Source organism: Bacillus sp. HMA207 (assembly GCF_003402455.1).
Lineage (GTDB): Bacteria > Bacillota > Bacilli > Bacillales > Bacillaceae_G > Bacillus_A > Bacillus_A cereus.
Genome location: NZ_BEZT01000001.1, coordinates 171586 through 229256 on the forward strand (window position 1 = coordinate 171586; position 57671 = coordinate 229256).

Consider the following 57671-nt stretch of genomic DNA (forward strand, 5'->3'; position numbering starts at 1 on the left):
CGTGAAATGGCATTATTCAACGCACGCTCATTAGGTTATGAATTTAAACAAGACACAGTAGCGGGTAATACATTCTACTTTTTAAACACAAATGATGGGTATGACGCGACTCGTATTTTAAACGAATCGTTACTACAATCGATGCGTGAAAAGATTTCTGGTGACATGGTTGTTGCTGTTCCTCACCAAGATGTATTAATTATTGCTGATATCGTCAACGAAATCGGTTATGATATTATTGCACAAATGACAATGAAATTTTTTGCCGAAGGGCATGTTCCGATTACATCACTTTCATTCGTATATGAAGATGGAGAATTTGAACCAATCTTTATTTTAGCGAAAAATCGGAAGAAGACAGATGGAAAAGAGAAAGGATGAACGAAGTGAACGTTTTTTACAACCTTGAAGGAATTGGTGACACTTTAATTGTTGCCTTACAAGATATTACTTTAGAGAACCGTACTTTTGATCGCAAAGGAGATGTTGCACGCGTATACGATCGTGAAAGCAACGAGACAGCAGGATTCAACATCTTTAATGCATCTTCTTACTTAGAAGTAAAAGAAACAGGCAACCTTACATTAACGAAAGAGCTTGTAGAGAAAATCAACGAAATTTTAGCGAAGAACGGCTTTGAAGAAACAGTAGAAGCAGATCTTTCTCCGAAATTTGTTGTAGGCTATGTAGCTGAAAAAGAAAAACATCCAAATGCTGATAAGCTAAACATTTGTAAAGTAGAAATCGGTACAGAAACATTACAAATCGTATGTGGTGCACCAAACGTTGATGCAGGACAAAAAGTTGTCGTTGCAAAAATCGGCGCTGTAATGCCAAGTGGTATGTTAATTAAACCAGCAGAGCTTCGCGGTGTTCCTTCTTCTGGAATGATCTGCTCTGCACGTGAATTAGAGCTTCCAGATGCTCCACAAGAAAAAGGTATTCTTGTATTAGAAGATAGCTTTGAAGTTGGACAAGAGTTTAAATTTTAATTGATATAAGAAAAGAGAGGTTGTCCTTTTGGACAGCCTCTCTTTTTTTTGCATTCATTGTTGGTAATTCGATATTCCGTGTCGAATCGTTGATATATGTAGAGTTACGATAGATATATTTGAAAAATCGTTGATATATGTAGAGTTACGATAGATATATTTGAAAAATCGTTGATATATGTAGAGTTAAGATAGATATATTTGAAAAATCGTTGATATATGTAGAGTTACGATAGATATATTTGAAAAATCGTTGATATATGTAGAGTTACGATAGATATATTTGAAAAATCGTTGATATATTGAGAGTTGTGATAGATATATTTAAAAAATCGTTGATATATGTAGAGTTACGATAGATATATTTGAAAAATCGTTGATATATGTAGAGTTACGATAGATATATTTGAAAAATTGTTGATATATTGAGAGTTTTGACAGATATATTCAAAAAATCATTCATATTATAAGGATGTCACCTTTTTTCTTAAAATCTATATTGTATTTTATAAACAAACTAGTTAAAATTTAGAAAAATAGAAGGGGATAGACGTATGAAACAACAAATAAAAATCGCAGAACTTCTAAAACGAATTGAAACTTCAAAACAGCAAGATATTGAGCTAGGTACTTATGAAATATATGTGTTTAGTGAAAGTGAATTAGAAAAAGGACAAATCGGTTACCGATACGATAAACATAAAAATTCATTAATAAGTGAAGAAAACGGAAAGTGGCAAGAAGGATGGATTACAATTGGATATGAAACGGATATGGGCGATCCAGTTTTCGTAAATATAGATGATGACGCTTATCCGGTTTATACTGCAGAACGTGGTACAGAAAAATGGCAGCCAGTTTATATTGGAAATATGGATGAGATTATAGGGCAATTATAAGAAAAACTTTGAATCTGGTGCAAAGTGATGGGAGAGAAGTATGAAGTATATAAAAATAATGAGCATGATTGCATTCATTGGAATATATATGGCCGGTTGTTCACAAGAGCAGCCGAAAAAAGAAACTACATCTTCTATACAAGAGAAAAACAAAGATACCAAAGAAGACGCACCGGTAGAAAAACAGCAAGAACAAGAAAAAAACGAAGAATTGCAAGCAATTCAAACGAATGAGCAAGTAGAACATAAGCAAGAGGAAGTATCATCTGAGGAAAAGAAAGAAGAAACTACGCCAGTGCAGCCAATTGAGCAACCAGTGCAAAATAATGAACAAAAAGTAGAGAGTAATGAAAAACAAGAGAAGTTTCTCGTCGTTATTGATCCAGGGCATCAACAAAAAGCGAATTTAAATTTAGAGCCAATTGGACCAGGGGCAACAACGCAAAAATATAAAGTGACAGACGGTACAACAGGTGTTGTGACGAAAAAGAGAGAGGCTGTACTTGTATTAGAAATGGCTTTTTTATTAAAAGAAAAGCTTGAAGCAAAAGGGATACAAGTATTAATGACGAGAACATCACAAGACGTTGATATAAGTAATAAAGAACGGGCGACATTCGCAAATAATCATAAGGCGAATTTATTTTTACGTCTTCATGCAGATGGTTCTGAAAATCCAAACGAAAGTGGATTTGCTGTATTGACGCCGGCAGAAGGAAGTCCGTATACGAAAGAGATTTATGCGGAAAGTCTTCAAATCTCTCAAATGATTGTAAATAAAATGAGGGAGAATCAACAAGTAAAAGTAAATGGAATTAAATTTCGGGATGATCTTTCTGGATTTAATTGGGCAAAGGTTCCTGGTGTGTTATTAGAACTTGGGTTTATGTCAAACCATGAAGAAGATAAAAAATTATCTGACCCGCAATATGTAAATTCTTTATTGCAAAGTGTAACGGATAGCATAGATGCATATCAGAAGAGTAAAGCTTAAGCGCAGTCTTATATGAAAGGCTGCGTTTTTTCATATGAAACACTCGTAAATTAGAATATTGTGGATAAATATGACATGCTTAATTTTACCTGCACTTTTTGCCGAATGCTGATACAATAAAGGATGTTACTATTTAGTAGAAAGAGTGGTAAGCATGTTAGATTGGATGAAAAAGCTGTTTAACAAAGAGGAAGAACAAACAGCGATGAATAAAGAAGTACCAAAGCAAATTGAAAGTCAGCCGAAAATTCCTCGTGTAAACCACTACACTGAAGCAAGAGAAGCACAAATGGCAAGTAGGAATGCAGGTAAATGCCGTTTTCCTTTAGTACCGGATAATGGGTTCGATGAAGAGGATGAAAGCGAAGTAAATCGCTTCGAAGAACAACCTGTTCAAGGAGTAACATATGAAGAACCTACTGCCCAAAGAGGAATAAAGGTGGAAAGAAGCAGACGATCGTATGTGGAAAAGGTAGTTTCTACATATGAAGAGCCGGAAGTGCAATATGAACCGGTGCGGGAGTCTGTCGTTAAAAAGGCATCTGCACCTTCGCAAGAGAGTAACCGTAGACCATTTCGTCCAACAGAAATGATTTCGCCAATTTATGGATATAATCGTCCTTCAGTAGAGAAAAAGGAAGAAAAGCAGGAGGAAGTAAAGGAAAGAGAAGACCTTGAAATATCTGTAGAGGGTAAATCAGTCGTTGATGCATGGTTAGAGAAAAAAGGATATAAATTATCTGATTTCTCAGAAGGACAAGCACCAACTTCTTCTAGTCATAGAGCTGCTAACCAGCAAGGAGAGCAACAATATGAAGAGAATAAAAAGGAAGAAAAGTCAGTAGTTGATCAATGGCTAGAGAAAAACGGTTATGAAATCGAACGCCAAGTGCCTTTAGTAGAAGAAAAAGAAGTGATTCAAGAAATGAGTACACCGCAGGAAGTTTCAGCGGATGAATTACTTCATAAAACAGTAGCTGAGCAGATGGAAAGTGCTAAGCTAGAAAAAGATGTAGTGGTGTTAAACGAAAACAATCTACAAGAAGAATTAGTAGCTTCTAAAGTAGAGCACGAGGATACAATATTATCAGAAGAAATTAAACGTAACACAGAAATAAAACAACCTACTATTGAAGTAGAAAAGCAAGCTCCAGAAGAATCAGTGATTGTCAAAGCAGAAGAAAAACTTGAAGAAACAATCATTGTGGAAATACCAGAAGAAGTGTCAAAAGTAGAAGTAATTGCAGAAACGGAAGAGTCAGAAGAAGTGGAAGTAATTGCGGAAGCAGAAGAGTTAGAAGAAGTGGAAGTAATTGCGGAAGCAGAAGAGTTAGAAGAAGTGGAAGTAATTGCGGAAGCAAAAGAGCTAGAAGAAGTGGAAGTAATTGCAGAAACGGAAGAGTCAGAAGAAGTGGAAGTAATTGCGGAAGCAGAAGAAGTAGAAGTGATTGTAGAAACAGAAGAGTCAGAAGAAGTGGAAGTAATTGCGGAAGCGAAAGAGTCAGAAGAAGTGGAAGTAATTGCGGAAGCGAAAGAGTCAGAAGAGGTGGAAGTAATTGCGGAAGCGAAAGAGCTAGAAGAAGTGGAAGTAATTGCGGAAGCAGAAGAAACAGAAGTGATTGCAGAAACAAAAGCGCCTGTAGTAGAGACATTTGTAGCACTTGAGGAAATTCAGCAAGAAGATGAAGCAATTGAACAAAAGAGTGAATTCATACATGTTGCTGAGGCTGATGAACAAACGAAGAAAGATGTTCAAAGCTTTGCGAATGTTTTAATTGCAGAAACAGAGGAAAATAGACGAGTTGTAGAAGAAGCACAGGTCGCAGAAGAGCAACGAGTTGTAGAAGAAGCGCCAGTCGTAGAAGAGCAACGAGTTGTAGAAGAAACACCAATCGCAGAAGAGCAACCAGTTGTACAAAAAGAAGAACCAAAACGTGAGAAAAAGCGCCATGTACCATTTAATGTTGTTATGTTGAAACAAGATAGAACACGATTAATGGAAAGACATGCAGCTAGAGCAAATGCAATGCAGCCTTCTGCTAATGTACGAGTAGAGAATAAGCCAGTACAACAAGAGGTAGCAGAACCACAAGTGGAAGAACGCCCAGTGCAGCAAGTAGTAGCAGAACCACAAGTGGAAGAACGCCCAGTGCAGCAAGTAGTAGCAGAACCACAAGTGGAAGAAAACCCAATGCAGCAGGTGGTAGTAGAACCACAAGTGGAAGAGCGCCCAGTGCAGCAGGTGGTAGTAGAACCACAAGTGGAAGAGCGCCCAGTGCAGCAAGTAGCAGAACCACAAGTGGAAGAACGCCCAGTGCAGCAAGTAGTAGCAGAACCACAAGTGGAAGAGCAACCAATGCAGCAAGTAGTGGTAGAGCAAGTACAAAAGCCAATTTCAAGTACGGAAGTACAAGAGAAAGCATATGTTGTAAATCAAAGAGAGAACGATATGCGAAATGTATTGCATACACCACCGACATATACTGTTCCACCATTAGCGCTGTTGTCGATTCCACAGCAATCAGCGTTAGATAATACAGAATGGTTAGAGGAGCAGAAAGAATTATTAGATACAACGTTTAATAATTTTCACGTTGGCGCACATGTTATTAATGTATCACAAGGTCCAGCAGTAACTCGTTTTGAAGTACAGCCAGACCCAGGTGTGAAAGTAAATAAAATTACAAATTTAAGTGATGATATTAAGTTAAGTTTAGCTGCGAAAGATATTCGTATTGAAGCACCGATTCCAGGGAAGAGTGCAATTGGAATTGAAGTTCCAAATAAAGAAAGTAAGCCAGTATTTCTTCGCGAAATTTTAAGAAGTCCTGTATTCACAAAGAGTGAATCACCGCTTACTGTTGCTCTTGGACTTGATATTTCAGGGGATCCAATTGTAACGGATATTCGAAAAATGCCGCACGGACTTATTGCGGGTGCAACGGGTTCAGGTAAAAGTGTGTGTATTAACGCGATTTTAACGAGTATTTTATATAAAGCGAAACCACATGAAGTGAAGTTAATGTTAATTGATCCGAAGATGGTTGAGCTTGCACCATACAATTCTGTTCCGCATCTTGTAGCACCTGTTATTACGGATGTAAAAGCAGCGACAGCTGCATTAAAATGGGCAGTTGAGGAAATGGAACGCCGTTATGAATTGTTTGCGCATGCTGGTGCTCGTGATTTAACTCGCTACAATACGATTGTAAGTGAGCGAGAAATTCCAGGAGAGACATTACCTTATATCGTTATTGTCATTGACGAGTTAGCCGATTTAATGATGGTAGCACCTGGTGATGTTGAGGAAGCGATTTGTCGTATTGCGCAAAAAGCACGTGCTTGTGGTATTCATTTATTAGTAGCGACGCAGCGTCCATCTGTAGATGTTATTACAGGTTTAATTAAGTCAAACATTCCAACGCGTATTGCGTTTACTGTATCATCTCAAGTTGATTCGCGTACGATTATTGATATTGGGGGCGCGGAGAAATTACTTGGCCGTGGTGATATGTTATTCTTAGGGAACGGTACATCTAAACCAGTTCGTGTACAAGGTGTATATGTATCGGATGATGAGATTGAAAAAACAGTTGATCATGTGAAAAAGCAAATGAAGCCGAATTACTTATTTAAGCAAGAGGATTTATTAGCGAAAACAGAACAAGCTGAGTCGGAAGACGAATTGTTCCTTGATGCATGTCAATTTGTTGTAGAACAAGGGGGAGCGTCCACATCTTCTGTACAGCGAAAATTCCGCATCGGTTATAATCGCGCGGCACGTCTCATTGAAGAGATGGAATCGCAAGGAATTATTTCTGAAGGTAGAGGAACGAAACCGAGAGATGTCCTTATTTCTGAGGATGAATTTGCCGCTATGCAGGAAACAAATGTATAGTAAACGGTTTTGCTGTATACTAAGAGAAAATGTTGGATAGTAAAGTAGGGAGTAAAGCGACATGAAAGAAATTGAATTAAAATTAAAAGGTGAAATAAATAGACTAACAAATAAAACATTTAAATTTGACGAACGTGTTGGAGAAGGTTGGTTCTCTGCCGTTTACTTTTTAAAGACTAGAGAAATCATCGAAGAATTTCGCCCGAAAAGTGTTGTAACGATGCAATTTTTCCAAAAGGAAAATGCAGTTCTTTGCGGAACGGATGAAGTAATTGCATTGCTACAAACATTCGCTAAAAATCCTGAGGAACTTGAGATTAACTCTTTAAAAGATGGCGATAAAATTAGTCCATTTGAAACAGTGTTAACAATTCATGGTCCTTATGAAAATTTCGGATTTTTAGAAGGTGTCATTGATGGGATTTTAGCTCGTCGTACATCGGTTGCGACAAACGTATATAACGTTGTCCAAGCTGCGCGTAGCGTAGATAAAGAAAAACCAGTTATTTTCATGGGAGACCGTGATGATCATTATACACAACAAGCTGGTGACGGTTATGCAGCATACATCGGAGGTATGAGCGCACAAGCGACGCATGCGATGAATGAATGGTGGGGCAAAAGTGGTATGGGGACGATGCCTCACGCATTAATTCAAATGTTTAATGGTGATGTTGTGGAAGCGGCAAAAGCATATCATAAGAAATTCCCAGAAGATGAATTAGTTGTATTAATTGATTACAACAATGATGTCATTACAGATGCACTTCGCGTAGCGCGTGAATTTGGATCAACATTAAAGGGTGTACGTGTAGATACGTCCCGCACGATGATTGATCAATACTTTATTCGCCACCCAGAAGTACTTGGAACATTCGATCCACGTGGTGTAAACCCATCGCTTGTATTCGCACTTCGTAAAGCACTTGATGAAGAAGGATTCCAGCATGTAGACATCGTTGTAACTGGTGGATTTGATGAGAAGCGTATTCGTGAATTTGAAGCTCAAAACGTACCTGTTGACATATACGGGGTAGGAAGTAGCTTATTAAAAATGAATATTGGCTTTACTGGTGATAATGTAGAACTAAATGGGAAACCAGAAGCAAAAGCTGGTCGTAAATATCGTCCAAACCCACGTTTAGAGCGTGTTCAATTAGAAAAAAGAGAAGAGATGTAAAAGAGAGAAAAACTGATAGGTGATTGACCCTATCAGTTTTTCTGTTATCATAGTATAGCGGCTTCTTTTTTGCTATAATGGACTTATTATGGACATATAAAGAAGTACGTACGAGTTTATCCTGATAAGTGAAGGGAAAGAATAACTTCACTACATCAAAAATGTATGATGATTACCAAAATAAGAAAAGATTCATATACTGTCTTATAGATAGGCCGTTGTATTAGTTCGAAATGTTGGAGGTTCTTTAAGATGACAGTTTACCATTTTGTAGGAATTAAAGGAACAGGAATGAGTTCATTAGCGCAAATTCTTCATGATATGAAGCATACTGTTCAAGGGTCTGATTATGAAAAGCGTTTCTTTACACAAACAGCGTTGGAAAAGCGTAGTATCTCGATCCTTCCTTTTGATAAGAATAATGTAGAAGAAGGACAAGTGATTATTGCAGGAAATGCATTTCCTGATACGCATGAAGAAATCGTAGCAGCAAAAGAATTAAACATCCCAGTCCATCGTTACCATCATTTCTTAGGTGACCTGATGAGCCAATACACAAGTGTTGCTGTAACTGGTGCACACGGAAAAACATCAACAACAGGTTTGTTAGCCCATGTAATGCAAGGTGCACACCCAACATCTTACCTTATTGGAGATGGAACAGGGCATGGGGTAGAAAATAGTAAGTATTTTGTATTTGAAGCTTGTGAGTATCGTCGTCATTTCTTGTCTTATAATCCAGACTATGCAATTATGACGAATATTGATTTTGATCATCCAGATTATTTTGCAGACATCAATGATGTATTCAGTGCATTCCAAGAGATGGCATTGCAAGTGAAAAAAGGCATTATTGCATGTGGAGATGATGAAGAACTTCAAAAAATTCAAGCGAAAGTACCTGTTATTTTCTATGGATTTGGAGAAGATAATGATTTCCAAGCACGCAACATTCAAAAGAGAACAGATGGTACAATATTTGATGTATTCGTTCGTAACACGTACTATGATACGTTCAAAATTACAGGATACGGCAATCACAGCGTATTAAATGCGTTAGCAGTAATCGCGCTTTGCCATTATGAAAATGTTGATGTAGAAGCAGTAAAACATCAATTAACAACTTTTGAAGGCGTAAAACGTCGCTTTAATGAAAAGCCGATGGGAGAGCAAGTAATCATCGATGACTACGCACACCATCCGACAGAGATTAATGCAACGATTGAAGCTGCTCGTCAAAAACATCCAGAGCGTGAAATTGTCGCTGTATTCCAGCCACATACATTCTCACGTACAGAAAAGTTCTTAGATGAGTTCGCAGAAAGCCTAAGCAAGGCTGACCAAGTATACTTATGTGATATTTTCGGATCAGCACGTGAAAACAAAGGTGAATTAACAATCGAAGATCTGCAAAAGCGTATTGACGGTGCAGAATTAATTACAGATACAACAACGGATGTATTAAAGAAACATAAAAACGGCGTTCTAATTTTCATGGGCGCAGGTGACATCCAAAAATTCGAAGCGGCTTACGTAAAAGAAGTTCAAGTTGCAGAGAAATAATAGAAAAGACGCATAGCTTGGCTGTGCGTCTTTTCTATGTTGTCGTGGTTGTGCATTAATGTTGAAACGTCGATATATATGGAGTTGTGTTCGATATATTTCAAAAATCGTTGATATATTGGTACGCGTTTTGAAATATAAATGTTAGAATAATAAGAAAACTAAAAAGGGGACTAAAAAACATGTTCACACTCCGAGTAGATGACGAAATCGAACTACAATTACTAGAAAAACATCATAAAGAGGAATTATATCAATTATTAGATCAAAACCGTAATCATTTACGAAAATGGCTCCCTTGGGTAGATGGGACAAAATCTGCTGATGCTTATGATGAAATTTTTCCGATGTGGTTAAAGAAGTTTGCAGAGGGAGACGGTTTTGAAAGTGGTATACGTTACAAAGGAAAGCTCGTTGGGATGGTAGGCATTCATCCAGTGAGTTGGGGGAAGAAAGCGACGAGTCTTGGGTATTATCTTGCAGAAGATGCTGGCGGGAAAGGTATTATGACGCGTAGCGTAAAGGCTGTACTTCACTATGCATTTGAAAACTTAAAGCTGAATAAAATTGAAATTCGGTGCGGTGTTGGAAATGCGAAAAGCCGAGCAATTCCAGAACGTTTAGGATTTAAGTTAGATGGTATTTTACGAGATGAAGAATGGCTATATGATCATTTTCATGATATCGCTGTATATAGTTTACTAGCTTCAGAATGGAAAGAGATTCGATGAACGAGAAGATTCGTATTGTTCCATATGAAGGTACGTTTCAAGAGGAAGTAGTAGATCTTATCGTTCATATTCAGCAAAAAGAGTATAATGTTTCAATTACGAAAGAAGAGCAACCTGATTTACTTGAAATAGAAACATTCTATCAAAAGGGTCACGGAAACTTTTGGGTAGCAATTTATGATGGTAAAGTAGTTGGAACAGTAGCTTTATTAGATATTGAGAATCATCAAGTAGCGCTAAGAAAAATGTTCGTACAAAAAGAGTTTCGCGGAAAAGAATGGGGCGCATCACATATGTTGCTTCAAACAGCAATTTCATGGGCTGAGGATAAAAAATTGAAAGATATTTACTTAGGAACAACAGTAAAATTTTTAGCGGCACATCGTTTTTATGAAAAGAATGGTTTTCAAAGTGTGAGTATAGACGAGTTGCCGAAAAACTTTCCGGTGCTACAGGTAGATAAAAAATTTTATAGGTACATTGTGTAAAAGGTCATTTAGAAATGGCCTTTTTCTATGAACCAAAATAGAAATAGTGGTATAATTTGGATTAGGGGTGTAGGTATGAACTTTCCAATTCAAAGAAGTAAGTCAGTAGTCATTTTCGTTTGCCTTACGTTAGTTTTTATGTTTATATATCCAATTGTCATGCTTTTCACTAATAAAGCGCATTGGATGTCAGCGTTGATTGGGATGGGTTTATGCTTCATTGTAAATGTACCAATCGTTTGGGAAGTATTTATTAAAAAACATAAAGTAGAAAATGGCGTATTAAAGTACGGTATTTTAAATGATGATATTGTATTAAAAGATGTGAGAATTATACGTCAGGTCGGAAAGTCTCTTGAAATTACGACGAATGCATATAAAGTACATATGGTTGCGATGCCGCAAAATATGGATGAATTCTTGGCGCTTATAGAGAAAGAAAATCCACATGCGAAAATAGAAATGGCAGGTAAGAAATGAAATATATAAAACCTTTTTTGCTTGGAAATTATGCTGGTGTTTGCTATCTGCACTAGGGTAAATATGAAATGGAACCTGCCTTTATATGTACCCATATTAATAGGTACTATCGCAGTGGCACTTTTATATTATTTTCATTTTCAGCAAACAAAAAGTAAGAACAGTAGCTCGATATAGAGTGAGGATAATAAAAAAACGCTCGGCGAAAATTCCGAGCGTTTTTCATTATTTTAAGTTCTCTGGGTTTAAAGCTTCTAATTCAGGTACAACGAAGCGCCCGTCTTTACGGATTAGTACGTCGTCAAAGTAAATTTCGCCGCCGCCGTATTCAGGGCGTTGGATACATACTAAATCCCAGTGGATGTTCGAGTTGTTACCGTTCCATGCATCGTCGTAAGCTTGTCCAGGAGTGAAGTGGAAGCTGCCATCGATTTTTTCATCGAATAGGATGTCTCCCATTGGATGTAAGATGTATGGGTTTACGCCGATTGCGAACTCACCAACGTAGCGTGCGCCTTCGTCTGTATCGAAGATTTTGTTAATGCGTTCTGAATCGTTTGCAGTTGCTTCAACGATTTGGCCGTTCTCGAACTTAAGTTGTACATTTTCAAATGTATAACCGTTGTAAGGAGATGGTGTGTTGTAAGAAACTGTACCGTTAACAGAATCACGAACTGGTGCAGAGTATACTTCACCGTCTGGAATGTTTAAATGACCTGAGCATTTAATTGCTGGAATGTCTTTAATAGAGAATGTTAAGTCAGTTCCAGGACCAGTTAAACGAACTTTATCTGTTTTATTCATTAATGTAACAAGGCTGTCCATCGCCTTATCCATTTTACCGTAGTCTAAGTTACATACTTCAAAGTAGAAGTCTTCGAAAGCTTCTGTACTCATTTTAGCAAGCTGTGCCATAGAAGCATTTGGGTAGCGAAGAACAACCCAGCGTGTTTTTGGAACGCGAATGTCTCTATGAACTTTTTTACCAACTGTTTGGCCATGAACTTTCATACGCTCACTTGGAACGTCAGCTTGTTCATTAATATTATCGCCAGAGCGAAGGCCGATATAAGCGTCCATGTCTTTCATTACGCTTGCTTCATATGCAGCGATTTGTTCGAAATGTTCTTCAGTAGCACCCATTAATAAAGAGCGATCTACTTGATGATCTTTTAAAGAGACGAATGGGAAACCACCAGCTGCATATGCTTCTTTTACAAGTGCAGTTACAAGTTCTTTTTGTAAGCCAAAGTTTTCAATTAATACTTTTTCACCTTTTTGTAAGCGGATAGAGTAGTTAATTAAATTGTATGCTAACTTTTCAATACGTGGATCTTTCATATGTAAAGCCTCCCTACTAATTATGTATCCTCTCCTATTGTAACCTACTTAGTGGAATTTGTTGAATGATTTATGTTACAGTTAACGAATAAGTATGAAAATTCTAATGATGAGATAGGGATTAGAATGAAACGGAAAATGATTGTATAATAGGGGAAAGTATGAAAAAGATAAAGGAAGTGATGAAATGCAAGTTCTTTTATATGTAAGTGCGGCTATTATCGCGGTTGCTTTCGCAGTATTAGTAGTGTATGTATGCAGAACGTTGTTATCGGTTCAGAAGACGTTAGAAAACGTTGCAAGCACGTTAGAAGGTTTAGAAAAACAAATGCAAGGAATTAGCGTAGAGACAGAGCAATTATTACATAAAACGAATGCGTTAGCTGATGATATTCAACAGAAGTCACAGTCATTAAATAAAGTGGTAGCGGGTGTAGATGGGATTGGAACGACAATCCAATCTTTAAATACGAAGCTTCGTAATGTATCAGACTCTGTAACGGACGAAATTGAAAATAACGCTGATAAAGTAGCGCAAGTTGTACAGTGGAGCAGTGCGGCGATTGAAGTATACAATCATTACCGTGCGTCGAGACAAGAGAAGAAGGTTGAAAAAGAAGAGCGTAAATTAGAAAGAATTGAGAAAAAAGCTGAAAAGAAAGAGAAACGCTCTAGATTTCGTATGAGAGGTGAATCGTGATGAATATGACAAAACTTGAAACAATTGAAGAGCTTGAAGTCTTAGTAGAAAAGAACGAGCCGTATGTTCTTTTTAAACACAGTACGATATGCCCAATTAGTCACGGTGCATACACAGAATTTCAAGCGTATTGCAGCGAAGAAAGAGAAGTACCAGCGTATTACTTATACGTACAAGATGCGAGAGATGTGTCAAATCGTGTTGCAGAACAATACAGTATTAGACATGAATCACCGCAAGTGTTATACATAAAAGATGGGATGGTAGTATGGAATACATCTCATTGGAATATTAAAAAAGATGCTTTAGAAGAGAATATAAAGTAAAAAGAAGCAAGCTAAAGGTGCTTGCTTCTTTTTTTTTGTTTTTGTTGAAATATATTTAGTGGTACACTATTAATAGTTCAAACTAAATAACTAGATTGTTGAAAGTAGGTTTTAAGTAATGAAGAAAATGGCATTATCCTTCGCAGTCGTAAGTTTATTACTGGGAGCTTGTAGTAACAATAGTAATACGATTAGTAAGAAGGATGAAGTTATACAAAAAGATACAAAAGAAAAAAGTATGATTCCGAGAACTGCTGTTTCTAAAGATTATTATAGAACTGTTATTCCTTTAAAAGAACAAAAGGTTATTAATACAGCTAATATAAAAACAAATTCTAAATTAGATTTAGCAGAGTATGAAAATGGTTTAATAAATATTGCAACGCAGCAATTTGATACAGAGAGTCACGTACTGCAATTAAACCAGTATATTCCAGAGAAACTAATTGATGAACTAGTTGCGAAAGTAGAAGCGCCAGTTTTGACGAATATTATAGAACAAGACTATTTCGGAAAACAGAATTCAAATGAATTAAGTTTATCTGGTGTTATGATTGGCTTAGCTATGTCTTCAAGTGTATCGAATGAAGAGGCTATGTCTAAAGGGACTGAAGTTGCTAAACAACTTATTGAAGCTATTAACAAAAATGATAAATATAACAAATCTCCAATTACGTTTGCTATCTTTAAGCAAGAAAGTACAAGTTCTTTAAAAAATGGTACGTATATTGCTAGTGCTACTGTTCAAAAGAATGATACGAACCTTGGAAATTGGAGTACGATCGATGAAAAGTCGTATTCATATCCTTCTGATGAATTTACACAAGCACATGGAGAAGATAATACAAAAATAAATAACTTTGCTAAGGAAATAAAAGGTTTTTCTAATGGGGATTTTATTCCAGTCAACGCTAAAGTTTCTTATAAGAAAGATCAAATGGATACATTAAATATGAATATTGTTATTAAATATAACGGTAAAACAGAATTAATGGCTCTTACCCAATTGGCTGCTCAAGGCATGTTAGACAAATTGCCTAAAGATGCGAAAGTACAATTACAGATCAAGTCCGAGAGTAAAATTGAGGCCGTTATTATAAAAGAGAAAAACAGTGATAAACCGTTTGTTTCCTTCTTGTAAAAAAAGACAGTATATAAACTGTCTTTTTTTTATTTTAAATGAAAATATATAATGTTTTTTGATAGTAATTCCTTGCTGTATATCGTGTGACAATCGTATATGTATCAGCTATAATAAATTATCTTAAAAAAGTAACATATAGGAATTTGAAAGAGGTGGCTTTCTTATGGCATCACAACAATTAGGTCGTTTACGTTCTGAAATTGATCAACTTAATTTACAAATATTAGAGTTACTAAACAAAAGAGGTCGTCTCGTACAAGAAGTTGGTAATTTAAAAGAAGTACAAGGTGTGAAACGTTTTGATCCTGTACGTGAAAGAAATATGCTGGATTTAATTGCAGAGAATAATAATGGTCCATTTGAAACTTCGACTTTACAACATATTTTCAAACAAATTTTTCAAGCTGGTTTAGAATTACAAGAAGACGATCATCGTAAAGCATTACTTGTTTCTCGTAAGAAAAAAACAGAAGATACGATTGTTGAAATTAATGGTGAAAAAATTGGTGACGGAAATCAGCATTTTATTATGGGACCGTGTGCAGTGGAAAGTTATGAACAAGTACGTCAAGTTGCTGAAGCAATGAAAGGGCAAGGTCTGAAATTAATGCGTGGTGGTGCGTTCAAACCACGTACTTCACCGTATGATTTTCAAGGTCTTGGATTAGAGGGATTACAAATTTTGCGCCAGGTAGCAGATGAATATGATTTGGCTGTTATTAGTGAAATTTTAAATCCGAATGATATTGAGATGTCATTAGATTACGTTGATGTTATTCAAATTGGCGCTCGCAATATGCAAAACTTTGATTTGCTAAGGGCAGCTGGTGCTGTAAATAAACCAGTATTATTAAAACGTGGTCTATCAGCAACGATTGAAGAATTCATTAATGCGGCAGAATATATTATGGCAAAGGGAAATGGGAACATTATTTTATGTGAACGAGGTATTCGCACGTATGAAAGAGCGACGCGTAATACGCTTGATATTTCCGCTGTGCCGATTTTAAAGAAAGAAACACATTTACCTGTCGTTGTCGATGTAACGCATTCTACAGGGCGACGTGACCTTCTCTTACCAACTGCAAAAGCAGCGATGGCAATTGGTGCAGACGCAATTATGGCTGAAGTACATCCAGATCCAGCTGTAGCTTTATCTGATGCAGCGCAACAAATGAATATACCGCAGTTCAATGATTTTATGAATGAATTAAAATCATTTGGAAGTAAATTATAAAAACTTTTAATGAGCTGTTCCAAAAAGGCATTTTGGAACAGCTTTCTCCTATTGTATAGCGACTGTCATTGTCGATTTTTGTTGGTAAGTTGATATATTTAAAAAATCGCTGATATAATTAGAGTTGCGGTCGATATATTTGGAAAATCGCTGATATATTTCGAGTTACAGTCGATATATTCGAAAAATCGCCGATATAAATTTCATTTACTATCGTACTGCTTAAAATAAGATTTCTACTAAGGAAACATCTATTTTTTTACAAAAAATGCCCTTTTTTCATAAAAAATACGAAAATACGAGAAAAGAAGCGAATTTTTTCGAAACTTTTGCGGGAAAATATTGTATGAGCCTGCGTTTTTATCGTATCATTAGTAAAAGGAAGAACTCGGGACGATTGGTGGCATCTGCAAATAGAGTTGATGTCTTTTTTTCATTCAAGTAACCGATACATAAAAATAGATAACAAAAATAGAAGGAGTGTGCGATGAGATGAACGTAACAATATATGATGTAGCGCGTGAAGCGAACGTTTCAATGGCTACCGTATCACGCGTTGTGAACGGTAACCCAAATGTAAAGCCTACAACAAGAAAGAAAGTATTAGAAGCAATTGATCGTTTAGGATACCGCCCAAATGCGGTAGCACGTGGACTAGCAAGTAAGAAGACAACTACAGTAGGTGTTATTATTCCTGATATCTCAAATACGTTTTATGCAGAACTAGCTCGTGGAATTGAAGATATCGCAACAATGTACAAATATAACATCATTTTAAGTAACTCTGACCAAAATAAAGAGAAAGAGTTCCATTTATTAAATACGATGCTTGGAAAACAAGTGGACGGAATTGTTTTCATGGGTGAAGATATTACAGACATTCACATTGAAGAATTTAAAAAATCTCCAGTACCAATTGTATTAGCAGCATCATTTGATGAGCAAAATGAAACGCCATCAGTAAATATTGATTATACACAAGCAGCTTATGATGCAATGAAGCACTTTATCGAGCAAGGACATAAACGTATCGGTTTCGTCTCTGGTCCTTTCATTGATAAAGCGGGAAGCGCGAAGAAGTTACAAGGTTACAAAAAAGCTTTAGAAGAAGCAGGTATTTCATATGATGAAAATCTTGTAATCGATGGAGATTACACATATGACTCAGGTATCGAAGCATTCGAAAAGCTTTGGAGCAATGATGAAAAGCCAACAGCAATCTTCGTATCTTCTGATGAAATGGCACTAGGTGTAATCCATGCAGCACAAGACGCTGGATTAAACGTACCAACTGACGTAGAAGTACTTGGTTTCGATAATACACGCCTTGCATTAATGGTTCGTCCGCAGCTTTCAACAGTTGTTCAACCGATGTATGATATCGGTGCAGTAGCAATGCGTCTATTAACAAAGTATATGAACAAAGAAAAAGTGGAAGATCACACTGTTATCTTACCTCACCGTATCCAATTTAGAGATTCAACGAAGTAAGTATAAAAAAGCTCACAGCGATTGCTGTGAGCTTTTATTCGTATTCAGGATAGTATTTTTGTACGACTGCATTTACCATTTCGTCTTTCTTAACGTGTAAAAATCTTGCATACAATTCTTTTCCGGTTTCAAATGGGGTATCGTCTAATTCAAACACATGCAATAGTTTTCGAAACGTCCATGTTATTTGCTGGCCGTACATATTATCGTACGTATGCTCAGACTGTATAGCGATTTGTTCACCTAGTGCATGAGCTTCTTCCAAACTGTTTGCTTTAACAAGAATAATACTTTCTTCAAAAAGTGTATCGTGATTCTCTTCATAATGCTCATCAATTTTCGTAGAATCAGGCTCATCAGAATGAACGGACTCAAATAATAATTTTACAGCGTACATATTATGCAGCATGTTTCACTTTATAAATAATACTTGCGACAAGCGAAGCAGGTATTGTAAATACGTTACTTTGATAATGGTAATGTACTTGGGATTCTTCATAAGACATGTTGTCATATAGTTCGTTTTGTGAGACACTCATTTTTTTCTGTTTTTCTTTGAGCATTTTAATGTAGTTGTACTGTATTGGGACGAGAATGATGAAATAAGCTAATACAATTAGTGAAATCCAAATCATTATGAACACTCCCTTACAAAGAATATTTCTATATAGAAATTATATCAATAAAAAGAAAAAATAACCATTTTTTTTATTGGAGCTAATTTTCTTCTAGAAATGCGAACAGTTCCTTTTGGTTTTTTAAATTATGATCAATACATGTTCGAGCAACATATTTCAATCCTTGTAATAATGCATCTACGTGAAAAGTATCATAATGAATTGTATTTCCCTCTACCATCGTTTCGTCTTTTTGCAAGTTAATTGATATTTTTAATACAGTTATATTACTTTGTAAATTTACAACTTCGATGTAAAAAAAACAGTTTGTCTAAGTCAATCGTAACATAATCGAATCGTTCGGATAGCTCTAATTTACATGTAGTAGTATATTCCAAATGAAAGCCTCCTTATTGTATAAGTGTATGTTATAATGCCTTCGCTATAGATGGGACTATTCCTTGTTATATGTCACATAAGTGCAAATTTAACTATTATAGGGCAATGTCATGTATAATAGAAAGAAAAGGCTTGTGAGGGGGGAAAAGAGATGATCGTTCTTTGGATAATTACGCTTTGTATGACTGCTATTTTTGCATATATGACGTTAAAACAAAATGGTTTAAAGCGATTTGTTCCAGGAAGTATTCTTGCAGGAATTGCCCTTATCACGTATGTAATTTCTATTTTTATTGAAAGTGTATCAGTAGATATGAGCACAAGTTTAATGTTTATTGGTATTACACTATTTGCAGGTAGCATTATGGTACTTATGGTTGCTGGTATTATTTTATTTATTCATATGAATTCGGAAACGTTATAGCATATAGAAAAGGCATGTCCCAAGGGGACATGCCTTTTTATCCGTTCAATTATGCTCTATCTTTAGAAGAGTTTTGCTGTTTTAGTAAATCACGAATTTCGCCAAGAAGTTCTTCTTCTTTTGTTGGCTCTGGAATTTCTTCCTCTTTTTCTTCTTCTTTTTTAGATGTTAGTTTGTTGAAAACTTTAACAAACATAAAGATAGAAGCTGCGATAATTAAGAAGTCAAAAATTGTTTGGATGAAGTTACCATACATAACAGCAGATTTACCGTATCCAAAGTGTAAACTTGTAAAGTCAACGCCACCTAATACCATACCAAGTAATGGTGTGATGATATCTTTTACTAAAGAACTAACGATTTTACCGAATGCAGCACCGATTACAACCCCGACAGCTAAATCAACGACATTCCCTTTGAAAGCGAATTTTTTAAACTCGTTCCACATGTGTTAATCCCATCCTTTCCACGATTCATTATGAAATTTATAATTCCTATCAACATATTCTATAGAAATTTACGAGAGAAATAAAGAGGGAATGGGAATGAAAGTAAATTCTGAAAAATGTATCCGTTTTAATTTTTGTTTACATTATCTAGTAAAGATTGTAGCATTTGCTGCGTTTTTAATCCTTCTAATCCATCTACAACAGGCTTTGTATCGCCTTGTACACACTCAATAAAATGATGAACAGCATCTTCAAAACCACGCTGTTTTAACGTCGTATCCCATGATGGGGAACCACTTTGTGAAACTGAGTTTTCCTGTTCAATTTCAAATGTATTCATATTTCTTACGCGAATGATTTTCCCTGGCGTTACAAGTTCAATTTGTTCTAAATTTGTACCGGCATGGCGATGCATTGCAGTAGAAAGTAACAGTCCACTTGGAGTTGTATATGTATGATGTCCGTAAAGAAGTTCATTCTTTTCATTGATTTGCATCATATTGTGAACGACGTTAAGGTCATCATTAGCTAACCAGCGAGCAGTATCTACAATGTGTAAATAATCATCTAACATAGTAAAGTCGTACGTATATGGCCCGACTTTATTTGTGCGATGCTTTTCAATTCGAATCCATGAAATATCATTAGCCTGTTCTTTGGCAGCAACATACATAGGAACGAATCTGCGATTAAATCCGACCATTAATTTTCGGTTATACTTCTCGCTTAACTCGACTAGTTGCTCAGCTTGTTCCACTGTAGCTGCTAGCGGTTTATCAACATAAACGTCGATCCCTTTTTTTAGAAGTTCAGAAACGATTTCATAATGCGATGCAGTTGAACTATGAACGAAGATTGCATCGCATTCCGAAGCTAACATTTCAATAGAATGAAAGTCTTGAATTCGGTATTGCTGGCAAACTTGTTTTCTTTTCTCTGCGTTAGGTGTAAACGCCCCTACAAAATTCCAATCAGTTTCTTTTGTAAGTGTTGGAAGATAGGCCTTTTGCGCAATACTTCCAAGTCCAATCATCCCAATTTTAGGTTTGTTCATTTTATTCCCACCCTATTAATATTAATGTAACGGCTTAAATGTAGCATAGGGTGGGGGAGGAAGGCAAAAATTAGCTTTTTACTTACGGCCTTCTAACAAAATCTTCTCTATCTCTTCAAAGTGATGAGCGCGAGCATGCTCTAACGGGGTAACACCATCATTGTCTGGAATATTTACATCTGCACCGTGCTCAATAAGAAGGCGAATGACTTGTTGCTGTGTTTCGTTTCCGTTACTTAGTACGATGGCTTCCATTAAAGCTGTCCATCCCAGGTTATTTACATGATTTACATCAATATTTGTTCGAGTGAGGAGTTCTTTTATAACGTCAATATAGCCATGTTCTGAGGCTGGGATAAGAGCTGTTCCGCCGTAACGATTTGTAATCGTAGGATCTGCACCAGCATCAATTGTTAGCTTTAAAATGTCTAAGTAACCTTCCGCACCGGCGTATAGAAAGGGATTGTTTTTCATGTCATCTTGGATATTTACGTCAGCACCAGCTTCGATAAGCGCTTTTGCGGTTTTTACATCATTTTTGTATGTAGCAATCATAAGCGGAGTGCGTCCTTGACTATCCGTCGCATTTATATTTGCGCCTTTTTTTAGTAAAGATATAACAGTATTCGTTTCATTTTTTTCAGTAGCTGCTAGTAGTGCAGTCTCCATGTTTGTCATCTCCTTTTTTACTTCTTGTTCTTGCGAGCATCCTTGTAAAAAAATTACGCAACATATCATACTGAATGTTTTTTTGAACATGGAATTTCAACCTCCTAATTTCAACTGTAAAATAGGAACATTAAATTTTTATAAACTGGCGCTAAAATTACTATAAAATCGCTTGAGTAATTGAACATATATTTTTATGCTTATAAATAATAAGGTTTGATAAAGTGAGGATTTAAGATATGTCTATTAAAACAAGGTTTTTATTTTCTTATATTGCTGTTATCCTCGTTTCTATTACGCTTATATTAGTCGCGGGATTTTTAATCGTTTTTTCGATAACAGGTGACTTGGAAGCAGTGAAAAATTTCTATAAAAGTTCTTACATTCAAAAGCCGCTTACACCAGAAGAAGAGAATGCCTATCTTGAGTTGAAGTCAGCAGCTAAACAGCATCAATCTCAATTGTTAGATGAGTCGTTTGTCTCAGCAATAGAAAAAGAGGGTGTGAAAATAGTAGTAAGAAAAGGAGAAACACTTTCATATGCTTCAAACGTATTTGAAAGTGTATCTTTAAAAGAAGCCCTTCCGAAATTTGAATCAGCAAATATTAATAGTCGTGGTACAACGGAACTAGGCGATACATTTTATCGATATGTAAAGTTTGATTTTTATTTTCCTCAGGAAGAAGAGGGAAGTATATTTGTATTAAAAAAGCAAAGTTCATTTGTAGATCTTACACAAAAATTATTTCCAATCTTATTTGTATCTCTCTTACTACTAGCCATTTTACTCATTGGATTATTAAGTTACCTCGTTTCAAGAAGTGTAATAAAACCAATTTTTGTATTGAAAGGCGCAACGGAGAAAATTAAAGAAGGAAATTTAGATTTTCAAATACCAGTTACATCACACGATGAAATAGGGCAATTAAATCAAGGATTTGAGGAAATGAGGAAGAGATTAAAAGAATCGATAGAGATGCAAACACAGTATGAAGAAAATAGAAAAGAGCTTATTTCAAACATCTCTCATGACTTAAAAACACCGATTACATCAATTATCGGATATGTAGAAGGAATAAAGGACGGGGTAGCAAATACGCCAGAAAAAATGGATAAGTATTTAACAACTATCCATACGAAAGCAAGACATATGGATACACTTATTGATGAATTATTTTTATTCTCAAAGCTCGATTTGAATCGAGTTCCCTTTCAGTTTGAAACGGTTGAATTGAATACGTTTATGCAAGAGTTAATCGAAGAGATGCAAATGGATTTAAGTAAAGAAGGTATAGAAGTTAACTTACAATTACATGCATCACCATTATATGTAACGGCTGATTGCGAAAAGATCAATAGAGTTATATCAAATTTAATTCATAATAGTGTGAAATACATGGATAAAGAAGAGAAGAAAATTACTGTAACAGTATCGAGTGATAATAATAAAGTTATTGTGAAAGTGATGGACAATGGATCAGGTATAGAATCTGATACGCTACCTTATATCTTTGAACGTTTTTATCGTGCAGAACAATCGCGGAATTCTAGCACAGGTGGAAGTGGACTTGGTTTAGCAATAGCGAAGCAAATTGTTGAAGAACATGGCGGGAAAATTTGGGCGGAAAGCGAGCTTGGTAAAGGCACAAGCATTTTCTTCTCATTGGAAAAAGTAGAGGAATGTGGTGAGTAAATTGAAAAGAATTTTATTAATAGAAGATGAAGTAAGTATTGCAGAATTACAGCGAGATTATTTAGAAATTAATGATTTCCAAGTTGATGTAGAGCATTCAGGAGAAATAGGTTTACAAACAGCCTTGCAAGAAGACTATGATTTAATTATTTTAGATATTATGCTTCCGAAAATGAACGGATTCGAAATTTGTAAACAAATACGTGCTGTAAAAGATATTCCGATTCTACTTGTTTCAGCAAAAAAAGAAGATATAGATAAAATTCGCGGACTCGGATTAGGAGCGGATGATTATATAACGAAACCGTTTAGCCCGAGTGAATTAGTCGCAAGAGTAAAAGCGCATATTGCCCGTTATGAAAGATTATTAGGAAATGTAAGTAAGCAACGTGATACGTTATATATTCACGGAATTTCTATCGATCAACGAGCGAGAAAAGTTTTTATAAACAATGAAGAAGTGGCATTTACAACGAAGGAATTTGATTTATTAACATTCTTTGTAACACATCCAAACCAAGTATTAAATAAAGAACAGTTATTTGAACGCATTTGGGGATTAGATTCCGCTGGTGATTTAGCCACTGTTGTCGTCCACATTAGAAAGCTACGTGAAAAAATTGAAAGAGATCCTGCTCATCCGCAATATATTGAAACAGTATGGGGAGCTGGCTATCGTTTTAATGTGTAGGGAACCTGCCGAGTAATTGGCAGGTTTTTTGTATGTTATTCGAACGAAAAGGAAGAAATAGGTAATTTGTGTTAAAATGTAAAGAGAAACAAAAAAGAGGAGAGCATAGGGAGCGAGCTATATGTTGGGGGATATATTAAAAGATAATAAATCAAATAAGAATTTAAAGATTGGAACTAATATCGTACTTATCTTATTGATTATTGGTGCAATACAAATGTTTTATGATGAAGATTCTACGAATGATCATTTCGGTTGGTTCTTTTTTGCGATCTTTTGGGTAATTAAAAGCATTTCTAGCTCTAAGGTAAGTTTAAAAGATAGAGATAAAAAGTCGGTATTACTTGATGTGGGTTTAGTGGTTATTTCTTTTGTTTTTTTAGTTGTTTTTAGTGTGAAATATTTCTTTTGAAAAAAGCTCATAGTCGTATAGAGGCTATGAGCTTTTTGTCAGTGTTTAGGTTTTCTTAATAATAATGGTACTAACGATTTATAAAATGTTTGAGTAGTAGAAGTAAACTGAGCAGCTTCTTCTAAAAAAGGATAATGGTTGCTATTTTCGAATGGAATGAAGATAGAATTACGTATTCCATCATGTATCTCGATAGAATACTGAATTGGGCACTGTACATCATGTCTTCCACATGTAATGAGGATCTTTGTTTGGATGGAAGGTAAATTCTCTTTTAAATCAAATGAAGGATATTCATTGGCGAAAGCATTCATCCGGCTAACGGACATTGTTTTATTGATTGGTTTACAAAAATAAGAGTTGTAGTTTTCTGGTTTATACAATGATAATTTTGTTCTCTTAGTAGATAGTTCTTTCCGTTCTTCATCTGTAAGGTGAGGGTTTTTTAAGTTTTCGATGAGTTTTTGCATATAATGAAACTGTGGATGTGCTGGGTGATAAATGCAAAAGGGTGTTTCGGTGTAGTTACTTGCTGCAGCTCCTGCTACGACTAATGATTGTAAGGAATGTGGATATGTAATTGCATATAAAAGTCCAAGCATACCACCTGTTGAATGGCCAGCGAAATGCCATGTTGGAAGTTGTAAAGCTTCTCGTATAGCTTCTAAATCGTGAATCGTTTCAATCATACTTAATTCTTTGTCTGAATTGGCTTTTACCGAGTTACCAGCGTCTCGTAAATTAATGAGCAATACACGATGCGTAGCAGTAAAAACATCCGCAAAGTAATCACCAGTTTCATTAAATTGTGAATAGTGATGTGTAATACAAAGAGATTCGCTACTGCCTTTAGTAAAAAGCTCAAATGTGCCACGTTTCGTGTGGATCATTTGTTGTATCCACATAATATCACGACCTTTCCTCATAAAATCTATTAGTACATAAAAATATATCAGCGATTATTAGAATATATCGGCACATCTCGAAATATATCAGCGATTTTCCAAATATATCGGCGCAACTTGAAATATATCAGCGATTATTAAAATATATCGACTTGCCGACAGGAATCGACAATAATAGCGAGCTTTAAATAAAAGGAGGCTATTCAAAAACGAGCCTCCTTTTCGTTTAGTACAAAGATTTTGTCATATTATTCCGAATAATTTCAAGGGATTTCGCTACAGTTAATGCGTTTTTTTCTTCAATTTCTGGTTTACGGGGGATAGGTTTATACATGTTGTCTGGATCTTCCCATGTGAGGGGAAGTTCTGTTTCTGCTTGTCCTTTCCAAGCTTCAATCCATTCTGGAGGGAGATAACCTGAGATGTTTTGGATGTTGTTCATTTCGAGCCAAATGAGTGCCCAAGCTCTTGGAACGACGCGCCAGTGATCATAGCCACCGCCACCGACAGCGATCCAGCGACCGTCGCAATATTCATTAGCAATTTCACGAGCGAGCTTCGGTATTTCGTGGTAAATATTCATTGTCGCACAAAGATGTGTAAGTGGGTCATAATAATGTGCGTCAGCACCATTTTGCGTTAAAATAATATCCGGTTTAAAGTACGCTGCAACTTCTTTTACAACAGTTCGATATGATTCTAAGAACGATTCATCTTCTGTAAAAGCATCGAGTGGAACGTTAAAAGAATAACTATAGCCATTCCCTTGTCCGCGTTCATTTACAGCGCCAGTTCCAGGAAATAAATAGCGACCAGTTTCATGTAATGAAATTGTGCATACGTTAGGGTCATCATAAAACGACCATTGTACGCCATCACCGTGATGAGCATCTGTATCAATATATAAGACGCGTAAACCGTATTTCTTTTGAATATATTTCATTGCGATAGAACTGTCGTTATAAATACAAAAGCCAGATGCTTTGCCGCGAAAGCCGTGATGTAAGCCGCCGCCCAAATTAAGTGCGTGTTTTACTTTTCCGGAAAGAACAGCATCGACAGCTGTTAACGTACCACCAACGAGCAATGCGCTTGCTTCGTGCATATTTGGGAACATCGGTGTATCTTCTGTTCCGAGTCCATATGTCATCGCAATTGATTTTTCTAACTTTCCTTCTCCAGCACGTTTTACCGCATTTATATACTCCTCTGTATGAATGTAGGCAATCTCTTCATCTGTAGCCATCCGTGGTGAGATGATTTGAGAGGGAGAGATGAAACCGCCCTTTTGTAATAAATCATACGTAAGTGTGACGCGCAGTTGGTTAAAAGGATGATCAGGGCTAAATGAATAGCCCCGAAAGTCATCCGAATAAATAAACGCGCTACTCATGCTTGCATCCCCATGATGTTTGGCCATAATACGCGGTAGCCTTCTGCTTCAAGTGCATCAATCACTTTTAGAGGATTCATCGTTTGAATGCGGAAAACGAGTACTTTATCATTCTCGTCTTTTGCTGGGTAGACGAGAACGCTCACGATATTTATTTGTAAATCACTAAAAATAGCAACGACTTTTCCAAGAATACCAGGTTCGTTTTTTACTTGAATTTCAATTTGCGAACTTGGTTGATGTGCTCCTGTTAATTTTACTAACGTGTGCAGTACTGTAGATTCAGAAATGATTCCAACTAACTTTCCGGCCTTTGTAACAGGAAGACAGCCAATTTTATTTTCAAAAAATAAAGTAGCAATTTCCTCAACGAAATCGAGAGGATGGCAAGTCATAACAGGATGTTTCATAATAAGTTCGAGCGGTTGCTGTAGCATATCGAGTGAAACTTGTTCATCTAGAATAGACGGACTTGCATCTCTTACATCCCGATCAGAAATAATGCCTACGACGTGATTATTTTGATCGACAATTGGAATGTGCCGAATGCCTTTCGTGCGTATCGTTCGGATTGCTGTTTCGATTGTATCGTTTGGATGTAATGTAACTACATTTTGATTCATAATTTCTTCTACAATCATTCCAGTTGCCCCCTTTATTAATACATAAAACGATTGTGAAAACGTAGACGATCAAAAGCTTGAATAGAATCCGTATCAACGCGTTTACCGATGCGGACCATTAAACAGTTGGCAGGATGTGAACAAATTTCAGGATCGTCTGTAGCCATCCATTGTAACCCGCCAGCATTCATCATCTTCTCCATTACTTTTCGGTATTCCCACACATTCAATCCTGTTTGTTTCAAATCCCAGTGCCAATAATATTCAGTCGTCAATATAATGTAATCTTCCATATAATCGTCCATCATAGAAACCTCTAGTAAGTTCTTTCCGACAGAACTCCCGCGGAAGGCTGGGACTACTTCAATTGCCCCAAGCTCAATTAAGTTTTCCATTTTTCCTTCTGACCATCGTTCAAGTGGATCAGGATACAAGTATGTAACATATCCAACAATTGTTTGGTCATGTCTAGCAATAATGAGACGAGCTTCTGGTAATTTAGAAATTTCGACAATTGCTTTATATTGTTGCTCGGCAGGACGAAACGCAATTAAGTCTGGATGAAACTCATACATTTCTAAGTTATGTGTAGAGACAGGACCTTCAATAATTAAAGTGCCTTTCGCTGTTTTTAAGTTTCTAGCATTATATATTTTTTTATGAATCAATGTATTGCTCACCACCTTGAGGGTTTGTGAATCTATTAATATCGTACTTTATAATATATGCGATGTGAATCGAAATTTGTCATTAAAAATTTGTCTAAAAATCAACAAATATACTGAAAATTTTAAATAATGTCATTATAATAGATAATAGAATACATAGGAGGGGGATGTAAAGTATGAAAGTAGAAACGCTTCCTGTCATTAAAGGAGAAAATAATTTGCCGAATTATGATGAGGCATACGCGAATTTTAACTGGGAAGAGGTTAATAAAAACTTTACTTGGAATGAAACAGGCCGAGTAAATATGGCGTATGAGGCAATTGATAAGCATGCGAAATCCGATCGAAAGAATAAAGTAGCTCTTTATTATCAAGATGGATCGCGAAAAGAGAAATATACATTTAAGGAAATGAAGGATTTTTCTAATAAAGCAGGAAACGTCCTTAAGAATTATGGCGATGTAGAAAAAGGCGATCGCGTTTTTATTTTTATGCCACGTTCTCCAGAGTTATATTTCGCACTTTTAGGTGCAGTGAAATTAGGAGCAATTGTTGGACCGCTATTTGAAGCATTTATGGAAGGCGCAGTTCGCGATCGCTTAGAAGATAGCGAAGCAAAGGTGTTAATTACAACGCCTGAATTGTTAGAGCGCGTACCATTAAATGATTTACCGGCTTTAAAAACAGTTTTCCTTGTTGGAGATAATGTAGAAGAAGGCGGTAAAACGGTAGCGTTCAATCCGTTATTTGAACAAGCTTCAAAAGAATTACATATTGAATGGTTAGGCCGTGAAGACGGTTTGATTCTACATTACACGTCTGGCTCTACTGGTAAGCCAAAAGGTGTGCTTCATGCGCAAAACGCAATGGTTCAGCACTATCAAACGGCGAAGTGGGTATTAGATTTAAAAGAAGACGATGTATATTGGTGTACTGCTGACCCGGGCTGGGTAACTGGAACAGCTTACGGTATTTTCGCACCGTGGTTAGTTGGAGCGTCAAATGTTATTTTAGGTGGACGCTTTAGTCCAGAAGCTTGGTATGAAGCACTGCAAGATTACGGTGTGACGGTTTGGTACAGCGCACCAACAGCATTCCGTATGTTAATGGGAGCTGGACAAGACGCAATTAAAAAATATGACTTATCACAAGTTCGTCACGTATTAAGCGTTGGTGAGCCGTTAAATCCAGAAGTAATTCGCTGGGGTATGAATGCATTTGGACTTCGTATTCATGATACGTGGTGGATGACAGAAACAGGTGGACAAGTAATTTGTAACTACCCTTGTATGGAAATCCGTCCAGGTTCAATGGGTAAACCAATTCCAGGTGTGAAAGCAGCGATTGTTGATAATGAAGGAAATGAAGTGCCTCCTTACACAATGGGTAACTTAGCAATTGCGAAAGGTTGGCCATCTATGATGCGCGGGATCTGGAATAACCAGCAAAAATATGAATCTTATTTCATGCCGGGAGATTGGTACGTATCAGGTGACTCTGCCTATATGGATGAAGATGGATACTTCTGGTTCCAAGGACGTATTGACGATGTAATTATGACGTCAGGTGAGCGCGTTGGTCCGTTTGAAGTAGAAAGTAAATTAATCGAGCATGCTGCTGTTGCAGAAGCTGGTGTAATTGGTATTCCTGATCCGGTGCGTGGCGAAATTATTAAAGCATTTATCGCACTTCGAGCAGGATACGAACCATCTGATGAATTAAAAGAAGAAATTCGTCAATTTGTAAAGAAAGGCCTAGCAGCTCATGCAGCGCCACGACAAATTGAATTTAGAGATAAATTACCGAAAACGAGAAGTGGTAAAATTATGCGACGCGTATTAAAAGCGTGGGAGCTGAATTTACCAACAGGTGACTTATCAACGATGGAAGATTAAGAGAGAAAGGTCTGAACGAAAAATGTTCAGGCCTTTCTTTTTTATGATATCATTAACTTGTATATATAAGTTAAAGGGGATAGTATGATGAAAACAGAAAAGGAAAAGATGATACTAGGAGAAATGTACATACCGGCTGATCCAGTTTTAGTACAAGAAAGAGAGCAAGCACGTATATTAACGAGAAAATTAAATGATACGCCAGAAGAGCAATTAAAAGAGCGTAGCGAAATCGTAAAAGAATTATTCGGAACGACAGGAGATAATATTCATCTTGAATCTTCTTTTAGGTGTGATTACGGCTATAACATTCATGTCGGTGAAAATTTTTACGCGAACTTTGACTGTACCATTTTAGACGTATGCCCGGTAACAATCGGAGTGAACTGTATGTTAGCTCCAGGTGTTCACATTTATACAGCAACGCACCCACTTGATCCGGTAGAGCGTATAAGCGGATCAGAATACGGAAAACCAGTTACAATTGGCGATAACGTATGGATTGGCGGAAGAGCAATTATTAATCCCGGTGTATCAATTGGAGACAATGCGGTAATCGCATCTGGTGCTGTCGTAACGAAAGATGTGCCTAATAATGTAGTAGTTGGCGGGAATCCTGCAAAGATTATAAAAAACTAAAATAATATTTGAACGAAGTGCCTTCCTCGTCTGTATACAGTTATAAAAGAATAGATGAGGGAGGCTTTTATATGTCTAATAAATTACTTCTTGCGACGTTGTAAAGGATTGGCAAGGAGGGAAACCTGACCTCTATTTGACATGCCTATATAAATGATGGTATAAAGAAAAGTATATGAATAATTGAGCGTGGAAAGGGAGAAGTAGTGATCATTTCCCTGTTTTAGAGAGCTGATGGCCGGTGAAAATCAGCACATAGATGATCGCGAATTACGCCCCTAGAGCATCTTTTTTCGATTGAATTATATTCAAAAGGGAAAAGACGGTGCTAAGCCGTTATGTAAATAAGGTGGTAGGCTTTTTTTGCCTGCAACTAGGGTGGTAACGCGATAATCAAAATCGTCCCTTATTTGAAGGGGCGATTTTTTTATGTTTTCAACCTTCACGCCAGTAATGAACTTAAAGGAGAGTATGTAGGATATGGGTATTTTACAAGATCTTGAATTTCGCGGTCTAATTAATCAGCAAACAGATGCTGAGGGACTTGAGCAATTATTAGAAAAAGAAAGCGTTAAATTATACTGTGGTTTCGATCCGACAGCAGATAGCTTACACATTGGTCATATGTTACCAGTATTAATGTTACGTCGTTTCCAATTAGCTGGTCACCAACCAATCGCACTTGTTGGCGGTGGTACTGGTATGATCGGTGATCCAAGTGGTAAAAAAGCAGAGCGTACATTAAATACGAAAGATACAGTTGCTTACTACACAGAAAGCATTAAAAACCAACTTTCAAACTTCTTAGAGTTTGAAAACGTGGACAACCCAGCAACGATGGCTAACAACTACGACTGGCTTGGTAGCTTAGATGTAATTTCATTTTTACGCGATATTGGTAAAAACTTCGGTTTAAACTATATGTTAGCAAAAGATACGGTAGCATCTCGTTTAGAAACTGGTATTTCATTCACTGAGTTCAGTTACATGATTTTACAATCATACGACTTCTTAAACTTATACCAACAACATAATTGCCGTCTGCAAATCGGTGGTAGTGACCAATGGGGTAACATTACAGCTGGTCTTGAATTAATCCGTAAATCAGAAGAAGATGCGAAAGCATTCGGTTTAACAATTCCACTTGTTACTAAATCTGACGGTACGAAGTTTGGTAAAACAGAAGGCGGCGCAATTTGGTTAGACCCAGAGAAAACAACTCCTTACGAGTTCTACCAATTCTGGATTAACACAGATGACCGCGACGTTGTTAAATACTTAAAATACTTCACATTCTTATCTCATGAAGAAATTCTTGAGCTTGAGAAGCAAGTAGCTGAAGCGCCAGAAAAACGTGCAGCACAAAAAGCATTAGGTGCAGAAATGACAAAACTTGTTCATGGTGAAGAAGCATTAGAGCAAGCGATTAAAATTTCAGCTGCATTATTCAGCGGTTCTGTAGCAGAACTAACTGCAAGCGAAATCGAACAAGGATTCAAAGACGTACCATCTGTAGAACGTACTGCAGAAGATACAGTATTAATCGACTTACTTGTAGAAAGCAAAATCTCTCCATCAAAACGTCAAGCACGTGAAGATGTAACGAACGGCGCAATCTACGTAAACGGTGAGCGTACACAAGCATTAGACTACGTTGTAACAGAAAACGATCGCATCGAAGGTAAATTCACAATCATTCGCCGCGGTAAAAAGAAATATTTCTTAATTCGTTACTAATAAATAAAAAGCTTTGAGGAAATTCCTCAAAGCTTTTTTGTTTTAATCTCCTTTTCGAGTTCATACGGAAATCACATGTAAGCGGTATGATAAACGTATAACAATTAGAAAGGAGTGGTAAAACAAAATGTCACTAGAAGCGCTCATTATTTTTTCTTTGCTAAACGCGGGTCAACTTGCAGAGAATTCGAAGGTTGATATACATAAAGAGCAGAAAGATGCTTATGTATATGTTCAAAAAGAGGAAAATAAATAACTTTATTTTATATATACGAAAAAAGAGGGTATCCCAGAAGGTCTTTAAAATGACCCTTTGGAGATATCTTTTTTGTTATTCATGTATTACTTTTAATGAAATTTGTCCTTTGGGGAGGATAGGTAGCGTAGGGGCATTTCTATCGTTAGACAACATTTTTAAAAATAAAGGGGGTGAAATGTCTACGAAAATCTATAAATTATTACATAATAAAAGCCACAAATCATATGAGTGTGACTTAAATGTTTTTATTCAGCCTCGAAGCGTAAAGTGATGAAAACTCAAATGAAACCATAAGATATCTAGCAGGATTTATTTTCCTAGATTTGAAATTGTTATATCAATTTTGTTTCTTTTTGCAGTGTTTAAAGCGTTGCTTAGTAAATCTAAAAAAGTTGTACCTGTTGGAGTAGCGTGATAATTGGCTAAACTAGTTGTTTTATTAGGAATTTTATTTCCCCAAGGTGGCTGTTTTTCCATGTGCTCAATATCCCAGATAACTTCTGTAGGAGGTAATTCACTTAAAATTTTTCTTATCTCTTCTACATTTTGAAGTGCTTCTTCTGTGTCCTCCCAACGTAACTTGTCGAAATATAAATTCTTCATTAATAGTGGGTACTTAGTGCCCCAACCTTCAGACTCTGTATGATAAGACATGGTTGAAAAAAGCTATGTAAAAAATCAGGGTGTCCTGTTTCATAGAAAAATATATCTACTTTAAATCCTACTGCCATTAATATCAATCCTCGCGCTTAAATATTACGTTTTTGATGAATAATTACATAAATCAATAAAAAGAAGAACGTTTATTCTCACTACAAGGCGTTCTTCTTTTTTTGTTTTATTCGTCGTCTTCAAAATCGCGTAAGCTATCTAGCAATTCTGTAAAAGATGAACAAACAGGGTAAATTGCTTCTTCCATCTCTTCTTCCTCATGATCCCAAAATACAACGGTTGGGGCTTCGGGGTTATTTCGGTAATCAAAGCATAGAAGGTTACCAAACGGGTCTCTAGCAAAAGGGTATACTTTATCAACTAATCTATCTTTTATACCTTCATAGTTTTGGACAATCGAATATTTATCTTCTATATGAAGAGTTAAGAGGTCACTGAATACATTTTCATCTTGTCCTGGTACATCAAATACTTTTGGGTTAGGGTATCCCCCGTCATATTTCTTCACGCACGCAACAAAATCGTTGGGTAATTTAATATTAAAATATTGTTCTGCCTTTTGGATTTCTTCGTCTGTAACTGGTGTTTTACTCATAAAGGACCATGTAATATTGTTCATTTTTGCCACTCCTTATTTATCGCTATCTTTTCCCAAAATTCTATAGCCACCTGTATGGCCAGTATCGTGATGTATCTGATAATCTACAAGTTGCATTCTACCAGTATCTTGATGGTGATGCCATGTGTAATGCTTTGGTGTTTCACCTTGTTTAAACATTTGAATTTCTTCTTTCGTAAATCTTGAAGCTAAATCAGGGTCTTTTATTATTTGTTCGTATAATGCTTTACTACATTTTCTAAAATGTGTTGTTCTAGATTTTTTTAAGTCTGCCTCTTTTAGGATTACCTCACCCTTAGATTTAAAAATAGGGAACCCATCTGCATCATACGGAATACCTGTAACAGGGTGTTTGTCTCCTGCCAACTCACCTTTTCTTAATCTTATTGTCTTAGGGCCATTTGGACCTTCATAAGTATATGGAGCTGCTTTCTGCAAATACTGTTGGATACTTCCAACTCCTGCATATGAGAAAGAATTTCCAGGTTTTAATTCATAGTTGTTTAATATATGCAATGCATTTCTGTATGCAGGGGGATTAGTTATAAGGGATTTCCCTTTAATAAGACTTGTCATAGCAGATGCTTTACCTACTTGTCCAATTTTATCTAGACCTTTGCTACCAATAAACCCTGTGAGTAGCGAGGTGACTACATAAGCTGCATAATGTTCCCTACTTTCCATATCCCCATTCCATAATTCGTTCATGAATGAATCGGACAGGGCATTCCATGCCGCAGGTAGGGTTTCTTTATAATTTACGATTGCATCTTTCATGTTTAACCAGGTCTCTTTATCTCCCAAAGCAACAAATCCGTCCCATGCGTCTACAACGCCATCTACTACACCAGTGGAAATACCAGTCCAGGCATCGCTCAAATCCTTTTTATTTCTATCCTAAAAGGATTGTTCTGATTGTGGTGGGATTTTGCCACACATTGCACCTTCTTCGATTGAATTATCAGCCTGACGATTCCTATCTTCTGCAATCGCTTGAATTGAAGTCGCCCACTCCATATTTAATCCTTGTGTACTAAATGTACCACTTGCTGGACTAAAACCTTTCCCACTTTGAACTTCAGCAAGCCCCGTCGCAATGCTAGCGGCTAATTGAATTGCTGTATTATAGTTATTACTAGATGTTTGGTTGAACTGATACAAATGATCTAACTTTTCTTAAAGTTTGCGCCTCATGGCAATGAAAAGATTTACCATAGCGTCCATGCCCGAAATTGGCATAGTTTGATGGAGGGCTTCTGTACTTGCTATCATTCGGTCAATTTCTCGAATTTGTTCTAATATTTCTTGTTCAATAACATCTGTTGAAGCTACCTGTGATTGAAATTGACTTGGAAAGGCATCGTTCTGACGAATTAATTCCTCACATAAGTAAATGATTCCTTGTGCCAAAGGACGAAAGGTTTGTAAGAAATATGCTTTTGCACTGCTATATGTTTGTCCTTGTAGAACAGTATCCAATGCAAAAGCATCAATAGAATGAATAATTTGTTCCATACCTTGAATAGTAGTGGTACAGAAAGAGTTCATACTTTCTGTTTGAGCTTGTACGTCACCGAGATACATATTTAAAGACATGAACTTTCCCTCCCCCTTACAAAAAATACCAATTCAAGGAAGAGGTTGTAAATATAATGTTCTGATTATTCCGAAAACAAAAACTTGTTCATTAAGTTTTTTAATCTCATTCGGATGCTCGGGTGATGAAGAGGTTTTTAAGGTTGAATGTAAATAGAAAAAGGGAAGATATAGATTATGTACACATAAATACGTTGTAAAAATCATGTTAAAAAAAGAAAGTATAGCAAAGAAAAATGAGTTATGGGGTAGAATGTAGTGTTTTTAAGTGTTAGAAGAAGGTAAGCTGGCTAAATTCAGAAATGATAATTCTAATGTTGTATTAGCATTGAAAAGAAATACTAACATTAGAACAAATAGGACAGTATAAAATGAATTAGATAATGAAGAAAGCCGCTCGTTTTTTCGGGGCGGCTTATTCTTTACATGTTTTAGTTTTCTTCTTCTTTGTAATTTAATGCAATCTCTACTATTTCTTCCGGTGTTAAATCCCTAAAATCCCAAAAGATTATATCACTTGGAGCGGGATGAGGTACACCGCTATTATTAAATTGGTTTACGTATTCATTAAGTTCTTCTTCAGGTAATTTAGGATTACAAATCTTTGTTACAAGTTCAATAAGTTCTTCTTTTGTCATTTTGAGTGTCATACTAACCATCCTTTCATAATCATTAACCTTTTTTACCGAAATGATATGAACGATCTAAAACATTTTGATGCATTTTAGGAGAAACAATTATTAAGTTATCGAGATTGTACACATCTCCACCCTGGTGAATTGGTTGTTTATGGTGCAAAATATATTGATTGTGCTGACCATACTTCTCAGATAATGGAGCGAATGGAGCTTTACCCTCTTTCATAAGGTTTATATTTCTTTGGTTAAATTCTGTCGCATAGTCTGAATCAGCAACTGTTTTCCAAAACTCTTTTCTAAAATCATCAAAGGAGTTGAAATTTTTTCCAATTAGCTTATTTCGAATTTCTTGTGGAATAACACCAATTGAACCTTTATTATACATTAGTTTCTTTTGAGTCCCTAAACTTCGTTCAAGATTAAAACTTGAAGTTACTGTTCCTGGAGAATTTCTTTTTTGTGCACTTGAAATCGTAGTCTTTGCAAAATTATAGTAGGCTTGATTCAATTCGCTTTGAGGTATCTTGGTTATGATAGTTCCACCAGAGAAAGCATAAGAAACATCTTTCTTAAAAGATTGTAAAATCTCAGATGCGTGCTTCATTTCTTTTATTAGTGTTACTCCTTTTGTTAATGTACTTGCTCCACTTGATGCTTTTACTCCTTTTATAACAAGTCCTGCTCTACCTAATCCCTTGTCGGCGATTAGACCAATACCTATTTGGGTTAATGCATAAGTAATCCATTGCGTACGGCTCTCTGCATCTCCATTTATCATATCTCGTTTCACGGTACTTGAAAATGTATGCCACATATTTTTCGCCGTTTCATCCAAATGTAAAATCGCATATGTAACATTAATAAAAGTTTCTATATCCATATTCCTTATATTCATATTACTTAAAGTTTCCATGGACTTGATTGCATCTTCAACAGATTTCCCTGTTCCGATTACAGTACCATTCCATATCTTTTTTACTGTTTCGAACATTTTAACTACACTGTTTACCTTATCGCCCCAAGCTTTTTTAATCGCAGATGTTTTTTCTAGCCTACCGCACATTTCTCCATCTTTAATTAAATGATCAGCTTTTCGTTTTTTTTCTTCTGTAATTGCTTGAATAGGACCCGTCCACTCCATATTCAACCCTTGCGTACTAAATGTACCACTTGCAGGACTAAAACCTTTTCCACTTTGGACTTCGGCGAGACCCGTCGCAATGCTAGCAGCTAATTGAATCGCTGTATTATAGTTATCACTAGATGTTTGATTAAATTCATATAGGTGCTCTAGCTTTTCTTGAAGTTTACGCCTCATGTCAGCAAATAGATTTACTATAGCATCCATGCCCGAGATAGGCATAGCTTGATTGATTGCTTCCGTACTTGCTATCATTCGGTCAATTTCTCGAATTTGTTCTAATATCTCCTGTTCGATAACATCTGTAGAAGCGACCTGTGATTGAAAGTCTCTTGGAAAAGCATCATTTTGACGGATTAATTCTTCGCATAAGTAAATGATTCCTTGTGCTAACGGACGAAAGGTTTGTAAGAAATATGCTTTTGCACTGCTATATGTTTGTCCTTGTAGAACAGTATCCAATGCAAAAGCATCAATAGAATGAATAATTTGTTCCATACCTTGAATAGTAGTGGTACAGAAAGAGTTCATACTTTCTGTTTGAGCTTGTACTTCACCGAGATACATATTTAAAGACATGAACTTTCCCTCCTCTTACAAGAAAATAATACCAATTTAAGGAAGGGGTTGTAAATGTAATGTTCTGATAATTCGGCGGTTAAAGAGATACTTGTTCATTAAGTTTTTTTAATCTTATTCAGATGCTCGGGTGATGAAGAGGTTTTTAAGTTGAATGTAAATAGAAAAAGGGAAGGTATAGATTATGTACAAATAAATACGTTGTAAAAATCATGTTAACAAAAGGAGAGTACAGCAAAGAAAAATGAGTTGTGGGGTAGAATGTAGTGTTTTTTTAGTGTTAGAAGAAGGGGGGAGGTTTTTATTAATGTGGATAAAAAATGGATGAAATTCTAGAGAGAGGGTTAAGTTTTATTTTGTTACATTGTTTTGTTTTTATACATATAATCGGCTATATTCAATAAAAAAAGCCCAGGCCCCTTGATAAACAAGGTTCCTAAGGCTTTTAATAATACTCTTTGCAGAGTACCGAGATTAACGAGAGTAGAACTCTACGATTAATGCTTCGTTGATTTCAGCTGGTAACTCAGAACGCTCAGCGTGACGAGTGTAAGTAGCTTCTAATTTGTCAGCATCGAAAGTTAAGTATTCTGGTACGAAGTTGTTAACTTCGATCGCTTCTTTAACAACAACAAGGCTGTTAGATTTTTCGCGAACGCTGATAGTTTGACCAGGTTTTACACGGTAAGATGGGATATCTACGCGAGCGCCATCAACCATGATGTGACCGTGGTTTACTAATTGGCGAGCTGCACGACGAGTGCGAGCTAAGCCCATACGGTAAACTAAGTTGTCAAGACGAGCTTCAAGAAGGATCATGAAGTTTTCGCCGTGCTTACCAGGCATTTTACCTGCTTGGTCAAATGTGCGACGGAATTGACGCTCAGTCATGCCGTACATGTGACGAAGTTTTTGTTTCTCTTGTAATTGTAAACCGTATTCTGAAAGTTTCTTACGTTGGTTAGGACCGTGAGGACCTGGTGCGTAAGGGCGTTTTTCTAATTCTTTTCCTGTGCCGCTTAGAGAGATTCCAAGACGACGAGACAGTTTCCAAGCTGGACCTGTATAACGAGCCATAGTTGACTCCTCCTTTAAAAATGTTTTTATTTACGTAAAATAAAAACAGACGTAATCGATATTTACGGGCATTTTGTTTTCATGTACCTTCGCTCCAGCAGCAGGGAGTTACGAGATACACCTCCGTAGAGGAACAAAATACAAACGATAAACTCACATTACAAGGCTGCCTTTTTATTTTACACAAACGCTATTATATCTTTTACCCAGAGTTTCGTCAAGCGAGTACGTTTTTGTTTTATGCATATAAATTTTGGAAGTTAATATAAGAAGGAATTTAAAACAATATAGAAGAAGAGATAGAAACACAAATAAAACGCTTACATAAAATGAAGGAAAACGTTCATCAAATTTTTATGGATGAATATGCGGCAATAAAAACATAAGGGGGATGTTTTTATGAAAAAGAAGCATATGGAGACAGCGTTAATTCATCACGGTTATACACCTGAGGAACATAAAGGAAGTTTAACACCACCTTTATTTCAAACTTCTACATTTACATTTGAGACTGCGCAGCAAGGAGAGGCGAGTTTTGCGGGAGTGGATCCATCTTATATTTACTCACGGCTTGGAAATCCAACTGTGAAATTATTTGAAGAACGTATGGCGGTGTTAGAAGGAGGAGAAGAGGCACTTGCCTTCGGATCTGGTATGGCAGCTATTTCAGCGACTTTAATCGGTTTTTTAAAGGCTGGAGATCATATTATTTGTTCAAATGGATTATACGGATGCACGTACGGTTTTTTAGAAGTGTTAGAAGAAAAATTTATGATTACGCATTCGTTTTGTGATATGGAGACAGAGGTTGATATTGAAAATAAAATTCGCCCAAATACAAAGCTTATTTTCGTTGAAACACCAATTAATCCGACAATGAAATTAATTGATTTAAAACAAGTGATTCGGGTTGCGAAGCGAAAAGGTTTACTTGTTATTGTTGATAATACATTTTGTTCACCTTATTTACAAAGACCGCTTGAGCTTGGCTGTGATGCTGTTGTGCATAGTGCGACAAAATATATTGGTGGTCATGGCGACGTTGTGGCGGGTGTAACGATTTGTAAAACGAAAGCATTAGCTGAAAAGATTCGCCCGATGCGAAAGGATATCGGCGGTATTATGGCACCGTTTGATGCATGGTTATTATTACGCGGGTTAAAGACGTTAGCAGTAAGAATGGATCGTCATTGTGATAATGCAGAAAAAATTGTATCGTTCTTAAGAAAACATGATGCGGTAGAAGATGTTTGGTATCCAGAAGGAGAGTTAGCATCTCGTCAAATGAAACGCGGGGGCGGTGTTATTTCTTTTTCAGTAAAAGGCGGAAAAGAAGAGACGCAAGCGTTTATTAATGATCTTCACTTTATTACAATTGCGGTGAGTTTAGGAGATACAGAAACGTTAATTCAGCATCCAGCAACGATGACGCACGCTGCGATTCCAGCTGAACTAAGAAAAGAAATGGGCATTTTCGATAATTTAATACGCTTATCAGTCGGTTTAGAATCGTGGGAGGATATCGTTTCTGATTTAGAGCAGGCATTAAAGAAAATATCTACTGTTAATCAATAAAAAAAGAGTGAGCTATCGGTTTTGTACAGGACGTACTAAATCGATAACTCGCTCTTTTCTTTTTACATATGTTTTAGGAGTGTTTCCACAAACTTTTCTAAATAGCGCTGATCTACTTCATCGAAACGATTCTTTTCGGGACTATCAATGTCAAGTACACCAATGACAGCTCCTTCTTTCACAATTGGTACAACGATTTCTGAATTAGAAGCACTATCGCAAGCGATGTGACCTGGGAATTGGTGAACGTCTGCTACAAGCTGTGTTGTTTTCGTTTCAGCTGCTACGCCGCAAACGCCTCGTCCAAATGGAATGCGTACGCAAGCAGGCATTCCTTGGAACGGTCCAAGGACAAGCTGATTTCCTTCTGTTACGTAAAAGCCAACCCAATTAACGCGATCTAAAAATTGGTTTAATAATGCGGAAGCATTTGATAAGTTTGCGACTACGTTTGATTCGCCAGTTAATAACGCATCCAGTTGTTTAATTACTGTCTCATATTGCTGCACACGAGATCCTGCATAACTTTCTTTAGTAAACATGGAAACAGCTCCTTTTTTATCGAGATGTGTAAAATATTAGCAAAATACGATGTATTTCACATGACTTTGTCGATAGAAAATTAAAGGAATTTGTCTTAAAAGTCAAGAAATTTAAACTATAGCTGTTCAGTGAGGGGAAGTGAGCGCATGAAGCAGACGAAACAAAAAGTAATTGATGCGGCAATATCGTTGTTTAATACGAAAGGTTATGATGGAACGTCGGTGCGAGACATTGCAAAGCGAGCGGATGTGAATGTAGCGAATATTTCATATTATTTTGCTGGGAAGCAAGGTTTATTAGAACAGCTTATTACTGATTTTTTAGAAGGATATATTCATGTGATTGAAATGTCGTTTGAACAGAGAGAGTATTTGTCGGCTAAAGATGTAATGGTGCAAATGGTGCGCGGGATTTTACGATATCAATTTGAAAATAGAGAACTAACACGTTTCTTCTACCGAGAGCTTTCGCTTGATACGACATTAATTCGTGAAGTGATGACCGTTTATTTTTCTAAAGAAAGATATTATATAGAACAAATGATTAGACAAGGACAAATGAAACAAGAATTTCAGAAAGTATCATTTACAATGTTTATGACGCAATTAAAAGGTATGATAAGTATGCCGTTTTTATATCCACAATATATATCAGAAGTACTCCATTCTTTCCCGTCTGAGACATTTTTCATAGAAATGTATACGAAAGAGATTGAGCAATGGATGGAACAAGCATTATGTAAAGCGAATATGTACCATGAATGGCCAAGAGCTGTTCATATGTGAAGAATCCCCACCTAACGAACTGAGGTGGGGATTTTTATGTTTACTTTTCTTTGCCATAAATTGTTACATAATAGCGCGATAATTGTTAATGCAGCTCCAGCGATTTCAATTTTATCGACTGTATAACCTCGAAAGATAGAACCAATGAGTGCAAGGATAGGAACTAAATTCATAAATAATATGCCGTTAATAGATGAAATATAGCGATTTCCCATATTCCAGCAAAATACAGCGATAACGCCTGCGATAATCGACATATAAAAGAGCTCAAAACGAACGCTCACAACTGTACGCAGTGACGGCATAGTAACTATATTTGTGTACGTTAAGAAAGTAACAATAACGATGAGTGAAATGGAGCCAAATAAACAAGTTAATGTCGTGTACCTAAGTGGTGACCAAGATTGAAAACGAGCAGCCCCGTTTGTATAAATGACCCAGCAAGTAACGCCGCATAGCATCAATATATTTGTTGATAAGTGGCTTGCAGCTCCAAATAGTAATTCAATATTTCCTTTTGAAATGACAAGCATAACACCAAGTAATGCAACGAACATACAAAGGAATGTATAGTTTTGTGGGCGGCGATTTTGGGTTATCCATTGCAGTGATAAGGCAATCAGTGGCATAAGGGATTGAATCATAGCTGCATGGATTGCTCCGGAAGGTCCGGCAAGTTGCTGTCCGTAGAAAACGAGAAAACCATACCCCACGAAACCGACTGTCCCGTAAAAGAATAGAGAAAGTGTTCTTTTTTCTAAGCGGAGTGAAGTCTTTCCTTCAGTAATTAATAGCAAAATAAGAAAAATAATAGCTGCTGATCCATAGCGAAGCGTTGTGAAGAAGAATGGATCGATAAATTGCAGAGCACTTGCCATTACAGGAAACATAAATCCCCAGGCAGTGACGGCGAGTAAGCATAGAAAGGATCCGAGTAGCATTTGTTTTTTGTTCAAGAGTATCTTTCCCCTTTACATTTCGTTATAGTAAGTTGATGAAATAAGTATAAAGAGTAATTGTTTATAGGAGGAAATATCGATTTCTTATAACGGTTATAACTTTTTGTTAGAGGTGTGTACGATGGATTTGGAGGCAGTACGATCGTTTATTGAAGTGAAGCATACGCGAAGTTTATCAAAGGCAAGTAAGATTTTACATATATCACAACCAGCGCTTAGTAAACAAATTCAAAAGTTAGAAGCGGATTTAGAGGTTACTTTACTTAAACGTTCTGCGCAAGGAGTAGAGTTAACGGAGGCAGGAGAGTTATTTATAAAAAGAATGTTACCGATTTTGGAGCAAATAAATGAAGTGAAAACAGAAATGAGGGGGTATCAAGAGAACCGGAAGTTTTCAATTGGTATACTACCGAGTTTAGCGGAGCATTACATATCAGAATGTAAAGATATATTAGGTGATGAGTTCGAAGTGGAATGGCAAATCGGGCATACGGAAGTATTAAGAGATTTATTTAAAGCGCGGGAGATTGACGCGATGTTCATCGATTCAGTAGTAGAAGGTGCTACGTATATAAAAGAAGTGCAACAAGAGAAAATTATTTGTGCCGTTTCAAATAATCATCCGTACAAAGAGAAGATAGTCATTCAAATAGAAGAGCTGCACAATGAAAAATTAATTGTATATCCAGAAATATGTGATGTAAGGAAAATGATTATGAACATGTTTCATGAAATAGGTGTAAAACCAACTATAGCTGTGGAAACATCTTACGCAGAACCGATGCTTGCAATGGTAAAAGCTGGCCTTGGTATCACGTTACTTCCAGAAAGGGCAGTAGAGCAGTCTGTAAGGCAAGGAAATGTACATGTAATTTCTGTTGAACCACCACTCATGCGGAAAATTTATTTCGTATCCCATACGAAAGATTGTTTGTTATTACAATCATTTGAGGATAGGGAGTGAGGTAGGCGGAATATTGAGAAAGATTACAATCACATTGAAAGAAACATGAAATTTTAAAAAAAACTAGGTCAAAAACAAACCATTACATGGTATGATTAGTACATTGTTAGTTGTTAAATATAGGGGAATTCCCTTTTTATACATAATGCCTTCCATTTCATAAACGGAACGGACAAAAAAAGAGATATAACTAGGAGGCTTTTTTGCATGGATTCTATCCTGACGATCGTTATCATTGTAGTAAGCTCTATTCTAGTGCTGCTCATGATAGAGCTTGTGATAAGAAATCGTTCATATAAAGATATTGAAGCACTGGAGCAGTGGAAACAAGAGATAAAAGATAAACCTGTGGCAGATGAACTAAAACGGGTAAAAGATTTAAACATGACGGGTCAAACAGAAGAACTGTTTGGTAAATGGCGTGAAGAATGGGATGAAATTGTATCAACAACCCTTCCGAAAGCTGACAAAGATTTAGCGCAAGCGCGAAAATTCGCCTCGCAATTCTCCTTCCGAAAAGCAAAGCATGCGATGAACGAATCCATAAGTGGTTTAGATGACGCTGATAATCGTATTACTGACATTTTAAATGAATTACAGCAATTGTTAGAAAGCCATGAGAAAAATAGCTCGGAAATTGAAGGGTTACGTGATACATATCGTAGTATGAAAAAGAGTGTTCTTGCTCATAGACATATGTATGGAGCAGCAGAGCAGAAAATCGAAGAGATGCTAGACGCTGAATCTGAGAAATTTAAAACCTTTGAAGAAGCAACAAACAATGGCGACTATTTAAAAGCGAGAGAAATTGTTATTAGTTTGGAAGAAGGTTTAGCAGATTTAGAAATCATTATTCACCAAATTCCAGATTTATTGGTAGAGTGTCAAGCGACGTTACCAGTTCAGCTGGAAGATTTATTACACGGACATAATGATATGGTAAGACAAGGTTATGTATTAGATTATTTGGAAGTCCCTAAAGAAGTTCGCGATATGACGAAACAACTACAAACATGTTTAATGGATATACAGGAGCTTCATATAACAGAAGCGGCTGAAAAAGTAGAAAACTTAAAAACACGTTTAGATGGCTTCTACGATCAATTGGAACAAGAAGTACATGCGAGACATTATGTGGAGCAAAAAACACTTTCTGTTTACGATGACTTAGAAGAAATGCGTATCGAAACGATTGAAACGAAAACAGAAACACAACTTGTGAAACAAAGCTATCAGTTACAAGATAAAGACATTGAGTCTCAAAAAGTAATTGAAAAGCAAATGCACATTTTAACGAAACGTTTTGAAATGCTACAATTACGCGTTGCAGAACAAGATATTGCCTTCTCTATTATTCGTGAGGAACTAGAAGAGGTTTATGAGCAATGTGAAACGTTAAAAGTACTTCATGCAGAATATAAAGAAATGCTGCAAGCGATGCGCAAAGAAGAATTTGAAGCACGTGAGAAGTTACAAGAAATGCGAAATACTATTTTCGAAACGAAACGCTTTATGCAAAAGTCGAATTTGCCAGGTCTTCCAGAGAGTATTATGGAAGATTTAAAAAGAGGGCAAATGGCAATGCAAGCTGTATATGAACAATTAGAAGTGAAGCCGTTAAATATGAACGCTGTAAATAGCAGTTTAGAAGAAGCATACACAACTGTGAACGGTGTGGCTGAAATGACAGAAGAGTTAATTGGACAAGCATATTTAGTGGAAAAATTAATTCAGTACGGTAACCGTTACCGTAGTCATGATGAAAACCTAGCAGAAAGTTTAAATTATGCTGAGAAATTATTCCGTGAATACCAATACGATGCAGCTTTAGAACAAGCGGCTTCAGTATTAGAGCAACTTGAACCTGGCGTTGTTCAAAAAATAGCTGAATATGTAGACAATGAACAAACCCTTTCATAAAAGGGTTTGTTTTTTTGTGTAATTTTGCAGACGATGTTGCTATAATGAATAGCGGAATACAGCAAGGTTATTCGTTTCAAAATAAAGTGAAACTGTAATCAGTAGGAGGATTCATCCCCATTGATTACTAGCCTTCACCAATCGGGCATTTACGGACAGCCCGACTCCCACCTAACTTCTTTGCTCTAACTGGATTTTGAGGTGAGAGTCTTATTGCCCGTTCATGCGGGATAAAGTGAAACTGTAATAGGAGGGCATCCTCGACAATTATTAGCCTTCACCAATCGAGATAAAATGGAACCTTTGCGTAGTCTTAGCGTAATGACACGTATTTATGATATGATTATACGATGTGATAGCGCTGAAAGGGGAAGAACGATGATCTATTTTGATAATAGTGCGACGACGAAGCCATATCCAGAAGCTCTTCAATCGTACGTGACGGTTGCTGGGAAATATTTTGGTAATCCTTCTTCTATTCATTCGCTTGGAGGAGAGGCAGAGCGTCTATTAACACAATCAAGAACGATTGCAGCGCAGCTTCTTCGTGTTAAACCTTCTGAAATTATTTTTACATCAGGTGGAACGGAAGGGAATAACCTTGCGATTAAAGGGATAGCGATGAGGAATCGTTCGCGTGGCAAACATATCATTACAACAAATATTGAACACGCGTCTGTGTTTGAGGCATATAAGCAATTAGAAGAACTCGGGTTTGATGTAACATATTTACCGGTTAACGAGCATGGTGTTGTGTCGGTAGAAGATGTGAAACGAGCACTTCATGAAGATACGATTCTTGTGTCAATTATTCATGTGAACAACGAAACTGGAGCAATTCAGCCCGTTGCTGAAATTGGAACGTTATTATCGAATCATCCGAAAATAAGATTCCATGTAGATCATGTACAAGGGATAGGGAAAGTACCGCTTGATTTATATGCGTCTCATATTGATCTTTGCTCAATATCTGGACATAAATTCCACAGTGTAAAAGGAACGGGTCTTCTTTATGTACGCGATGGCGTAAGATTAGATCCGATTTTATCAGGTGGTCAACAAGAGCTTAAGTATCGTTCTGGTACAGAAAATTTACCTGGCATTGTAGCGATGGTGAAAGCACTTCGTATGACAATGGAACAAGTGAAAGAAAAGGTAGCTCATTTGCAAAGTTTACAAGCAGAGCTTGTTCGTTTCTTTAAAGAGATGGAAGATGTAACGATTAACACGTCGCTTGCATATGCAGCACCGCACATTTTAAATGTATCATTTGTTGGTTTAAAACCAGAAGTAGTCGTTCATGCTTTAGAAGAACACGGTGTATATGTGTCAACGAAATCTGCTTGTTCTTCAAAAGCAAATGAAGTGAGCAGAGTGTTAGTGTCAATGGGAGTGCCGCATGCAGCAGCTGCAAGCGCTATTCGTATTAGTTTGGCACCAGAAAACACAATGGAAGAAGTAAAACAATTTGAAGGTATTGTAAAAGAGACGATGCCAAAATTATATGAAGTGATGAGGTAAAGAAATTATGTTGAAATATGAATATATTTTAGTGCGTTACGGAGAAATGACGACAAAAGGTAAGAACCGTTCTAAGTTTGTAAGCACATTAAAAGATAACGTGAAGTTCAAACTGAAAAAATTCCCAAATATTAAAATCGATGCAACACATGATCGTATGTACATCCAGTTAAATGGTGAAGATCATGAAGCAGTCTCTGAAAGATTGAAGGATGTATTTGGTATTCATAAGTTTAACTTAGCGATGAAAGTACCATCAGAATTAGAAGACATTAAAGAAGGTGCATTAGCAGCTTTCTTACAAGTAAAAGGTGATGTGAAAACATTTAAAATTACTGTACACCGTTCTTATAAGCATTTCCCAATGAGAACGATGGAATTATTACCTGAGATTGGCGGACACATTCTAGAAAATACAGAAGATATTACAGTAGATGTTCATAATCCAGATGTAAATGTACGCGTAGAGATCCGCAGTGGCTATAGCTATATCATGTGCGATGAGCGTATGGGAGCTGGCGGTTTACCAGTTGGCGTTGGCGGAAAAGTAATGGTACTTCTTTCTGGTGGTATTGATAGCCCAGTAGCAGCTTACTTAACGATGAAACGCGGCGTATCTGTGGAAGCAGTTCACTTCCATAGTCCACCTTTCACAAGTGAGCGTGCAAAACAAAAAGTAATCGATTTAGCACAAGAGTTAACGAAGTATTGTAAACGAGTAACGCTTCACCTTGTTCCGTTTACAGAAGTGCAAAAAACGATTAATAAAGAAATCCCATCTAGCTATTCAATGACGGTTATGCGCCGTATGATGATGCGTATTACAGAACGCATTGCTGAGGAGCGTAACGCACTTGCAATTACGACTGGTGAAAGTCTTGGACAAGTAGCAAGCCAAACGTTAGATAGTATGCATACGATTAACGAAGTAACAAACTACCCAGTTATTCGTCCGCTTATTACGATGGATAAATTAGAGATTATTAAAATCGCTGAAGAAATCGGCACGTATGATATTTCAATTCGTCCATATGAAGATTGCTGTACTGTATTCACACCAGCAAGCCCAGCGACGAAGCCGAAACGTGAAAAAGCAAATCGTTTTGAAGCGAAATACGATTTCACACCATTAATCGATGAAGCTGTAGCGAACAAAGAAACAATGGTATTACAAACGGTAGAAGTAGTGGCGGAAGAAGAAAAATTTGAAGAACTTTTCTAAAACCATAAATTACCATATCTAAAACGTGTATGAAGTCATGTTATTTATCACACTCTATACTCACAAGGAGGTGATATAACATGTCACGTAGCACAAATAAATTAGCGGTTCCTGGTGCTGAATCAGCATTAGACCAAATGAAATACGAAATCGCTCAAGAGTTTGGTGTTCAACTTGGAGCTGATGCAACAGCTCGCGCTAACGGTTCTGTTGGTGGTGAAATCACTAAACGTCTAGTTTCACTAGCTGAGCAACAATTAGGCGGTTACCAAAAATAATCCCATATGATGGCTTAGAAAGAGCGGGTTCTCCCGCTCTTTCTTTTTTTGTGTTGTGTCGCTATTTGTCGGTAAGTCGATGTAATTTCGTTTACTAATTCGACAGAACTGAAAAATTTGTCAAAAGAAGAGGGTTCAAAATTAACTGAAAATTCTTTATTATATAAAGGAGGCATAAAGAAAAGGGAGGATATTTTATGAAGCGAGAAGAATTGTTGGCGCCACCGTCTTATAATTTAGTTTCTGAAATAGAGAAATATACAGGTGATAAAGGGAAGTTAGCTTTAATTTGGCAAGATGATAAAGGGAATCGAAGGGAAGTTACATACGCTGAATTAATGCAAGGTGCGAATAAAATTGGAAACGCTTTTATAAAAAGTGGTTTGCAAAAAGGGGACAAGCTTCTCATTATGATGCCGCGTTTAATTGAAGCGTACATGACGTATATTGCTGCTATTAAAGCAGGATTTGTCGTAATTCCAAGCTCGGAAATGTTACGTAAAAAAGATATAGAATATCGAATTGGACATGGAGAAGTAAAAGCGATAGTAAGCTATGAGCCGTATATTAGGCAGTTTGATGATATAGAAGCGATGGAATCTCTTCGAAAATTTGTCCTGAGCGAACAGTCAGTAGATGGATGGATTAATTTAAAAACAGCGTTAGAAACAGAGAGTGACATGTTAGAAATGGCGAAGACAGATAAAGAAGATATGGTCTTTTTATCTTACACGTCAGGAACGACAGGAAATCCAAAAGGTGTCGTTCATACACATGCGTGGGCATACGCTCATTTACGTACGAGCGCTCCAAATTGGCTCGGAATTGAAGAGAATGATATTGTATGGGCAACAGCTAGTCCAGGCTGGCAAAAGTGGATTTGGAGCCCGTTTTTAGCAACTTTAGGATCAGGGGCAACAGGGTTTGTATATCACGGTAAGTTTGAACCGAAAACGTACCTAAACTTATTAGACGATAATAAGGTGAATGTACTTTGTTGTACACCGACTGAGTATAGATTAATGGCAAAGGTAGAAGATTTAAGCCAGTACAATTTAGAGGCACTACATAGCGCTGTATCGGCAGGTGAGCCGTTAAATAGAGAAGTCATTGAAACGTTCAAAAAGCACTTTCATATTACAGTGAGAGACGGCTATGGGCAAACGGAAAACACATTACTTGTTGGTGTAATGAAAGGGATGGATATTAGACCAGGATCAATGGGGAAACCAACGCCAGGTAACCATGTCGATATCGTAAATGAGGAAGGTACTCCAGTTAAAGTAGGCGAAGTTGGTGATATTGCAGTTCACATTGAAACGCCGGCCCTCTTTAAACAATATTACAAAGACGATGAGCGTACAGCGATGCAATTTCGCGGTGATTATTATATTACAGGTGATAAAGCGAAGAAAGATGAAGACGGCTACTTCTGGTTTGAAGGGCGCGGCGATGATATCATTATTAGCTCTGGTTATACAATCGGGCCGTTTGAAGTAGAGGATGCACTTGTAAAACATCCTTACGTAAGAGAATGTGCAGTTGTCGCAAGTCCTGATGAAATTCGTGGAAGTGTCGTGAAGGCATTTATCGTATTAAGAGAGAATATAGAAAAGAACGAAGAAATATTAATTCCAACACTCCAACAACACGTCAAAGAACTCACTGCACCATATAAATACCCTCGCAAAATTGAATTTGTAGATGAACTACCAAAAACGATTTCTGGAAAAATTCGCCGTATTGAACTTAGAAAACAAGAGATGGAGATTCCGTCAAAATAATTTTGAAAACAGTGAAGTAAATAGTTGAATGAAATGTAAATCAATGATAAAATAAAAACGAACACAAGTTCTATTTTATAAATTTAAAAAAGAGGTGTCCGTATGATTTTAGGTATTAATCCGTACTTAGTTTTAGATGGTAGTGGGCAAGAAGCTGTACAGTTTTATAAAGAGGCTTTAGATGCAAAAGTAGAAGTTATGCAAACTTTTGGTGACATGCCTGAAAATCCAGAATACCCGATTCCAGCTGAAGCGAAAGAGCGCGTTTTACACGCTACTTTAAAAGTTGGTAATACGGATCTTATGATTTCTGATACATTCCCAGGTCAAGGGCATGCAATCGGATCTCAAGTAACAATCGCAATTCAAATTAGTAATGCAGAAAAAGCAAAAGAAGTATTCGATAAGTTACAAGAAGGTGGAGAAGTTATCATGCCACTTCAAGAAACATTCTGGAGCCCAGCATACGGACAAGTAAAAGATAAATTTAATATTGAATGGCAAGTTACAACGTCTACTACTGAACAAAAGTAATTTTTAGAAAAGCACCATGTTTTGAAATGGTGCTTTTTTTTATACAATAAAAAATAAAGGAGATGGGATATATGGGAGAAATTTGGTATGGCGGCACCATTTACACAATGAAAGAAGAAAATGAAAAAGTGGGCGCTGTTTACGTTGAAAACGGTACGATCGTTGATGTTGGAAGTAAAGAAGAGTTAGAAAACCAATATGCCGCGGTTACATTGCACGATTTAAAAGGCAAAACAATGATCCCAGGTCTCGTTGATAGTCATATGCATCTTATTGGGCATGGAGAGAGATTGCTTCGTTTAGATTTATCAAATTGCACATCTTATGGTGAAGTGCTTACTCTTGTTCAGGAGCGAGTGGAAGAAGCTCCAAAGGGCTCTTGGATTATTGGAGAAGGATGGAATGAAAATAACTTTACAGATACGAAAGATGTTCATGCGCGTGATTTAGATGAAATTTCGAAAGAACATCCCATTTTATTAAAGCGAGTTTGTCGTCACGTTACATGGGTGAATGCATACATACTGCAAGAAGCGAATATAACAGAAAAGGCAGAAAATCCAAAAGGCGGGAAAATTGGTAGGGATTCATCAAATAAGTTAACAGGGCTTTTATATGAACAAGGGCAAGAATTAATTAAACATGTTCAGCCAGAAATTGATGAAGCTTATTTACAAAGAGCTCTGCAAACAGCGATTAAAGATTGCTGGAAATACGGACTTGTTGGCGGGCATACGGAAGATTTAAATTATTATGGTGGTTTTAGAAAAACATATAATGCGTTTTCTCACGTTATAAAAGAAATGCCATTTAAAGCCCATTTGCTCGTTCACCATGAAGTAGCAAATGAACGAAAAGAATATGAAAATGAACATTATATTGAATTTGGAGCAATGAAAATTTTCTCTGACGGTTCTTTTGGCGGAAGAACAGCATTATTAAGTGAAACGTATGAAGATGCGAAGGAAACAAATGGAGTTGCGATTTTCTCACGTGAAGAACTTGCGGAATTAGTAAAGAAAGCACGAGATTTACATATGCCAGTTGCGATTCATACTATCGGTGACTTATCGCTTGAATATGTCATTGATGCACTCGAATTATATCCACCAGCAGAAGGGTTACGTGATCGCATTATTCATTGTCAGCTTGCTCGTGAAGAGTTGATAGAAAGAATGAAAAACTTGCAAGCCATTATCGATATACAGCCAGTCTTTCTTTCATCAGATTTTCCGTCAGTCATTGAAAAACTAGGCGAGCACCGTCTTCGTTATGCGTACGCTTGGAAGACGTTACTGGAAGCAGGATTACACTGCAACGGTGGCTCAGATGCTCCCATTGAACAAGTAAATCCGTTTTTAGGCATATATAGCGCTGTTACACGTAGAAGTTTTATTGACGGTATATGCTATATGCCTGAGGAGAGATTAACGGTATATGAGGCTGTTTCTTTATTTACAACAGGAAGTGCCTATGCAATTGGAAAAGAAGCGAAGCGAGGGCAAATTACAAAAGGATATGAAGCAGACTTTACAATATTAGACCGCAATATTTTTGAAATTGAGGCAGAAGAAATAAAAGGAGTACAAGCAGAAATGACCGTAATAGATGGCAAAGTTGTCTATAGAAAAGATGCGTAAAAATATATGAGCGGTTTTCGGAATATATCGAATTACCGACAAAAACTGACAAGAATAACGGCCGGATAGTAAGAGAGTATTGTTCGCGTCAATCGGGGGAAATAAATAACCGCAGAATTATGGAATTCCATAATTCTGCGGTTATTTTAATCTTATAAAAACGTTCTCTGTACTTTTTCCCAGAAAGAGTTGTTTTTTAATTTAACTGTTTTAATTTGTTTATCGCTTAAGCGTACAACAGCTTTTTCCACTTGTTTAATGCTAAGCGCTTCGTTATCCATGCCGATAACAGGATAATCGTTACCGTCTGGTCTTAGTTTTAAAGTTAATGTACGTTCGTGATTTAAAATGAAAGGTGAACCGAGCGTACGGTAAGTGTTGTTGTTTAAAGATGCTAGTTCGCTTACTTGGAAACATGGGATAAGCGGGTCAACAACTGCACCATGCAATGATTTATTGTAAGCAGTACTTCCTGTTGGGGTAGAAACTACTAAACCGTCCCCTCTAAATGTTTCGAAATATAAATCATCAACATGAACATCTACAACGAATGTTTTAATAATGCTAGAACGTAATGAGAACTCATTTAAACAATGGAAAGATGTACTGCCATCTACATCTACCTGAATTGTTGGATATTTTCGCACTTCAATTTCATTTTTTGTAATTTCTTGAAGGGCTGTATCAACGTGATCAATATGGAAATCGCAGTAGAAAGAAATTTCATCTTTCGTAGAAATCCCTGCGTATAAGCAATCTTCTCTAAAACCAGTTTTACGAACGGCTTGTAAGAAGGTTGCATCATCTCCAACACTGACGATAGCGTTTGCATTTTTTGGATGATCTAATATGGTAAATCCATTCTCTTCTAAAATACGATAGATTGGTTTCATTTTTTCAACGAGCGTTGCTTTGTCATCACCATAAAAGAAAAATAAATTGCGACGATCTGCCATTATGTATCCCTCCACTGCAGTTAAATTTTCTGTTTTTCGTGCTACATATCATTAGAGTCCGTTCCCTGATGATATGTTCAAATAATATATTTCGATATAAATTGTCAAAATACCTTTTTATTTTTAGAAAAATTTTTATATTCAATCTTATAAAACTCTGTTTAACGATGAATAAACTTGTCGATAATGGGTACGGAGTGAAAGGATGATACGTATGAAGTGGCTCGTAATTGGAATAATAATTCTTCTTCTTTTTATTTTGTTTATACTATTGTCGAAAATAAAGCTTAAGGTGACATTTTTATATTCAGAAATGGAAAAGCAATGTTTGCTTCAAGTGAAAATATGGATGATTCGATATACATTTGATGTGTTGGAAAGAATTGAAAAACAGCAGAAAAAGACAGGACAGAAAATCGAAAAAGCTGAAGAGGACGGCGGACTCGATAATAAAATTATGGCGCAACTTGACAGCATTGGTGAACTGATAAAAAAGCTTCAAGAAGTTCATACTATTGTTAAAGATTTTCTCAAACGAGTGAAAATCAATGGTTGGAAATGGCATACACAAATTGGAGCAGGCGATGCAGCTAGTACTGGAATTGTCACTGGATATGCATGGGGGACAAAAGGTATGGCTGCTGGAGTTGTCGGACAATATATGCATATTGTCGACGTACCAGAATTTGAAATTACCCCAGTTTTTCAAGGGAAAGGATTTGCATCAAGATGCGAGTTAACAGCATCTTTTCGTATATTCCGCGCTATAAAAACTGGCGTCAAATTACTCGTATTTATGAGAAGACAAAGATCTGGTATGACAGAAAAATCTGTTCAAGCATAGGGGGGATATAGAATGGACCATCCAATTCAAGGTTTAATGACAACAGCAATGCAGCATTTAAAACAAATGACTGATGTAAATACAATTGTTGGTGACCCAATTAAAGCGGCAGATGGAAGCGTAATTCTTACAGTTTCGAAAGTAAGTTTCGGATTTGCTGCTGGTGGAAGTGAATTTGGTAAAGTAGAACATTCAGGCCGTCATCCATTTGGCGGGGGAAGTGGTGGAGGAGTTTCTATTAATCCTGTTGCCTTTCTTGTTATAAATGGAGATGGTGTGAAAGTATTGCACTTAGATAAACAAACACACGTCATCGATAAGATAATTGAATTAGCGCCACAAGCTGTTGATAAAGTGAAAGAAATGATGGATAAACGAAAAGAAGATGATCCTGAATTTCAAATTTAACGAATAAAGAAGCTAATCAATAGGTTAGCTTCTTTAATTTTTTTGTAAATAAAGCGATTTTATTTGCATTATCGATAGGGACAAACTATCATTTACATTGTACATATTTTGTTTAAATAAGGGAGGATTTTCAAGTGGCAAACGTAACTTTTAAAGGTAATCCAATGACTTTAGTTGGAACAGAAGTTAAAGTTGGCGATCAAGCGCCAAACTTCCAAGTATTAGCAAACGACTTATCTCCAGTAAGTTTAGAAACATACAAAGGTGAAGTGAAATTAATTAGTGTTGTACCTTCAATCGACACGGGTGTGTGTGATGCACAAACTCGTCGTTTTAACCAAGATGCAGCAGGTATTGAAAACGCGAAAGTATTAACAATTAGCGCTGATTTACCATTCGCTCAAAAACGCTGGTGTGCAGCAAACGGTTTAGAAAATGTTGTAACACTTTCTGACCACCGCGACCTTTCATTCGGTGAAGCTTACGGCTTAGTAATGAAAGAGCTTCGTTTACTTGCTCGTGCAGTATTCGTAGTAGATAGCAATGACAAAGTAGTTTACGCAGAATACGTAAGCGAAGGTACAAGCCATCCAAACTATGAAGCAGCATTAGAAGCAGCTAAATCTGCGAAGTAATGTGAAGAGAATGACCTCTTATAAAGAGGTCGTTTTTTCTCATATATTGCTCTGTAACAGCATCGATATATGAGAAAAAACGTTATATCATATATAACTAAAGGGGAGCTCTTTACAGGAGGTCGCTTTTTCTTTTTGGAAAAAATCACTTTGTGGTATGATATAAGTTATGTGTAAAAGAGAGAAGGAGGAATGTACGTGAGTCAGACAGTAGAAACATTATTTTCTATTTTTGATTCTTCTGCGGTAGTTTTACGTAAAGAATTAGATGTAACATATTTAGAGGCGCTTGTAGAAACAGGTGATAACTTGTTTGAGGGAGCGATTTTACAAGAGGAATTATCCGAATCAGCAATTGAAAGGCTGAATCGTGAATATAGTACGTTTAATGAAGAAACATATAAAGGTGAAGAAATTCGTAAAGCATTTCAGTTAGCCATCTTAAAAGGAATGAAAGAAGGCGTACAAGCGAATCACGAAATGACACCTGATGCAGTTGGGATGTTCATGAGTTACTTATTCCATAAATTTATGCAAGGTCAAAATGAAATTACAGTTTTAGATCCTGCAATTGGAACAGGTAACTTAATGACTACAGTGTTTAATAGCGCTAAAGAAGGACTAACAATGAGTGGATTTGGTGTAGAAGTGGATGAAGTGCTAATTAAACTTGCTTTAGTAAATGCAAATTTACAAAAGCATGCAATCGAATTCTTCCATCAAGATGGACTAGCACCACTTTATATCGATCCAGTTGATGCAGTCGTTTCAGACTTACCGGTTGGTTATTATCCAAACGAAATCGGTGCAAGTGAATATAAATTAAAAGCAGATGAAGGAATGTCGTATGCCCATCACTTATTTATTGAACAAAGTGTGAAACATACGAAAGAGGGCGGTTACTTATTCTTCTTAGTACCAAACTTCATTTTTGAAAGTGACCAAGCACCGAAATTACATGCATTTATTAAAGAAACATGCTTTATTCAAGGGTTATTACAGCTTCCTGTTTCCATGTTTAAAAACGAGAAAAATGCAAAAAGTATATTTGTTCTCCAAAAGAAAGGCGCTAATGTAACAATGCCAAAACAGGCGTTATTAGTGGAGTTGCCTAAATTCTCTAACATGAAGGCGATGGAAGACATTATGGATCAATTAAATACTTGGTTTGCAACACATAAATAAAGCTAGGTATATGTAACAGCATTAGTGATTTATGTAGTACAGTTTTATATAATATGTCATATTTTTAAATATATACAAGATTTAACTGAATTTTTTTGAAATCTGTAATATATATTTTTTCTTGGTGTTACAATTTTTTCACTTGAAATATATGTCGTACGATGTTTAAATTAAAATCGTGAGTATAAAATTTGCTAATGATGAAACGTTTTCATATTTGGTGAATTTGATCAGATAAAATCGAGCGGTTTGTGGAAACATCCACACAACTACCAAGAGAAAAAGGGGCGAAAGACTAGATGTCAAAAATCATCGCGATTAACGCAGGAAGCTCTTCCTTAAAATTCCAATTATTTGAAATGCCAAGTGAAACAGTATTAACAAAAGGTTTAGTAGAACGTATCGGTTTAGAAGATAGTATCTTCACTATTACTGTAGATGGCGAAAAACAAAAAGAAATTACAAACATTCCAGATCACGCAGTAGCAGTTAATATGCTTCTTAAAAAGTTAACTGAAAACGGAATCGTTAAATCTCTAGATGAGATTGGCGGTATCGGTCACCGTGTCGTTCACGGCGGCGAAAAATTTGCTGACTCTGTTTTAATTACTGATGAAGTATTAGCTGATATCGAAGAATTAAGCGATTTAGCACCACTTCATAACCCAGCAAACGTTGTTGGTATTAAAGCATTCCAAGAAGTATTACCAAACGTACCAGCAGTAGCAGTATTCGATACAGCATTCCACCAAACAATGCCGGAATCTGCATTCCTATACAGCTTACCATATGAGTACTATGAAAAATTCGGCATCCGTAAATACGGTTTCCACGGAACTTCTCATAAATATGTAACTGAGCGTGCGGCTGAATTATTAGGTCGTCCAATTGAAAGCTTAAGCTTACTTTCTTGTCACTTAGGTAACGGTGCAAGTATCGCAGCAGTAGAAGGCGGTAAATCTATCGATACTTCTATGGGCTTCACTCCACTTGCTGGTGTAACAATGGGTACACGTTCTGGTAACCTTGACCCTGCGTTAATTCCATACATCATGGAAAAAACAGGCCAAACAGTAGAAGAAGTAGTTAACGTATTAAACAAGAAGAGTGGTATGTTAGGTCTTACTGGTTACTCTAGTGACCTACGTGACATCATTGCGAAAGAAGAAGAAGGCGACCACCGTGCGAAAGTAGCACTTGATGTATTCGTAAGCCGTATCCACAAATACATCGGTTCTTACACTGCTCGTATGAAAGGTGTAGACGCAATCATCTTCACAGCTGGTGTAGGTGAAAACAGTGCGATTATTCGTGAGCGCGTATTAGAAGGCCTTGAGTACATGGGCGTATACTTCGATGCAAAACGTAATAACGTATTCGGTGAAGAAGCATTCATCAGCTTCCCACACTCTCCAGTAAAAATTATCGTAATTCCAACTGACGAAGAAGTTATGATTGCTCGTGACGTACTACGTCTTGGAGATATTGGTTAATATATGAAAAGAAAGACGAGATCCTATAGGATTTCGTCTTTTTTCTTTTGGATGTATTTTAAAACTCCATCCGGATATAATATTTTTTCTTTCTGAATGAATGCCGTAATA

Annotated in this window: 56 protein-coding genes, 4 pseudogenes and 1 other annotated feature (2 of these 61 only partly in view); of the genes and pseudogenes, 39 read left to right on the top strand and 21 right to left on the bottom strand. The window is 36.6% G+C overall.

Annotated features, from left to right (window positions below):
- The 11 genes and pseudogenes from HMAS_RS01045 to HMAS_RS28300 all read left to right on the top strand — a co-directional run.
- A protein-coding gene (locus tag HMAS_RS01045; RefSeq protein ID WP_000784588.1) for a DUF1444 domain-containing protein crosses the window boundary here: on the top strand, positions 1 to 381 show its 3' end. The gene continues 432 nt to the left of window position 1, outside the view; the window shows 381 of its 813 coding nt (coding positions 433–813); the start codon falls outside the window, past its left edge; the stop codon is at positions 379 to 381.
- Positions 378 to 992 carry a YtpR family tRNA-binding protein gene (gene ytpR / locus HMAS_RS01050; protein ID WP_001006761.1) on the top strand — a complete coding sequence of 205 codons (615 nt, stop codon included), beginning with the start codon at positions 378 to 380 and terminating at the stop codon, positions 990 to 992. The genes HMAS_RS01045 and ytpR overlap by 4 nt, the downstream gene beginning before the upstream one ends.
- Positions 993 to 1546: 554 nt before the next feature.
- Positions 1547 to 1891 carry a hypothetical protein gene (locus HMAS_RS01060; RefSeq protein ID WP_000813166.1) on the top strand — a complete coding sequence of 115 codons (345 nt, stop codon included), beginning with the start codon at positions 1547 to 1549 and terminating at the stop codon, positions 1889 to 1891.
- 40 nt (positions 1892 to 1931) lie between these two features.
- On the top strand, positions 1932 to 2885 hold the full coding sequence (locus HMAS_RS01065; RefSeq protein ID WP_016123463.1) for an N-acetylmuramoyl-L-alanine amidase: 954 nt from the start codon (positions 1932 to 1934) through the stop codon (positions 2883 to 2885).
- A gap of 154 nt (positions 2886 to 3039) precedes the next feature.
- Entirely contained in the window at positions 3040 to 6783 is a 3744-nt protein-coding gene (locus tag HMAS_RS01070; RefSeq protein ID WP_116344671.1) for a DNA translocase FtsK, read from the top strand.
- 61 nt (positions 6784 to 6844) lie between these two features.
- Positions 6845 to 7963 (top strand): nicotinate phosphoribosyltransferase, encoded by a 1119-nt coding sequence (locus HMAS_RS01075; protein WP_000658370.1) that lies wholly within the window; start codon positions 6845 to 6847, stop codon positions 7961 to 7963.
- Positions 7964 to 8215: 252 nt separating this feature from the next.
- Positions 8216 to 9526, top strand: a complete 1311-nt coding sequence (murC, locus tag HMAS_RS01080) for a UDP-N-acetylmuramate--L-alanine ligase (protein WP_000219468.1) — start codon at positions 8216 to 8218, stop codon at positions 9524 to 9526.
- Between the two features lie 182 nt (positions 9527 to 9708).
- On the top strand, positions 9709 to 10257 hold the full coding sequence (locus HMAS_RS01085) for a GNAT family N-acetyltransferase (RefSeq protein WP_000494681.1): 549 nt from the start codon (positions 9709 to 9711) through the stop codon (positions 10255 to 10257).
- Positions 10254 to 10745, top strand: coding sequence for a GNAT family N-acetyltransferase (locus HMAS_RS01090; RefSeq protein WP_001003158.1), 492 nt, complete (start codon positions 10254 to 10256; stop codon positions 10743 to 10745). Before HMAS_RS01085 ends, HMAS_RS01090 begins: the two co-directional genes overlap by 4 nt.
- 75 nt (positions 10746 to 10820) lie before the next feature.
- Complete coding sequence (locus HMAS_RS01095) at positions 10821 to 11225, top strand: PH domain-containing protein (protein ID WP_001010640.1); 405 nt, start codon at positions 10821 to 10823, stop codon at positions 11223 to 11225.
- A pseudogene (locus HMAS_RS28300) lies at positions 11222 to 11402 on the top strand (hypothetical protein). Before HMAS_RS01095 ends, HMAS_RS28300 begins: the two are co-directional and overlap by 4 nt.
- 48 nt (positions 11403 to 11450) lie before the next feature.
- Here HMAS_RS28300 and HMAS_RS01100 read toward each other — a convergent pair.
- Entirely contained in the window at positions 11451 to 12566 is a 1116-nt protein-coding gene (locus tag HMAS_RS01100) for an aminopeptidase (protein WP_000654729.1), read from the bottom strand.
- 187 nt (positions 12567 to 12753) lie between these two features.
- Here HMAS_RS01100 and HMAS_RS01105 point away from each other — a divergent pair, with 187 nt between their 5' ends.
- From HMAS_RS01105 to ccpA, 5 genes are all read left to right on the top strand, one after another.
- Entirely contained in the window at positions 12754 to 13266 is a 513-nt protein-coding gene (locus tag HMAS_RS01105; RefSeq protein WP_001197720.1) for a DUF948 domain-containing protein, read from the top strand.
- Positions 13266 to 13592: a bacillithiol system redox-active protein YtxJ gene (ytxJ, locus tag HMAS_RS01110; protein WP_116344672.1), complete on the top strand. Its 327-nt coding sequence runs from the start codon at positions 13266 to 13268 to the stop codon at positions 13590 to 13592. The genes HMAS_RS01105 and ytxJ overlap by 1 nt, the downstream gene beginning before the upstream one ends.
- Positions 13593 to 13710: 118 nt before the next feature.
- A complete protein-coding gene (locus HMAS_RS01115) occupies positions 13711 to 14733 on the top strand; it encodes a CamS family sex pheromone protein (protein WP_000738025.1) in 1023 nt (340 codons plus the stop codon).
- 166 nt (positions 14734 to 14899) lie between these two features.
- Entirely contained in the window at positions 14900 to 15973 is a 1074-nt protein-coding gene (locus tag HMAS_RS01120; protein ID WP_000168214.1) for a bifunctional 3-deoxy-7-phosphoheptulonate synthase/chorismate mutase, read from the top strand.
- Between the two features lie 492 nt (positions 15974 to 16465).
- Positions 16466 to 17464: a catabolite control protein A gene (gene ccpA / locus HMAS_RS01125; protein ID WP_001103297.1), complete on the top strand. Its 999-nt coding sequence runs from the start codon at positions 16466 to 16468 to the stop codon at positions 17462 to 17464.
- Between the two features lie 34 nt (positions 17465 to 17498).
- On the opposite strand, the gene HMAS_RS01130 is transcribed toward ccpA, so the two are convergent.
- The 3 genes and pseudogenes from HMAS_RS01130 to HMAS_RS01140 form a co-directional block, all read right to left on the bottom strand.
- On the bottom strand, positions 17499 to 17861 hold the full coding sequence (locus HMAS_RS01130) for a DUF4288 domain-containing protein (RefSeq protein WP_048558803.1): 363 nt from the start codon (positions 17859 to 17861) through the stop codon (positions 17499 to 17501).
- Position 17862: 1 nt separating this feature from the next.
- Complete coding sequence (locus tag HMAS_RS01135; protein WP_000637902.1) at positions 17863 to 18099, bottom strand: DUF3949 domain-containing protein; 237 nt, start codon at positions 18097 to 18099, stop codon at positions 17863 to 17865.
- An 82-nt stretch (positions 18100 to 18181) separates the two neighbouring features.
- Positions 18182 to 18479: pseudogene (locus HMAS_RS01140) on the bottom strand (hypothetical protein).
- Between the two features lie 152 nt (positions 18480 to 18631).
- Between HMAS_RS01140 and HMAS_RS01145 the strand changes: the two are divergent.
- Entirely contained in the window at positions 18632 to 18904 is a 273-nt protein-coding gene (locus HMAS_RS01145) for a DUF3917 domain-containing protein (protein WP_000636589.1), read from the top strand.
- Positions 18905 to 18953: 49 nt separating this feature from the next.
- On the opposite strand, the gene mscL is transcribed toward HMAS_RS01145, so the two are convergent.
- The 3 genes from mscL to HMAS_RS01160 form a co-directional block, all read right to left on the bottom strand.
- Entirely contained in the window at positions 18954 to 19352 is a 399-nt protein-coding gene (gene mscL, locus HMAS_RS01150) for a large conductance mechanosensitive channel protein MscL (protein WP_000267011.1), read from the bottom strand.
- Positions 19353 to 19480: 128 nt separating this feature from the next.
- The gene (locus HMAS_RS01155; protein WP_046393027.1) at positions 19481 to 20407 is read right to left on the bottom strand and encodes a Gfo/Idh/MocA family protein; all 927 of its coding nucleotides are present in this window, start codon (positions 20405 to 20407) and stop codon (positions 19481 to 19483) included.
- A 78-nt stretch (positions 20408 to 20485) separates the two neighbouring features.
- Positions 20486 to 21166 carry an ankyrin repeat domain-containing protein gene (locus HMAS_RS01160; protein WP_000475114.1) on the bottom strand — a complete coding sequence of 227 codons (681 nt, stop codon included), beginning with the start codon at positions 21164 to 21166 and terminating at the stop codon, positions 20486 to 20488.
- A gap of 149 nt (positions 21167 to 21315) precedes the next feature.
- On the opposite strand from HMAS_RS01160, the gene HMAS_RS01165 reads away from it, so the two are divergent.
- The 3 genes from HMAS_RS01165 to HMAS_RS01175 all read left to right on the top strand — a co-directional run bounded on the left by HMAS_RS01165 (position 21316) and on the right by HMAS_RS01175 (position 23873).
- Positions 21316 to 22770, top strand: coding sequence for a sensor histidine kinase (locus HMAS_RS01165; RefSeq protein WP_044307643.1), 1455 nt, complete (start codon positions 21316 to 21318; stop codon positions 22768 to 22770).
- Position 22771: 1 nt separating this feature from the next.
- Positions 22772 to 23461 (top strand): response regulator transcription factor, encoded by a 690-nt coding sequence (locus HMAS_RS01170; RefSeq protein WP_001986686.1) that lies wholly within the window; start codon positions 22772 to 22774, stop codon positions 23459 to 23461.
- A gap of 121 nt (positions 23462 to 23582) precedes the next feature.
- Positions 23583 to 23873, top strand: coding sequence for a hypothetical protein (locus tag HMAS_RS01175; RefSeq protein ID WP_076875960.1), 291 nt, complete (start codon positions 23583 to 23585; stop codon positions 23871 to 23873).
- A 38-nt stretch (positions 23874 to 23911) separates the two neighbouring features.
- Here the strand turns inward: HMAS_RS01175 and HMAS_RS01180 are convergent, their stop codons facing one another.
- The 4 genes from HMAS_RS01180 to acuA form a co-directional block, all read right to left on the bottom strand.
- A complete protein-coding gene (locus tag HMAS_RS01180; protein WP_116344673.1) occupies positions 23912 to 24799 on the bottom strand; it encodes an alpha/beta fold hydrolase in 888 nt (295 codons plus the stop codon).
- A 205-nt stretch (positions 24800 to 25004) separates the two neighbouring features.
- Positions 25005 to 26171, bottom strand: coding sequence for an acetoin utilization protein AcuC (acuC, locus tag HMAS_RS01185; RefSeq protein ID WP_080444815.1), 1167 nt, complete (start codon positions 26169 to 26171; stop codon positions 25005 to 25007).
- Positions 26168 to 26812 (bottom strand): acetoin utilization AcuB family protein, encoded by a 645-nt coding sequence (locus tag HMAS_RS01190; RefSeq protein ID WP_000634583.1) that lies wholly within the window; start codon positions 26810 to 26812, stop codon positions 26168 to 26170. The genes acuC and HMAS_RS01190 overlap by 4 nt, the downstream gene beginning before the upstream one ends.
- Positions 26813 to 26829: 17 nt before the next feature.
- Positions 26830 to 27462 carry an acetoin utilization protein acetyltransferase AcuA gene (acuA, locus tag HMAS_RS01195; protein WP_000581388.1) on the bottom strand — a complete coding sequence of 211 codons (633 nt, stop codon included), beginning with the start codon at positions 27460 to 27462 and terminating at the stop codon, positions 26830 to 26832.
- Between the two features lie 176 nt (positions 27463 to 27638).
- Between acuA and acsA the strand changes: the two genes are divergently transcribed.
- The 4 genes from acsA to HMAS_RS01215 all read left to right on the top strand — a co-directional run bounded on the left by acsA (position 27639) and on the right by HMAS_RS01215 (position 31989).
- The gene (gene acsA / locus HMAS_RS01200; protein WP_000862049.1) at positions 27639 to 29357 is read left to right on the top strand and encodes an acetate--CoA ligase; all 1719 of its coding nucleotides are present in this window, start codon (positions 27639 to 27641) and stop codon (positions 29355 to 29357) included.
- 84 nt (positions 29358 to 29441) lie between these two features.
- The gene (locus HMAS_RS01205) at positions 29442 to 29996 is read left to right on the top strand and encodes a maltose acetyltransferase domain-containing protein (RefSeq protein ID WP_116344674.1); all 555 of its coding nucleotides are present in this window, start codon (positions 29442 to 29444) and stop codon (positions 29994 to 29996) included.
- 181 nt (positions 29997 to 30177) lie between these two features.
- Positions 30178 to 30406: a binding site (T-box leader), on the top strand.
- Positions 30407 to 30476: 70 nt separating this feature from the next.
- Positions 30477 to 31733: a tyrosine--tRNA ligase gene (tyrS, locus tag HMAS_RS01210; protein WP_000512086.1), complete on the top strand. Its 1257-nt coding sequence runs from the start codon at positions 30477 to 30479 to the stop codon at positions 31731 to 31733.
- A gap of 127 nt (positions 31734 to 31860) precedes the next feature.
- Positions 31861 to 31989, top strand: a complete 129-nt coding sequence (locus HMAS_RS01215; protein WP_000050940.1) for a hypothetical protein — start codon at positions 31861 to 31863, stop codon at positions 31987 to 31989.
- A 312-nt stretch (positions 31990 to 32301) separates the two neighbouring features.
- Here HMAS_RS01215 and HMAS_RS01225 read toward each other — a convergent pair.
- The 6 genes and pseudogenes from HMAS_RS01225 to rpsD all read right to left on the bottom strand — a co-directional run bounded on the left by HMAS_RS01225 (position 32302) and on the right by rpsD (position 38314).
- Positions 32302 to 32723 (bottom strand): annotated as a pseudogene (locus HMAS_RS01225) (immunity 70 family protein).
- Positions 32724 to 32830: 107 nt separating this feature from the next.
- Positions 32831 to 33283 carry an SMI1/KNR4 family protein gene (locus tag HMAS_RS01230; RefSeq protein ID WP_001060036.1) on the bottom strand — a complete coding sequence of 151 codons (453 nt, stop codon included), beginning with the start codon at positions 33281 to 33283 and terminating at the stop codon, positions 32831 to 32833.
- Positions 33284 to 33295: 12 nt separating this feature from the next.
- Positions 33296 to 34879: pseudogene (locus HMAS_RS01235) on the bottom strand (HNH endonuclease).
- A gap of 431 nt (positions 34880 to 35310) precedes the next feature.
- Positions 35311 to 35529: a bacteriocin immunity protein gene (locus HMAS_RS01240; protein ID WP_000172895.1), complete on the bottom strand. Its 219-nt coding sequence runs from the start codon at positions 35527 to 35529 to the stop codon at positions 35311 to 35313.
- Between the two features lie 22 nt (positions 35530 to 35551).
- Positions 35552 to 37237 (bottom strand): T7SS effector LXG polymorphic toxin, encoded by a 1686-nt coding sequence (locus tag HMAS_RS01245; protein WP_116344675.1) that lies wholly within the window; start codon positions 37235 to 37237, stop codon positions 35552 to 35554.
- Positions 37238 to 37711: 474 nt separating this feature from the next.
- Complete coding sequence (gene rpsD / locus HMAS_RS01250; RefSeq protein WP_000135317.1) at positions 37712 to 38314, bottom strand: 30S ribosomal protein S4; 603 nt, start codon at positions 38312 to 38314, stop codon at positions 37712 to 37714.
- Between the two features lie 399 nt (positions 38315 to 38713).
- On the opposite strand from rpsD, the gene megL reads away from it, so the two are divergent.
- Complete coding sequence (megL, locus tag HMAS_RS01255; RefSeq protein WP_000726570.1) at positions 38714 to 39889, top strand: methionine gamma-lyase; 1176 nt, start codon at positions 38714 to 38716, stop codon at positions 39887 to 39889.
- 62 nt (positions 39890 to 39951) lie between these two features.
- Here the strand turns inward: megL and HMAS_RS01260 are convergent, their stop codons facing one another.
- Positions 39952 to 40431, bottom strand: coding sequence for a GAF domain-containing protein (locus tag HMAS_RS01260; RefSeq protein WP_000494340.1), 480 nt, complete (start codon positions 40429 to 40431; stop codon positions 39952 to 39954).
- A gap of 147 nt (positions 40432 to 40578) precedes the next feature.
- Between HMAS_RS01260 and refZ the strand changes: the two genes are divergently transcribed.
- A complete protein-coding gene (refZ, locus tag HMAS_RS01265; RefSeq protein WP_000814923.1) occupies positions 40579 to 41217 on the top strand; it encodes a forespore capture DNA-binding protein RefZ in 639 nt (212 codons plus the stop codon).
- 11 nt (positions 41218 to 41228) lie between these two features.
- On the opposite strand, the gene HMAS_RS01270 is transcribed toward refZ, so the two are convergent.
- Positions 41229 to 42173, bottom strand: coding sequence for a DMT family transporter (locus HMAS_RS01270; protein WP_116344676.1), 945 nt, complete (start codon positions 42171 to 42173; stop codon positions 41229 to 41231).
- A 124-nt stretch (positions 42174 to 42297) separates the two neighbouring features.
- On the opposite strand from HMAS_RS01270, the gene HMAS_RS01275 reads away from it, so the two are divergent.
- The 8 genes from HMAS_RS01275 (at position 42298) to HMAS_RS01310 (ending at position 52039) form a co-directional block, all read left to right on the top strand.
- Positions 42298 to 43140 carry a LysR family transcriptional regulator gene (locus HMAS_RS01275; RefSeq protein WP_098955143.1) on the top strand — a complete coding sequence of 281 codons (843 nt, stop codon included), beginning with the start codon at positions 42298 to 42300 and terminating at the stop codon, positions 43138 to 43140.
- Between the two features lie 207 nt (positions 43141 to 43347).
- On the top strand, positions 43348 to 45060 hold the full coding sequence (gene ezrA / locus HMAS_RS01280; protein ID WP_000377303.1) for a septation ring formation regulator EzrA: 1713 nt from the start codon (positions 43348 to 43350) through the stop codon (positions 45058 to 45060).
- Between the two features lie 378 nt (positions 45061 to 45438).
- On the top strand, positions 45439 to 46581 hold the full coding sequence (locus HMAS_RS01285) for a cysteine desulfurase family protein (protein ID WP_116344677.1): 1143 nt from the start codon (positions 45439 to 45441) through the stop codon (positions 46579 to 46581).
- A 7-nt stretch (positions 46582 to 46588) separates the two neighbouring features.
- Positions 46589 to 47803 carry a tRNA uracil 4-sulfurtransferase ThiI gene (thiI, locus tag HMAS_RS01290; RefSeq protein ID WP_000922337.1) on the top strand — a complete coding sequence of 405 codons (1215 nt, stop codon included), beginning with the start codon at positions 46589 to 46591 and terminating at the stop codon, positions 47801 to 47803.
- A gap of 80 nt (positions 47804 to 47883) precedes the next feature.
- Positions 47884 to 48081, top strand: coding sequence for an alpha/beta-type small acid-soluble spore protein (locus HMAS_RS01295; RefSeq protein WP_000091640.1), 198 nt, complete (start codon positions 47884 to 47886; stop codon positions 48079 to 48081).
- A 197-nt stretch (positions 48082 to 48278) separates the two neighbouring features.
- On the top strand, positions 48279 to 49865 hold the full coding sequence (gene mbcS, locus HMAS_RS01300) for an acyl-CoA synthetase MbcS (protein WP_000817766.1): 1587 nt from the start codon (positions 48279 to 48281) through the stop codon (positions 49863 to 49865).
- 102 nt (positions 49866 to 49967) lie between these two features.
- Entirely contained in the window at positions 49968 to 50399 is a 432-nt protein-coding gene (locus tag HMAS_RS01305; RefSeq protein ID WP_000600350.1) for a VOC family protein, read from the top strand.
- 71 nt (positions 50400 to 50470) lie between these two features.
- Positions 50471 to 52039, top strand: a complete 1569-nt coding sequence (locus HMAS_RS01310; RefSeq protein ID WP_116344678.1) for an amidohydrolase — start codon at positions 50471 to 50473, stop codon at positions 52037 to 52039.
- 152 nt (positions 52040 to 52191) lie between these two features.
- Here the strand turns inward: HMAS_RS01310 and HMAS_RS01315 are convergent, their stop codons facing one another.
- The gene (locus tag HMAS_RS01315; RefSeq protein WP_000785177.1) at positions 52192 to 52995 is read right to left on the bottom strand and encodes an NAD kinase; all 804 of its coding nucleotides are present in this window, start codon (positions 52993 to 52995) and stop codon (positions 52192 to 52194) included.
- Positions 52996 to 53200: 205 nt separating this feature from the next.
- Here HMAS_RS01315 and HMAS_RS01320 point away from each other — a divergent pair, with 205 nt between their 5' ends.
- The 5 genes from HMAS_RS01320 to ackA all read left to right on the top strand — a co-directional run bounded on the left by HMAS_RS01320 (position 53201) and on the right by ackA (position 57560).
- A complete protein-coding gene (locus tag HMAS_RS01320) occupies positions 53201 to 53839 on the top strand; it encodes a DUF2953 domain-containing protein (protein WP_002164419.1) in 639 nt (212 codons plus the stop codon).
- Between the two features lie 12 nt (positions 53840 to 53851).
- Positions 53852 to 54247, top strand: a complete 396-nt coding sequence (gene ytfJ, locus HMAS_RS01325; RefSeq protein ID WP_000350003.1) for a GerW family sporulation protein — start codon at positions 53852 to 53854, stop codon at positions 54245 to 54247.
- A 134-nt stretch (positions 54248 to 54381) separates the two neighbouring features.
- Positions 54382 to 54882 (top strand): thiol peroxidase, encoded by a 501-nt coding sequence (gene tpx / locus HMAS_RS01330; protein WP_000024525.1) that lies wholly within the window; start codon positions 54382 to 54384, stop codon positions 54880 to 54882.
- Positions 54883 to 55080: 198 nt separating this feature from the next.
- Positions 55081 to 56067 (top strand): class I SAM-dependent methyltransferase, encoded by a 987-nt coding sequence (locus tag HMAS_RS01335; protein WP_000084367.1) that lies wholly within the window; start codon positions 55081 to 55083, stop codon positions 56065 to 56067.
- Between the two features lie 299 nt (positions 56068 to 56366).
- On the top strand, positions 56367 to 57560 hold the full coding sequence (ackA, locus tag HMAS_RS01340) for an acetate kinase (protein ID WP_000034575.1): 1194 nt from the start codon (positions 56367 to 56369) through the stop codon (positions 57558 to 57560).
- 23 nt (positions 57561 to 57583) lie between these two features.
- On the opposite strand, the gene HMAS_RS01345 is transcribed toward ackA, so the two are convergent.
- Positions 57584 to 57671: the 3' end of an NUDIX hydrolase gene (locus tag HMAS_RS01345; RefSeq protein WP_000283473.1), read on the bottom strand. The gene runs 347 nt beyond the window's last position; 88 of the gene's 435 nt are visible here — the last part of the coding sequence; its start codon lies beyond the right edge, outside the window; its stop codon occupies positions 57584 to 57586.

Excerpts from the sequence above, each read along its gene's own strand:
- mbcS (WP_000817766.1), top strand. The coding sequence starts at position 48,279 with ATGAAGCGAGAAGAATTGTTGGCGCCACCGTCTTATAATTTAGTTTCT.
- ccpA (WP_001103297.1), top strand. The coding sequence starts at position 16,466 with ATGAACGTAACAATATATGATGTAGCGCGTGAAGCGAACGTTTCAATG.
- ytpR (WP_001006761.1), top strand. The coding sequence starts at position 378 with ATGAACGAAGTGAACGTTTTTTACAACCTTGAAGGAATTGGTGACACT.
- rpsD (WP_000135317.1), bottom strand. The coding sequence starts at position 38,314 with ATGGCTCGTTATACAGGTCCAGCTTGGAAACTGTCTCGTCGTCTTGGA.
- ackA (WP_000034575.1), top strand. The coding sequence starts at position 56,367 with ATGTCAAAAATCATCGCGATTAACGCAGGAAGCTCTTCCTTAAAATTC.
- HMAS_RS01240 (WP_000172895.1), bottom strand. The coding sequence starts at position 35,529 with ATGACACTCAAAATGACAAAAGAAGAACTTATTGAACTTGTAACAAAG.
- acuC (WP_080444815.1), bottom strand. The coding sequence starts at position 26,171 with ATGAGTAGCGCGTTTATTTATTCGGATGACTTTCGGGGCTATTCATTT.
- HMAS_RS01205 (WP_116344674.1), top strand. The coding sequence starts at position 29,442 with ATGATGAAAACAGAAAAGGAAAAGATGATACTAGGAGAAATGTACATA.
- HMAS_RS01180 (WP_116344673.1), bottom strand. The coding sequence starts at position 24,799 with ATGAGGAAAGGTCGTGATATTATGTGGATACAACAAATGATCCACACG.
- HMAS_RS01130 (WP_048558803.1), bottom strand. The coding sequence starts at position 17,861 with ATGTACGCTGTAAAATTATTATTTGAGTCCGTTCATTCTGATGAGCCT.
- HMAS_RS01245 (WP_116344675.1), bottom strand. The coding sequence starts at position 37,237 with ATGTCTTTAAATATGTATCTCGGTGAAGTACAAGCTCAAACAGAAAGT.
- HMAS_RS01295 (WP_000091640.1), top strand. The coding sequence starts at position 47,884 with ATGTCACGTAGCACAAATAAATTAGCGGTTCCTGGTGCTGAATCAGCA.
- HMAS_RS01155 (WP_046393027.1), bottom strand. The coding sequence starts at position 20,407 with ATGAACAAACCTAAAATTGGGATGATTGGACTTGGAAGTATTGCGCAA.
- HMAS_RS01060 (WP_000813166.1), top strand. The coding sequence starts at position 1,547 with ATGAAACAACAAATAAAAATCGCAGAACTTCTAAAACGAATTGAAACT.
- HMAS_RS01085 (WP_000494681.1), top strand. The coding sequence starts at position 9,709 with ATGTTCACACTCCGAGTAGATGACGAAATCGAACTACAATTACTAGAA.
- HMAS_RS01065 (WP_016123463.1), top strand. The coding sequence starts at position 1,932 with ATGAAGTATATAAAAATAATGAGCATGATTGCATTCATTGGAATATAT.
- HMAS_RS01145 (WP_000636589.1), top strand. The coding sequence starts at position 18,632 with ATGATCGTTCTTTGGATAATTACGCTTTGTATGACTGCTATTTTTGCA.
- HMAS_RS01075 (WP_000658370.1), top strand. The coding sequence starts at position 6,845 with ATGAAAGAAATTGAATTAAAATTAAAAGGTGAAATAAATAGACTAACA.
- ytxJ (WP_116344672.1), top strand. The coding sequence starts at position 13,266 with ATGAATATGACAAAACTTGAAACAATTGAAGAGCTTGAAGTCTTAGTA.
- HMAS_RS01105 (WP_001197720.1), top strand. The coding sequence starts at position 12,754 with ATGCAAGTTCTTTTATATGTAAGTGCGGCTATTATCGCGGTTGCTTTC.
- megL (WP_000726570.1), top strand. The coding sequence starts at position 38,714 with ATGAAAAAGAAGCATATGGAGACAGCGTTAATTCATCACGGTTATACA.
- refZ (WP_000814923.1), top strand. The coding sequence starts at position 40,579 with ATGAAGCAGACGAAACAAAAAGTAATTGATGCGGCAATATCGTTGTTT.
- HMAS_RS01160 (WP_000475114.1), bottom strand. The coding sequence starts at position 21,166 with ATGTTCAAAAAAACATTCAGTATGATATGTTGCGTAATTTTTTTACAA.
- HMAS_RS01165 (WP_044307643.1), top strand. The coding sequence starts at position 21,316 with ATGTCTATTAAAACAAGGTTTTTATTTTCTTATATTGCTGTTATCCTC.
- HMAS_RS01285 (WP_116344677.1), top strand. The coding sequence starts at position 45,439 with ATGATCTATTTTGATAATAGTGCGACGACGAAGCCATATCCAGAAGCT.
- ytfJ (WP_000350003.1), top strand. The coding sequence starts at position 53,852 with ATGGACCATCCAATTCAAGGTTTAATGACAACAGCAATGCAGCATTTA.
- HMAS_RS01190 (WP_000634583.1), bottom strand. The coding sequence starts at position 26,812 with ATGATTGTAGAAGAAATTATGAATCAAAATGTAGTTACATTACATCCA.
- HMAS_RS01310 (WP_116344678.1), top strand. The coding sequence starts at position 50,471 with ATGGGAGAAATTTGGTATGGCGGCACCATTTACACAATGAAAGAAGAA.
- HMAS_RS01315 (WP_000785177.1), bottom strand. The coding sequence starts at position 52,995 with ATGGCAGATCGTCGCAATTTATTTTTCTTTTATGGTGATGACAAAGCA.
- tyrS (WP_000512086.1), top strand. The coding sequence starts at position 30,477 with ATGGGTATTTTACAAGATCTTGAATTTCGCGGTCTAATTAATCAGCAA.
- HMAS_RS01175 (WP_076875960.1), top strand. The coding sequence starts at position 23,583 with ATGTTGGGGGATATATTAAAAGATAATAAATCAAATAAGAATTTAAAG.
- HMAS_RS01305 (WP_000600350.1), top strand. The coding sequence starts at position 49,968 with ATGATTTTAGGTATTAATCCGTACTTAGTTTTAGATGGTAGTGGGCAA.
- HMAS_RS01215 (WP_000050940.1), top strand. The coding sequence starts at position 31,861 with ATGTCACTAGAAGCGCTCATTATTTTTTCTTTGCTAAACGCGGGTCAA.
- HMAS_RS01115 (WP_000738025.1), top strand. The coding sequence starts at position 13,711 with ATGAAGAAAATGGCATTATCCTTCGCAGTCGTAAGTTTATTACTGGGA.
- HMAS_RS01095 (WP_001010640.1), top strand. The coding sequence starts at position 10,821 with ATGAACTTTCCAATTCAAAGAAGTAAGTCAGTAGTCATTTTCGTTTGC.
- HMAS_RS01320 (WP_002164419.1), top strand. The coding sequence starts at position 53,201 with ATGATACGTATGAAGTGGCTCGTAATTGGAATAATAATTCTTCTTCTT.
- HMAS_RS01135 (WP_000637902.1), bottom strand. The coding sequence starts at position 18,099 with ATGATTTGGATTTCACTAATTGTATTAGCTTATTTCATCATTCTCGTC.
- HMAS_RS01100 (WP_000654729.1), bottom strand. The coding sequence starts at position 12,566 with ATGAAAGATCCACGTATTGAAAAGTTAGCATACAATTTAATTAACTAC.
- HMAS_RS01120 (WP_000168214.1), top strand. The coding sequence starts at position 14,900 with ATGGCATCACAACAATTAGGTCGTTTACGTTCTGAAATTGATCAACTT.
- thiI (WP_000922337.1), top strand. The coding sequence starts at position 46,589 with ATGTTGAAATATGAATATATTTTAGTGCGTTACGGAGAAATGACGACA.
- HMAS_RS01230 (WP_001060036.1), bottom strand. The coding sequence starts at position 33,283 with ATGAACAATATTACATGGTCCTTTATGAGTAAAACACCAGTTACAGAC.
- HMAS_RS01260 (WP_000494340.1), bottom strand. The coding sequence starts at position 40,431 with ATGTTTACTAAAGAAAGTTATGCAGGATCTCGTGTGCAGCAATATGAG.
- mscL (WP_000267011.1), bottom strand. The coding sequence starts at position 19,352 with ATGTGGAACGAGTTTAAAAAATTCGCTTTCAAAGGGAATGTCGTTGAT.
- HMAS_RS01070 (WP_116344671.1), top strand. The coding sequence starts at position 3,040 with ATGTTAGATTGGATGAAAAAGCTGTTTAACAAAGAGGAAGAACAAACA.
- HMAS_RS01090 (WP_001003158.1), top strand. The coding sequence starts at position 10,254 with ATGAACGAGAAGATTCGTATTGTTCCATATGAAGGTACGTTTCAAGAG.
- HMAS_RS01275 (WP_098955143.1), top strand. The coding sequence starts at position 42,298 with ATGGATTTGGAGGCAGTACGATCGTTTATTGAAGTGAAGCATACGCGA.
- murC (WP_000219468.1), top strand. The coding sequence starts at position 8,216 with ATGACAGTTTACCATTTTGTAGGAATTAAAGGAACAGGAATGAGTTCA.
- acsA (WP_000862049.1), top strand. The coding sequence starts at position 27,639 with ATGAAAGTAGAAACGCTTCCTGTCATTAAAGGAGAAAATAATTTGCCG.
- ezrA (WP_000377303.1), top strand. The coding sequence starts at position 43,348 with ATGGATTCTATCCTGACGATCGTTATCATTGTAGTAAGCTCTATTCTA.